Source organism: Streptomyces sp. NPDC057474 (assembly GCF_042802555.1).
Taxonomy (GTDB): domain Bacteria; phylum Actinomycetota; class Actinomycetes; order Streptomycetales; family Streptomycetaceae; genus Streptomyces.
In genome coordinates this window covers 1-55,486 of sequence record NZ_JBHVDX010000030.1, presented here as the reverse complement: position 1 = coordinate 55,486, position 55,486 = coordinate 1, and the positions used below count along the sequence as shown (strand labels likewise).

At 71.0% G+C, this 55,486-nt stretch carries 50 protein-coding genes, 2 tRNA genes and 1 pseudogene; 38 read left to right on the top strand and 15 right to left on the bottom strand.

Annotation, left to right across the window (positions count from 1 at the left end):
• Positions 1-141: 141 nt before the first annotated feature.
• The 4 genes from ACFU53_RS11805 to ACFU53_RS11790 all read left to right on the top strand — a co-directional run bounded on the left by ACFU53_RS11805 (position 142) and on the right by ACFU53_RS11790 (position 4,688).
• A complete protein-coding gene (locus ACFU53_RS11805) occupies positions 142-558 on the top strand; it encodes an SsgA family sporulation/cell division regulator (RefSeq protein WP_383989434.1) in 417 nt (138 codons plus the stop codon).
• 347 nt (positions 559-905) lie between these two features.
• A complete protein-coding gene (locus tag ACFU53_RS11800; RefSeq protein ID WP_383989431.1) occupies positions 906-2,537 on the top strand; it encodes an ABC-F family ATP-binding cassette domain-containing protein in 1,632 nt (543 codons plus the stop codon).
• A gap of 171 nt (positions 2,538-2,708) precedes the next feature.
• Positions 2,709-3,485 (top strand): dimethylargininase, encoded by a 777-nt coding sequence (ddaH, locus tag ACFU53_RS11795; RefSeq protein ID WP_383989429.1) that lies wholly within the window; start codon positions 2,709-2,711, stop codon positions 3,483-3,485.
• A 225-nt stretch (positions 3,486-3,710) separates the two neighbouring features.
• Positions 3,711-4,688 carry an acyl-ACP desaturase gene (locus ACFU53_RS11790; protein WP_383989426.1) on the top strand — a complete coding sequence of 326 codons (978 nt, stop codon included), beginning with the start codon at positions 3,711-3,713 and terminating at the stop codon, positions 4,686-4,688.
• A 32-nt stretch (positions 4,689-4,720) separates the two neighbouring features.
• Here the strand turns inward: ACFU53_RS11790 and ACFU53_RS11785 are convergent.
• The 4 genes from ACFU53_RS11785 to ACFU53_RS11770 form a co-directional block, all read right to left on the bottom strand.
• Positions 4,721-4,794: transfer RNA gene (locus ACFU53_RS11785), tRNA-Trp, on the bottom strand.
• A 67-nt stretch (positions 4,795-4,861) separates the two neighbouring features.
• Positions 4,862-6,205 (bottom strand): SDR family NAD(P)-dependent oxidoreductase, encoded by a 1,344-nt coding sequence (locus ACFU53_RS11780; RefSeq protein WP_383989423.1) that lies wholly within the window; start codon positions 6,203-6,205, stop codon positions 4,862-4,864.
• A gap of 107 nt (positions 6,206-6,312) precedes the next feature.
• Positions 6,313-6,384: transfer RNA gene (locus ACFU53_RS11775), tRNA-Asp, on the bottom strand.
• A gap of 283 nt (positions 6,385-6,667) precedes the next feature.
• A complete protein-coding gene (locus ACFU53_RS11770) occupies positions 6,668-6,916 on the bottom strand; it encodes a WhiB family transcriptional regulator (protein ID WP_383989473.1) in 249 nt (82 codons plus the stop codon).
• Positions 6,917-7,253: 337 nt separating this feature from the next.
• On the opposite strand from ACFU53_RS11770, the gene ACFU53_RS11765 reads away from it, so the two are divergent.
• On the top strand, positions 7,254-8,045 hold the full coding sequence (locus ACFU53_RS11765; RefSeq protein WP_383989420.1) for a VOC family protein: 792 nt from the start codon (positions 7,254-7,256) through the stop codon (positions 8,043-8,045).
• A 267-nt stretch (positions 8,046-8,312) separates the two neighbouring features.
• The gene (locus tag ACFU53_RS11760; protein ID WP_383989470.1) at positions 8,313-9,515 is read left to right on the top strand and encodes a glycoside hydrolase family 64 protein; all 1,203 of its coding nucleotides are present in this window, start codon (positions 8,313-8,315) and stop codon (positions 9,513-9,515) included.
• A 26-nt stretch (positions 9,516-9,541) separates the two neighbouring features.
• Here ACFU53_RS11760 and ACFU53_RS11755 read toward each other — a convergent pair whose 3' ends face one another.
• Positions 9,542-10,612 (bottom strand): LacI family DNA-binding transcriptional regulator, encoded by a 1,071-nt coding sequence (locus ACFU53_RS11755; protein WP_383989417.1) that lies wholly within the window; start codon positions 10,610-10,612, stop codon positions 9,542-9,544.
• A gap of 234 nt (positions 10,613-10,846) precedes the next feature.
• On the opposite strand from ACFU53_RS11755, the gene ACFU53_RS11750 reads away from it, so the two are divergent.
• Entirely contained in the window at positions 10,847-11,899 is a 1,053-nt protein-coding gene (locus ACFU53_RS11750; protein ID WP_383989469.1) for a MerR family transcriptional regulator, read from the top strand.
• A gap of 59 nt (positions 11,900-11,958) precedes the next feature.
• Positions 11,959-12,468, top strand: a complete 510-nt coding sequence (locus ACFU53_RS11745; protein WP_383989415.1) for a hypothetical protein — start codon at positions 11,959-11,961, stop codon at positions 12,466-12,468.
• Positions 12,469-12,489: 21 nt separating this feature from the next.
• On the opposite strand, the gene ACFU53_RS11740 is transcribed toward ACFU53_RS11745, so the two are convergent.
• Entirely contained in the window at positions 12,490-13,542 is a 1,053-nt protein-coding gene (locus ACFU53_RS11740) for a multicopper oxidase domain-containing protein (RefSeq protein ID WP_383989466.1), read from the bottom strand.
• Positions 13,543-13,741: 199 nt separating this feature from the next.
• On the opposite strand from ACFU53_RS11740, the gene ACFU53_RS11735 reads away from it, so the two are divergent.
• From ACFU53_RS11735 to ACFU53_RS11725, 3 genes are read left to right on the top strand one after another with little or no spacing between them, the layout of a single operon-like run.
• The gene (locus ACFU53_RS11735) at positions 13,742-16,222 is read left to right on the top strand and encodes a ThuA domain-containing protein (RefSeq protein ID WP_383989412.1); all 2,481 of its coding nucleotides are present in this window, start codon (positions 13,742-13,744) and stop codon (positions 16,220-16,222) included.
• Positions 16,222-18,429, top strand: coding sequence for an OmpL47-type beta-barrel domain-containing protein (locus tag ACFU53_RS11730; RefSeq protein WP_383989409.1), 2,208 nt, complete (start codon positions 16,222-16,224; stop codon positions 18,427-18,429). The genes ACFU53_RS11735 and ACFU53_RS11730 overlap by 1 nt, the downstream gene beginning before the upstream one ends.
• A 60-nt stretch (positions 18,430-18,489) precedes the next feature.
• A complete protein-coding gene (locus ACFU53_RS11725; protein ID WP_383989406.1) occupies positions 18,490-18,804 on the top strand; it encodes a hypothetical protein in 315 nt (104 codons plus the stop codon).
• 77 nt (positions 18,805-18,881) lie between these two features.
• Here the strand turns inward: ACFU53_RS11725 and ligD are convergent, their stop codons facing one another.
• Entirely contained in the window at positions 18,882-19,892 is a 1,011-nt protein-coding gene (gene ligD, locus ACFU53_RS11720) for a non-homologous end-joining DNA ligase (protein ID WP_383989403.1), read from the bottom strand.
• Positions 19,893-19,967: 75 nt separating this feature from the next.
• On the opposite strand from ligD, the gene ACFU53_RS11715 reads away from it, so the two are divergent.
• On the top strand, positions 19,968-21,044 hold the full coding sequence (locus ACFU53_RS11715; protein ID WP_383989400.1) for an ATP-dependent DNA ligase: 1,077 nt from the start codon (positions 19,968-19,970) through the stop codon (positions 21,042-21,044).
• A gap of 98 nt (positions 21,045-21,142) precedes the next feature.
• On the opposite strand, the gene ACFU53_RS11710 is transcribed toward ACFU53_RS11715, so the two are convergent.
• Complete coding sequence (locus ACFU53_RS11710) at positions 21,143-22,333, bottom strand: zinc-dependent alcohol dehydrogenase (RefSeq protein WP_383989397.1); 1,191 nt, start codon at positions 22,331-22,333, stop codon at positions 21,143-21,145.
• Positions 22,334-22,572: 239 nt separating this feature from the next.
• Here ACFU53_RS11710 and ACFU53_RS11705 point away from each other — a divergent pair, with 239 nt between their 5' ends.
• Positions 22,573-23,580, top strand: a complete 1,008-nt coding sequence (locus ACFU53_RS11705) for a DUF3048 domain-containing protein (RefSeq protein ID WP_383989394.1) — start codon at positions 22,573-22,575, stop codon at positions 23,578-23,580.
• A gap of 58 nt (positions 23,581-23,638) precedes the next feature.
• Here the strand turns inward: ACFU53_RS11705 and ACFU53_RS11700 are convergent, their stop codons facing one another.
• Positions 23,639-24,094, bottom strand: coding sequence for a MarR family winged helix-turn-helix transcriptional regulator (locus ACFU53_RS11700; protein WP_383989391.1), 456 nt, complete (start codon positions 24,092-24,094; stop codon positions 23,639-23,641).
• A gap of 248 nt (positions 24,095-24,342) precedes the next feature.
• Here ACFU53_RS11700 and ACFU53_RS11695 point away from each other — a divergent pair, with 248 nt between their 5' ends.
• From ACFU53_RS11695 to pcaD, 7 genes are all read left to right on the top strand, one after another.
• Positions 24,343-25,125 (top strand): CoA transferase subunit A, encoded by a 783-nt coding sequence (locus ACFU53_RS11695; RefSeq protein ID WP_383989388.1) that lies wholly within the window; start codon positions 24,343-24,345, stop codon positions 25,123-25,125.
• The gene (locus tag ACFU53_RS11690; protein ID WP_383989385.1) at positions 25,125-25,772 is read left to right on the top strand and encodes a CoA transferase subunit B; all 648 of its coding nucleotides are present in this window, start codon (positions 25,125-25,127) and stop codon (positions 25,770-25,772) included. Before ACFU53_RS11695 ends, ACFU53_RS11690 begins: the two co-directional genes overlap by 1 nt.
• A gap of 32 nt (positions 25,773-25,804) precedes the next feature.
• Positions 25,805-27,007 (top strand): thiolase family protein, encoded by a 1,203-nt coding sequence (locus ACFU53_RS11685; protein WP_383989463.1) that lies wholly within the window; start codon positions 25,805-25,807, stop codon positions 27,005-27,007.
• 139 nt (positions 27,008-27,146) lie between these two features.
• Positions 27,147-27,920 (top strand): protocatechuate 3,4-dioxygenase subunit beta, encoded by a 774-nt coding sequence (pcaH, locus tag ACFU53_RS11680; protein ID WP_383989382.1) that lies wholly within the window; start codon positions 27,147-27,149, stop codon positions 27,918-27,920.
• Between the two features lie 6 nt (positions 27,921-27,926).
• On the top strand, positions 27,927-28,532 hold the full coding sequence (gene pcaG / locus ACFU53_RS11675) for a protocatechuate 3,4-dioxygenase subunit alpha (RefSeq protein WP_383989379.1): 606 nt from the start codon (positions 27,927-27,929) through the stop codon (positions 28,530-28,532).
• The gene (gene pcaB, locus ACFU53_RS11670; protein ID WP_383989376.1) at positions 28,529-29,896 is read left to right on the top strand and encodes a 3-carboxy-cis,cis-muconate cycloisomerase; all 1,368 of its coding nucleotides are present in this window, start codon (positions 28,529-28,531) and stop codon (positions 29,894-29,896) included. Before pcaG ends, pcaB begins: the two co-directional genes overlap by 4 nt.
• Complete coding sequence (gene pcaD, locus ACFU53_RS11665; RefSeq protein ID WP_383989373.1) at positions 29,893-31,020, top strand: 3-oxoadipate enol-lactonase; 1,128 nt, start codon at positions 29,893-29,895, stop codon at positions 31,018-31,020. The genes pcaB and pcaD overlap by 4 nt, the downstream gene beginning before the upstream one ends.
• Before the next feature lies 1 nt (position 31,021).
• Here the strand turns inward: pcaD and ACFU53_RS11660 are convergent, their stop codons facing one another.
• Complete coding sequence (locus tag ACFU53_RS11660) at positions 31,022-33,694, bottom strand: ATP-binding protein (protein ID WP_383989370.1); 2,673 nt, start codon at positions 33,692-33,694, stop codon at positions 31,022-31,024.
• 339 nt (positions 33,695-34,033) lie between these two features.
• On the opposite strand from ACFU53_RS11660, the gene ACFU53_RS11655 reads away from it, so the two are divergent.
• Positions 34,034-34,387: an anhydro-N-acetylmuramic acid kinase gene (locus tag ACFU53_RS11655; RefSeq protein WP_383989367.1), complete on the top strand. Its 354-nt coding sequence runs from the start codon at positions 34,034-34,036 to the stop codon at positions 34,385-34,387.
• Between the two features lie 207 nt (positions 34,388-34,594).
• Positions 34,595-35,662, top strand: coding sequence for a DUF2510 domain-containing protein (locus ACFU53_RS11650; protein ID WP_383989364.1), 1,068 nt, complete (start codon positions 34,595-34,597; stop codon positions 35,660-35,662).
• 182 nt (positions 35,663-35,844) lie between these two features.
• Here the strand turns inward: ACFU53_RS11650 and ACFU53_RS11645 are convergent, their stop codons facing one another.
• Entirely contained in the window at positions 35,845-36,459 is a 615-nt protein-coding gene (locus ACFU53_RS11645) for a TetR-like C-terminal domain-containing protein (RefSeq protein WP_383989361.1), read from the bottom strand.
• A 230-nt stretch (positions 36,460-36,689) separates the two neighbouring features.
• Between ACFU53_RS11645 and ACFU53_RS11640 the strand changes: the two genes are divergently transcribed.
• Both ACFU53_RS11640 and ACFU53_RS11635 read left to right on the top strand, forming a co-directional pair.
• Positions 36,690-37,490, top strand: a complete 801-nt coding sequence (locus ACFU53_RS11640) for a phosphatase PAP2 family protein (RefSeq protein WP_383989358.1) — start codon at positions 36,690-36,692, stop codon at positions 37,488-37,490.
• A complete protein-coding gene (locus tag ACFU53_RS11635) occupies positions 37,487-38,458 on the top strand; it encodes a hypothetical protein (RefSeq protein WP_383989354.1) in 972 nt (323 codons plus the stop codon). The genes ACFU53_RS11640 and ACFU53_RS11635 overlap by 4 nt, the downstream gene beginning before the upstream one ends.
• Positions 38,459-38,673: 215 nt before the next feature.
• Here the strand turns inward: ACFU53_RS11635 and ACFU53_RS11630 are convergent, their stop codons facing one another.
• Both ACFU53_RS11630 and ACFU53_RS11625 read right to left on the bottom strand, forming a co-directional pair.
• A complete protein-coding gene (locus ACFU53_RS11630) occupies positions 38,674-40,725 on the bottom strand; it encodes a phosphocholine-specific phospholipase C (RefSeq protein ID WP_383989351.1) in 2,052 nt (683 codons plus the stop codon).
• 214 nt (positions 40,726-40,939) lie between these two features.
• A complete protein-coding gene (locus ACFU53_RS11625) occupies positions 40,940-42,139 on the bottom strand; it encodes a CaiB/BaiF CoA transferase family protein (protein WP_383989349.1) in 1,200 nt (399 codons plus the stop codon).
• A gap of 54 nt (positions 42,140-42,193) precedes the next feature.
• Between ACFU53_RS11625 and ACFU53_RS11620 the strand changes: the two genes are divergently transcribed.
• The 5 genes from ACFU53_RS11620 to ACFU53_RS11600 all read left to right on the top strand — a co-directional run bounded on the left by ACFU53_RS11620 (position 42,194) and on the right by ACFU53_RS11600 (position 45,520).
• Positions 42,194-42,808, top strand: coding sequence for a LysR substrate-binding domain-containing protein (locus ACFU53_RS11620; RefSeq protein WP_383989346.1), 615 nt, complete (start codon positions 42,194-42,196; stop codon positions 42,806-42,808).
• 12 nt (positions 42,809-42,820) lie between these two features.
• Positions 42,821-43,000 (top strand): 4-oxalocrotonate tautomerase family protein, encoded by a 180-nt coding sequence (locus tag ACFU53_RS11615; protein WP_383989343.1) that lies wholly within the window; start codon positions 42,821-42,823, stop codon positions 42,998-43,000.
• Between the two features lie 317 nt (positions 43,001-43,317).
• Entirely contained in the window at positions 43,318-44,382 is a 1,065-nt protein-coding gene (locus ACFU53_RS11610) for a Rieske 2Fe-2S domain-containing protein (protein ID WP_383989340.1), read from the top strand.
• Complete coding sequence (locus tag ACFU53_RS11605) at positions 44,379-44,561, top strand: hypothetical protein (protein ID WP_383989338.1); 183 nt, start codon at positions 44,379-44,381, stop codon at positions 44,559-44,561. Before ACFU53_RS11610 ends, ACFU53_RS11605 begins: the two co-directional genes overlap by 4 nt.
• The gene (locus ACFU53_RS11600; RefSeq protein ID WP_383989336.1) at positions 44,558-45,520 is read left to right on the top strand and encodes a PDR/VanB family oxidoreductase; all 963 of its coding nucleotides are present in this window, start codon (positions 44,558-44,560) and stop codon (positions 45,518-45,520) included. The genes ACFU53_RS11605 and ACFU53_RS11600 overlap by 4 nt, the downstream gene beginning before the upstream one ends.
• A gap of 237 nt (positions 45,521-45,757) precedes the next feature.
• Here ACFU53_RS11600 and ACFU53_RS11595 read toward each other — a convergent pair.
• Positions 45,758-46,555: pseudogene (locus ACFU53_RS11595) on the bottom strand (IclR family transcriptional regulator C-terminal domain-containing protein); the annotation flags it as partial.
• Between the two features lie 261 nt (positions 46,556-46,816).
• Between ACFU53_RS11595 and ACFU53_RS11590 the strand changes: the two are divergent.
• Genes ACFU53_RS11590 through ACFU53_RS11575 form a run of 4 tightly spaced genes read left to right on the top strand, consistent with a single transcriptional unit; the run spans position 46,817 to position 50,149 of the window.
• Positions 46,817-47,785, top strand: coding sequence for an ABC transporter substrate-binding protein (locus tag ACFU53_RS11590; RefSeq protein ID WP_383989334.1), 969 nt, complete (start codon positions 46,817-46,819; stop codon positions 47,783-47,785).
• Positions 47,782-48,555, top strand: coding sequence for an ABC transporter permease (locus ACFU53_RS11585; protein ID WP_383989331.1), 774 nt, complete (start codon positions 47,782-47,784; stop codon positions 48,553-48,555). Before ACFU53_RS11590 ends, ACFU53_RS11585 begins: the two co-directional genes overlap by 4 nt.
• The gene (locus ACFU53_RS11580) at positions 48,552-49,328 is read left to right on the top strand and encodes an ABC transporter permease (RefSeq protein WP_383989328.1); all 777 of its coding nucleotides are present in this window, start codon (positions 48,552-48,554) and stop codon (positions 49,326-49,328) included. The genes ACFU53_RS11585 and ACFU53_RS11580 overlap by 4 nt, the downstream gene beginning before the upstream one ends.
• A gap of 26 nt (positions 49,329-49,354) precedes the next feature.
• Complete coding sequence (locus ACFU53_RS11575; RefSeq protein WP_383989325.1) at positions 49,355-50,149, top strand: ABC transporter ATP-binding protein; 795 nt, start codon at positions 49,355-49,357, stop codon at positions 50,147-50,149.
• Positions 50,150-50,201: 52 nt separating this feature from the next.
• On the opposite strand, the gene ACFU53_RS11570 is transcribed toward ACFU53_RS11575, so the two are convergent.
• Positions 50,202-50,885, bottom strand: coding sequence for a hypothetical protein (locus ACFU53_RS11570; RefSeq protein WP_383989322.1), 684 nt, complete (start codon positions 50,883-50,885; stop codon positions 50,202-50,204).
• Positions 50,886-51,159: 274 nt separating this feature from the next.
• On the opposite strand from ACFU53_RS11570, the gene ACFU53_RS11565 reads away from it, so the two are divergent.
• From ACFU53_RS11565 to ACFU53_RS11545, 5 genes are all read left to right on the top strand, one after another.
• Entirely contained in the window at positions 51,160-51,816 is a 657-nt protein-coding gene (locus ACFU53_RS11565) for a helix-turn-helix domain-containing protein (protein WP_383989319.1), read from the top strand.
• A 31-nt stretch (positions 51,817-51,847) separates the two neighbouring features.
• A complete protein-coding gene (locus tag ACFU53_RS11560; RefSeq protein ID WP_383989317.1) occupies positions 51,848-52,378 on the top strand; it encodes a toxin-antitoxin system, toxin component in 531 nt (176 codons plus the stop codon).
• 44 nt (positions 52,379-52,422) lie between these two features.
• A complete protein-coding gene (locus tag ACFU53_RS11555) occupies positions 52,423-53,631 on the top strand; it encodes an MAB_1171c family putative transporter (RefSeq protein ID WP_383989314.1) in 1,209 nt (402 codons plus the stop codon).
• Complete coding sequence (locus ACFU53_RS11550) at positions 53,615-55,042, top strand: FAD-dependent monooxygenase (RefSeq protein ID WP_383989311.1); 1,428 nt, start codon at positions 53,615-53,617, stop codon at positions 55,040-55,042. Before ACFU53_RS11555 ends, ACFU53_RS11550 begins: the two co-directional genes overlap by 17 nt.
• 181 nt (positions 55,043-55,223) lie before the next feature.
• A complete protein-coding gene (locus tag ACFU53_RS11545; RefSeq protein ID WP_383989308.1) occupies positions 55,224-55,451 on the top strand; it encodes a hypothetical protein in 228 nt (75 codons plus the stop codon).
• Positions 55,452-55,486 lie beyond the last annotated feature (35 nt).

Below are 55,486 nucleotides of genomic sequence, written 5' to 3'. Positions count from 1 at the left end.
AAATGGATCACCTCAGTGATTGGGCTCGGTGACAGAGGTCACTCGACCCTCATGTGCACGGATCGGCCCGATCCGGCGTCTTCTGAAATGCCCGGCCTCAGTCATCCGGAGTCCGTCCACCCGTCACAAGGGAGCAAGGCGTTGTCCACCGTCATCGAGCAGCCCGTAGAGGCCCGTCTCGTCGCCGCCGCGCCGCGGATGCCGAGCATTCCCGCAACGCTCCACTACGACCGTCGCGACCCCTTCGCCGTCCGTATGACCTTCCCCGCCCCGGCCACGCTGGAAGGTGTCGAGGTCTGCTGGACCTTCGCCCGCGAACTCCTCGTGACCGGCATGGAGGAATCGGTCGGCTACGGAGACGTCCGGGTCCGCCCGTACGGCTACGAGCGACTGGTCCTGGAGTTCCACGCCCCCGAGGGCACCGCCGTGGTGCACGTCCACGCCGGCGAGGTACGGCGCTTCCTGGACCGCACGATCGAACTGGTGCCGCTCGGCCTGGAACACCACCAGGTCGACCTGGATCACGACCTGGCTCAGCTGATGCGGGACGCTTGCTGAGGTCGTCCTTGGACGCCGCCCCGCTCCGTCCGGGGGCGGCCGATCCGGGCGTCGGTCCGGCCGGTCCGGATGTGCCGCGTTAATGCGTTGACAGCCTTCCGACCCCCTCCGTACGTTGTTCCACGGTCCTGTTGCCGTCGATTGGAGAAGGACGTTGCTCGTCTGAGGTCCTGAGACACCGCGTCACACACCTTGCCGTTTCCCGGCGTTCCTGTGTGCCCTGCGTGCGACCTCGGCGTACGAGCCGTCCTCCGGCAGCGGGCTTTTCTCTTGCCCTCGTAGTGTCGCCCCTCGCGGTGTTTCGAACGCGTCGCCCCTGGCCGCTTCCCTCACCCGCGAGGTCCCTCATGTCTACTCCCCTTTCTCTCACCTGCACGTCCCTGTCCTTCGCCTGGCCCGACGGCACCCCCGTCTTCGACGACCTACAGATCGCGTTCGGCCCCGGCCGGACCGGGCTCGTCGGCGTCAACGGGTCTGGAAAATCGACCCTGTTGAAGCTGATCGCCGGTGAACTCGCCCCGGTCGGCGGCACCGTCCGCGTGGCGGGTGAGGTCGGCTATCTCCCGCAGAACGTCACGCTCGACACCGGCCTGAAGGTCGACGAGGCGCTCGGCATCGCCGCCGCCCGCGCCGCGCTGCACGCCATCGAGGCGGGCGACGTGGCCGAGGAGCACTTCACGGCGATCGGCGACGACTGGGACGTGGAGGAGCGCGCCCTGGCGACCCTCGGCCAACTCGGCCTGGGGCATGTCCACTTGGACCGCACGATCGGCGAGGTCTCGGGCGGCGAGTCGGTGCTGCTGCGCCTGGCCGCGCTGCTGCTGCGCCGCCCCGACGTCCTCCTCCTGGACGAGCCGACCAACAACCTCGACCTGTACGCGCGGCGACGGCTGTACGACGCCGTCGAGTCGTGGTCCGGGGTCATGATCGTGGTCAGCCACGACCGTGAACTCCTCGAACTGGTCGACCAGATCGCGGATCTGCACTCCGGCGAGGTCACCTGGTACGGCGGCAACTACTCCGTGTACGAAGACACGTTGACCACCGAACAGGAGGCGGCGGAGCGCATGGTGCGCGTCGCCGAGGCCGACCTGAAGAAGCAGAAGCGCGAACTCGTCGACGCGCACACCAAGTTGGCCAAGCGCACGCGCTACGCCAACAAGATGTACGAGAACAAGCGTGAACCCCGGGCCGTGATGAAGCTGAAGAAACGCACGGCCCAGGTGTCCGCCGGCAAGCACCGGATCATGCACGAGGAGAAGCTCACCGAGGCGAAGGAACGGCTCGACGACGCGGTGGAGGCCGTACGGGACGAGGACGAGATCCGCGTCGAGCTGCCGTACACGGCCGTGCCGCCGGGCCGTACCGTCCTCACCCTGCTGGATCTGGAGCTGAAGTACGGCGGCCGGGTGGGCGGCGGACTCGACCTGCGCGGCCCGGAGCGGATCGCGCTGATCGGCCGCAACGGCTCGGGCAAGACCACGCTGCTGCGGACGATCGCGGGCGAGCTGGAGCCGGTGCGGGGCGAGACGAAGGCACATGTGCCGATGCGGTTCCTGCCACAACGGCTCGACGTCCTCGACGACGAGCTGACGGTCGCCGAGAACGTGGCCCGGTTCGCGCCGGACGCCACCAACAACCGGATCCGGGCCCGTCTCGCCCGCTTCCTGTTCCGGGGCGCCCGCGCCGACCAGCCGGCGGCGACGCTGTCCGGCGGGGAACGCTTCCGGGCCGCCCTCGCCGCCCTGATGCTCGCCGAGCCCGCCCCTCAGCTGCTGATGCTGGACGAGCCGACGAACAACCTCGACATGGCGAGCGTGCGGCAGCTGACGACCGCCCTGGAGTCGTACGAGGGCGCGCTGATCGTGGCCGGCCACGACCTGCCGTTCCTGGAGTCGATCGGGATCACCCGATGGCTGCTGATGGAGGAGGGAGAGCTGCGGGCGACCACACCGGAGGAGGTCGGAGTGACCGGCTGACCCGGCCGGCCGGCGGGGGCGTCCGTCGACGGTTTGCCTACCGCCGAGTATCTCAGGAGGGCCACAGCCTGCCTCCGCGGGTTTTGCCCACGAGGACCGGGGCTGCATGATGGCGGACCGGCGTCGCTTCACGGGCGCCGGAAAACCGTCGTTCGATTCGGAGTCCCACACGTGCCCAGCAAGAAGGCCCTGGTCCGCCGTCCCAGCCCCCGCCTGGCCGAAGGCCTCGTCACGCACGTCGAACGCACACAGGTGGACGTCGACCTCGCGGTCGAGCAGTGGGAGGCGTACGGGGAGGCCCTGCGCGACCACGGCTGGGAGACCATCGAGGTGGATCCGGCCGACGACTGCCCGGACTCGGTGTTCGTCGAGGACACCGTGGTCATGTACAAGAACGTGGCGTTGATCGCGCGTCCCGGAGCCGAGTCCCGGCGGGCCGAGACCGATGGGATCGAGGAGGCCGTGGCCGCGCTCGGCTGCTCGGTGAACTGGGTGTGGGCGCCGGGCACGCTGGAGGGCGGCGACGTCCTCAAGGTCGGCGACACCGTGTTCGTGGGCCGGGGCGGGCGCACCAACGCGACCGGGGTGCAGCAGCTGCGCGCCGCGTTCGAGCCGCTCGGGGCGCGGGTCGTCTCCGCGCCCGTGAGCAAGGTGCTGCATCTGAAGTCGGCGGTCACCGCGCTGCCCGACGGCACGGTCGTCGGGCACATCCCGAAGATGGACACGCCGTCACTGTTCGGGCGCTTCCTGCCGGTGCCCGAGGAGGCCGGGGCGCATGTGGTGCTCCTGGGCGGCGACAAGCTGCTGATGGCGGCTAGCGCGCCGAAGACGGCGGAGCTGTACTCCGACCTCGGGTACGAGCCCGTCGTGGTCGACATCAGCGAGTTCGAGAAGCTGGAGGGCTGTGTGACATGCCTCTCGGTGCGGCTGCGGGAGCTGTACGCCTGAGCGGAGATCCCCTCGCCCTTGCGGCCCCGGGACCTGCGGGTCCACGGGGCCTTCGGCATGCCCACCGACGGCTTGTGGACCCCGCTGATCAGCGGTCTTTACAGCACACTTAACCTACGGCATCGTAACCTACGGGTTCGTAGCCTACGATGCCGTAGGTTCAGGTCACCCGCCCGTGGCCGCCCACAAAATTACAACTCCCCCGTTTGTCCCCCTGGAGCGTCTGTGTCGATCACTTCTCCTCACCTCGGCAGCCCGTCCACCGAATGGACCGACGCGCGGCTGCTGTACGCGCTGGAGGAAGTCGTCGAGAAGGAACTCAACCGGCATCTGAAGGTCACCAAGAACTGGATGCCGCACGAGTACGTGCCGTGGAGCGACGGCCGCAACTTCCCCGGCTTCTTCGAGGACGGCGAGGCCTGGGAAAAGGGGCAGTCGAAGGTCACCGAGGTCGGCCGGATCGCCCTCGTAGTGAACCTGCTGACCGAGGACAACCTGCCCAGCTACCACCACGAGATCGCCACCCTCTTCGGCCGTGACGGCGCCTGGGGCACCTGGGTGCACCGCTGGACCGCGGAGGAGGGCCGGCACGGCATCGTGATGCGCGACTACCTGCTCGCCTCGCGCGCGGTGGACCCGGACAAGCTCGAAGAGTTCCGTATGTCCCACATGGGTGAGGGCTTCGAGTCGGACAACCGGCACTCGATGCTCCACACGGTCGCGTACGTCGCCTTCCAGGAGCTCGCCACCCGCGTCTCGCACCGCAACACCGGCCACCACTCCGGTGATCCCGTGTGCGACCGCATGCTGGCGCGCATCGCGGCCGACGAGAACCTCCACATGATCTTCTACCGGAACCTGCTGAAGGCCGCGTTCGAGTTCGCCCCCGACCTCACCATGCAGGCCGTCCGCGATGTCGTCGTCAACTTCCGCATGCCCGGCCACGGCATGCCCGGCTTCGAGCGCGCCGCCGCGCAGATGGCCATCGGCGAGGTCTACAACATGCGCATCCACCACGACGACGTCCTCGCGCCCGTCATCCGCTTCCTGAAGATCATGGAGATCGACGGCCTCGGCCCCGAAGGCACGAAAGCCCAGGAAGAGCTCGGCCTCTACATGGGCGGACTCGACGCGGAGGCCCGCAAGTTCGACGAGAAGCTGGCGGCACGCAAGGCGCGGATGGCCGCGCGGGCCGGGGCGTAACCGCTCACCTCGAGTGCCGTGAAGCGCAGGGGGCGGGGCGGCTGGATTCGAACCAGCGTGTTCCGGTTTTGGAGACCGGCGCGCCTGCCTCTGCGCTACGGCCCCACCCTTGGGGGCGAGGGTAGTTCCTCGGCGCACTGCCGGGCGACCTATTTCGGCGGGGCGAATGCCCCTCACCACTCCGCCTCCCGGTAGTCCTTCAGGAACACCCCGGACACCGGGTCGCCCGCCTCCCCGCGCACGATCGGGTCGTAGACGCGGGCCGCGCCGTCGACGATGTCGAGCGGGGTGCGGAAGCCCGCGCCGGCCATTCGGTGCTTCTTGGGCGCGGGGTTCTCGTCGGTGATCCAACCGGTGTCGACGGCGCACATGTGGACGCCCTGCTCGGCGAGTTCGGCGGCGCTGGTGCGGGTGAGCATGTTGAGGGCGGCCTTGGCCATGTTGGTGTGCGGATGCCCGGCCGTCTTGTTGCGCACGGCGAAACGGCCCTCGACGGCGGTCACGTTGACCACGTAACGGCGGGGGCGCGGCGCGGCGAGCAGCAGCGGCAGCAGCCGGTCGCAGAGGAGCGCCGGGGCCAGGGAGTTGACCAGTTGGGTCTCCAGGACCTCCGCCGGGTCGAGTTCGCCGAGCCGCGCCGACCAGGAGTTCTCCGGTGAGGGGTCGGGCAGCAGCCCGGCCTCGTCGGCCTCGCGCAACGCGAGGGGCAGGGCGGCGGCCCCGTCCTCCAGCATCCGCATCGGCGTGAACCCGGGTGCCTGCCGCGCCCCTTCGGGCAGCGCGTCGTACTCCCCGGCGGCGAGCAGTGCGTACGACTCGGGTGGCCGCCGTACCGTCTGGGCCGCGTTGTTCACCAGGATGTCGAGCGGCTCGCCCTCCTGCCTCAACTGCTCGCACAGGCCCAGTACTTGGCGCGGGTCCCGCAGGTCGACGGCGATGACGGCCAGCCGGTCGAGCCACTTCTCGCTGCCGGGCTCGGCACGGAAGCGGCGCACGGTGTCGTGCGGGAAGCGGCTGGTGACGAGCAGGTCGACGCCGTCGCGCAGCATCATCAGCGCCAGCTGGAAGCCGATCTTCACCCGGCCGCCGGTGAGCAGCGCACGGCGGCCGCTCAGGTCGGTGCTCAGGGCGCGGCGTGCGGTGTTGTCGGCGGCGCAGTCCGGGCACAGCCGGTGGTAGAAGGAGTCGACCTGTCGATAGGGCGTCTTGCAGACATAGCAGGTGCGCGGCTTCAGGAAGACTCCCCCACCGCCGCCCGTCGCGGGGTCCGACAGCGGCGCGTCCTCACGCCGCTCCAGGGCTCCGGTTGCGGTCGCGGCCATCACGGCGGCGTCCGCGGCGGACTTCTCGGCGCCGAGGGCCTTACGGCGGCGGAGCCGGCCGTCGCGCGCGAAGGACGCGGCGACCTGCTCGGCCCGTAGCCGCACGGGGTCGTCGACGGGCAGCGCCCGCAGCCTGCCGACCGTACGGTGGAAGGCCGTCAGCTCTTCCTCGGTGATCCCGCCGTCGTCGCCCATGCGTGCCCCGCCCCGCGTGTCCCGTGCCGTGTTCCCCTGTCCCGACCGACCCACGCGGGCTTGGGATCCGCGGAACGCCGAGCGCGGTGCGCAGCTGTCGAGCGCGGTCCGGACGACCGGATTCGAACCGGCGTTTCCGCCCTGACAAGGCGGTGCGCCTGCCTCTGCGCTACGTCCGGACCGCGCCCTCGGATCCTATGCGCCAGCCCTGGACGGGACCCACCGATTTATGACCGACCCGGCTTACGGAGCGCGGCGGTTCGCGGCCGATCAGGCGTGTTCGGTGCCGGGAGGCCTGGCGTGTCCGGAGCCGGCAGGCCTGGCGTGTCCGGAGCCGGCAGGCCTGGCGTGTCCGGTGCCGGGAGGCCTGGCGTGTCCGGTGCCGGCAGGCCTGGCGTGTTGGGTGCCGGCAGGCCTGGCGTGTCCGGTGCCGGCAGGCCTGGCGTGTTGGGTGCCGGTCCGTCAGGCGTTCTCGGTGCGCCGGAGCCGCAGCCTCTCCTTCTCGGACAGCCCGCCCCAGACGCCGAACCGCTCGTCGTTGGACAGCGCGTACTCGAGACATGCGGTACGCATCTCGCACATGCCGCAGATGCGCTTCGCCTCACGCACCGAGCTGCCGGGCTCGGGAAAGAAGAATTCGGCCCCCGTCTGCGCGCACAGCGCCCGCTCCTGCCAGGCACTGTCGATTGGGGTGATCGTGTCGTTGTGCATGCACAGCATGGTGCCGCGCACCGAAAAACGTTCGATCAACACGACATCAACGCGACGCCCCGGATCCTCCATGCTCCCCTCGCCCGACCGGCCGACGCACGGCGGCGCGCCGAACGAACGTCGCCACGCCCGGCAATGGGGGCGCAGCCCGGCTTCAGAGGCGCAAGGCTGTGGCGATATGCGGCTCCGCCGCGTGGGCGCGCGACCAGCCCCCCACACACCCGCAGCCGACGAAACGCACCCGACACCCCCACGGCCGCGCCCCAGCGGCAGCGCACCGGTGCCAGACTCGGCAGCACAGGCAACGGCCCTCCGTCCCCCGCAGAGGAGCGCAGCAATGCTCACCACCCGTTACGTCACCGGCGCCCCGAACTGGATCGACCTCGGCACCCCCGACATCGAAGGCGCCGCCTCCTTCTATCACCACCTCTTCGGCTGGGAGTTCCGGTCGGCCGGCCCCGAGATGGGCGGCTACGGCTTCTTCCAGCTCGACGGCCGCACCGCCGCGGCCGGTATGCAGAACCCCCCGGAGCAGGGCCCGCCGTCCTGGAACATCTACTTCCGGACACCGGACGCCGACGCCACGGCCAAGGCGGTCGAGCAGGCCCACGGCTCGGTGCTGATGCAGCCCATGGACGTGGCGGACGAGGGCCGCATGGCGATCCTCGCCGACCGGGCGGGCGTGCCCTTCGGCGTCTGGCAGCCGAGCCGAATCACGGGCCTCGGCGTCGTCATGGACCCCGGTGCACTGTGCTGGCTGGAGCTGTACACACCGGATCTGCCGGCGGCGGCCGGGTTCTTCAACTCCGTGTTCGGCTGGGAGACCTCCGCGATCGACATCGCCGGCGGCAGCTACACCTGCGTGAACCCGGCGGGGACCGAAGCGAGGTCCATGTTCGGCGGCATCGTCCCGCTCGCCGAGGACCCGAGCGAGGCGGAGTCCGGGCCGTATTGGCTGCCGTACTTCGAGGTCCCGGACACGGACGCCGCGGTGAGCAGGGCGCAGGAGCTGGGCGGCAGCGTCCGTAGGCCCGCCACGGATCTCGCGGGCGCGGGGCGTTTCGCCAAGCTCGCCGACCCGTACGGGGCACGGTTCGCGGTGATCAGGAGCGAGCAGCCGGCGGGCTGAAGGACGGGGCCGACCGGCACCGTCGCCACCACCGCCGGATCGGCGGCAGTGTCGCTCGGCATCGCTCGGCGTCGCTCCGCCGCACCCGGACATCGTTCGGTCCGTCGTCACCTCATGAACGCCCACACATTGTTGAGAGCGCTCTCAGTCATAAGTCTTGACGCCTCAACTCGCCCTGGGAACAGTGGGTGCACCACAGCAGGGGCCCCCATCCGCTGTGCCTCCACTCCCCCACGTCTCAGGAGGCCCACCGTGATTTCCCGTCGCATGTTCCTGTCCGGCACCGCCGCCGTCGTCGGCGCCCCCGTCGTCGGGAGCGCCCTGGGCACTCCCGCCCAGGCCGCGCCCGCGACCTGCCAACTCGCCCTGCGGAACGCCTCGTTGCCGGGCACGGTCCGGGCTTACGTCACCGGGCACGAGCAGTCGACGGGCGCCTGGGTGCTCCTGCGGGCCGACGGAAGTGTCTACCGGCCGGCCTCACCCTCGGCGCCGCAGACACCGCTCCCGGTCGACTGCGCGATCCCGCTCGGCGCAGCGGGTTCAGCTCCCAGGGTGCTGACGTTGCCTCAAATGTACGGTGCCCGCGTGTACTTCGTGCGGGACAGCACGCTGGACTTCTTCCTCAACCCGGGCCCGGCTCTGGTGGAGCCCGCCTTCGCGACGCCCGCCGATCCCAACTACGGCAAGACATGGTCGTTCTGCGAGTTCACGTTCAACCCCACCCAGCTGTTCGCCAACATCAGCTACGTCGACCTGGTGACGGCCCTGCCGATCGGGCTGACGCTGGAGGGCGACGCCACGCACACGGTCGCCACACTGCCCGACGGGGCGGTGGACCGGATCGCCACGGATCTGGTGGCGCAGTCGGCACGGGACGGCCGGCCGTGGGACCGGCTCGTCATCCGGGGCGGCGACGGCGAGGTGCTGCGGGTCATCTCACCGCAGAACCTCATGGCGCCGTACTTCGACCGGCCCGAGCAAATGCCGTTCCGTGCTTACTGGGACTCCTACATCGACCAGGTGTGGGAGAAGTACCGGGGGACGGACCTGAGGATCGACCTCCAGGGCGGGCGGGGCGTTCTCGCCGGCCGGGTCTCCGGCGACACCCTCACCTTCCCCGGCGGCCACTCCTTCGCCAAACCGACCTCGAAGGACATCTTCACCTGCAACCACGGCCCGTTCGCCAACAACCCCGGCGACCCCGACGACAAGAAGGCCCTCCTCGCCCGTCTCGCCGCCGGCTTCAACCGCTCGATCATGCTCACCCACCCCACGCAGCCGAACGGGGCGACGGAAGCCGACTACTACCGGGGGACCGTGACGAACCACTGGTCACGCGTGGTGCACGCCAACTCGCCCATCGGGTACGCCTTTCCGTATGACGACGTACGCCCCGACGGCCGGCCCGACGTGTCGGGCGCGGCCCACGACGGCAACCCGCGCCGGTTCACGGTGACGGTGGGAGCGTAGACCCCCTGATCAGGCGCCCGGAGCGGCTACGCGGAGGCGCGTCGTACGAGTGTGGTCGGCAGGACCACGCTGGACGGCGCGCCACCCACACCCCGCTCGCCGAATCCCTGCTCCCGCTCGCCGGGCCCGCGGCGTTCCAGGCCCCGGAACAGCAGCCGGGCCATCAACCGCCCCATCTCCTCTATGTCCTGACGGACCGTCGTCAACGGCGGATCGGACTGCTCGGCCACCGGCAGCATGTCGTCGAAGCCCACCACCGCGACGTCCTCGGGAACCCGCCGCCCCCGCTCCCGCAGAACCCGCAGCGCCCCGGACGCGGATACGTCGTTGGCGGCGAACACCGCGTCCAACTCCGGGCAAAGTTCAAGGAGTTCTCGCATCGCGCGCTCCCCGCCCGCAGGGGTGAAGTCGCCCGCCACGATCAGCCGGGGGTCGGCGTCCACCATGACGTCCCGGAACCCGTCGAGCCGGTCCACGGCCGAGGTCTGGTCGAGGGGCCCGGTGATGTGGGCGATCCGGGTACGGCCCAGGCCCACGAGATGGCGTACGGCGTCCCGCGCGCCGCCCCGGTTGTCGCTGTCGACGTACACGGTGGGCGTGCCGCCGCGCATGCCGTCGGCCCAGCCGGGCCGGCCGCCGAACACGGTCGGGATGCCGGCGCCCCGGATCAGTCCCGGCAGCGGGTCGTCCAGGTGCAGCGAGAAGACGAGCGCCCCGTCGACGTGCCCGCCGGCGAGATACCGCCCCACGCGCGCGTAGTCCTCCGGGCCTTCGGTGAGCAGCAGGACGAGCTGCGAGTCATGCGCGGTCAACTCCTTACTGATGCCTCGTAGTTGGAGCGCGAAGAAGGGGTCCGCGAAGACCCTCGTCTCCGGCTCGGCGATCACCACGGCCACGGCGTCGTGCCGCCGGGTGACGAGACTGCGGGCGGCCTGGTTCGGCACGTACCCGAGCTCCTCGACCGCCCTCCGCACCCGCTCGACCAGCGGTTCCCGAACGCCCTCGCCCCCGTTGACGACCCGCGACACCGTCGCCCTGGACACCCCGGCCCGCGCGGCCACGGCCTCCAATGTGGGACGCGACGCTGTCTCGGTCACTTCGGGACTCTCCTCCGGGACGGTTGCGATCAGGATAGCCCTGTGGAAGACGTCGTTGAGAGCGCTCCCGGATCACCGACCGGCGACCGGCGGTCGGCAGTCGGCAGTCGGCGGTCGGCAGTCGGCAGTCGGCAGTCGGCAGTCGGCCCGGCCTGTCGGTGTTGACCTTCGAGTTGGTTGAAGCCCAAGGATGGCCGGGTGCCACATTCTGAGCCGAATCCGAATTCCGAGTTGATGCCCATCGGTGTCTTCGCCCGCCGCAGTGGTCTGACCTCCAGCGCGCTGCGGTTCTACGCCGACTCCGGGCTGCTGCGGCCGGCCGAGGTCGACCCGGCCTCGGGCTACCGCTACTACACCGCCGACCAGGTGAGCCGGGCCACCGCGCTGCGTCGGCTGCGCGAGATCGCCATGCCGCTCACCGCTGTCGAGGCGGTCCTCGGTGCCGGAATCGAGGAGGCGGCCCGGCTGATCGACGAACACGTCGCACGGGTTCTCGAGGACGCGGCGGCGGCGCAGCGGACGGCCGTTCTCCTCAAGTCGTCCCTCGGTGACGTGCCGAGTCTGCCGGTCGCCACGCTGAAGGGGCCCGTGCTGGCCGACGCGGTCGAGCAGGTTCTGACCGCGACCGCGCGGGAGCCTGATCTGCCGGTGCTCGGCGGTCTGCGCATCGAGGCGGACCAGGAAGCGGTCACTCTGACCGCGACCGACCGCTATCGGCTCTCGACCCGGACGCTGGTGCCGTCCGAGCCGCCGACGACGACGTGGGCGGGCACGGTCAGCGGCGACGAGCTGCGGGCGGCGGTCGCCGAGGTCCGTCGCAGCGCGCTGGTGCGCGTCGAAGCGACGGCGCACGGCATCTGGCTGCGTATGGCGGACAGGGAGGACCAGTACTGCCGGTCGCTCGCGGAGGAGTTCCCCGACTTCCGGCTGATGCTCGCCGCGTTGCCCGCGGTCACCACCCGGGTGACGCTCTCGAAGGAGCTGCTCCTGCGAGCCCTGGAGGAGCACTGCGGCGAGCGGATCGCCCTGCGCATGACCGATCACGGGAGGGACATCCTGGTGGCCGGTGACGAGCGGCCCGAGATGCGGCTTCCGGCCACCGTGACGGGCCCGGAACTCGAGATCTGGTTCGAGTTGACGACGCTCTATCCCGCCGTGAGCACCGCCGTCGGACCCGACGTGATGCTCGACCTGCGGGGGCCTGACCAGCCCGTCACGATCCGCTCCGCCGACCGCGGCGACCTCACCACGGTGGCCATGCCCGTCAAGCCCGACGCTTCCGCCTGAGCAGACCGTTCCGTCCGGGCAGTCCATTCCGCTGAACTACGACGACAAGGACCACACCCATGACCGCCACTCCCAGCAGCTCCGACCCGACCATGGAGGCCGTCGCCCAGGCCGTCACCGAAGGCCGCGCCGGGGACGTCGCCTCTGCCCGCCGGCAACTCCTGGGCCTCTGGTCCGAGATCGGTGTCACCGGCGACCCGCTGCACCGGTGCGCCCTCGCGCACTACATGGCGGATCTCTACACCGACCCCGCCCAGGCCCTGGCCTGGGACGTACGGGCCCTGGACGCCGCCGACGCCGTGACCCAGCAGCGCGTCCAGGAGCACGACGCCCGTCTGCGCATCGCGGGCTTCTACCCGTCTCTGCACCTCAATCTCGCGGACAACTACCGCCGGCTCGCGTCCTTCGAAGCCGCGACCGAACACATCGAAGCGGCCGAGGAGCACGCCCCGAGCCTCGCCCGGGACGCCTACGGCGACTTCCTCCGTGCCGCCATCGAGCAGGTGGCCGAGGCCATCGGCCGACAGGACACGGCCGCGCGAACCTCCGCGCCCGGCACCACCGCGTGACGCACGCTCACCACCGGGATCTCAGTGCCTGTGGGACGCGCCGGACGCGCCGGTCGTGTCAGACACATCGGACGCATCGGATGCTTCCGAATCAGCGGACCCATGCGGCTCGTGGGGCTCGTGCGGCTCGTATCCCGGGATCGTCCCGTCCGTCTTGCGCACCAGGAACAGGCCGACCATGCCCATGTCGGAGTGGCTCTGGACGTGACAGTGGTACATCCAGGCGCCGGCTCCGACGCCTTCGCCCGCGATGACCTGGAAGCCGAAGGAGTCGGCGGGGCCGACGATCTTGTTGTCGATGACCTGGCTGGGGTCGTCGGGCCCGGTGAGCATGCCTGTGCGGTTGTCGGCCCAGCGATGACCGTGCACATGGAAGGTGTGGTAGTACTCGCCGTGCGTGATGACGACGAACTCGACGCGGTCGCCCACGGTCGCGTCGAAGTTGGGGCCGGAGTGGGCCGGCTTGTTGTTGATGAGCAGGTCGTTGAAGACGACGGTTACGGTCTTGCCGGGGAGGACGTCACCCTTGCGACGGACGATGACCGGGCCGTAGAGACCCTTGCGCAGGCCGCCCGTGCCGTGCTCGGTACCGACGACATGGTCGTGGTAGTGCCAGTAACCGGCGCTCCCCGCGCGCCACGTGCCGTCCTTGCGGGCGCCGGGGGCGTGGGTGCGCCAGGTGTAGGTTCGGGTGCCGCCGGGTTCGACATCGCTCTTGTTCAGCTTGGTGCCGTCGCTGGAGATCTCGTAGTCCAGGCCGTGGACATGCAGGCTCGCCGCCACGTCCATCGCGTTCTCGAACTCGATGTGCAGCGTGTCGCCCTCGTTTAGCTCGATCAGCGGGCCCGGTATCGAGGCCTTGCCCTTCTCGAAGCCGTAGCCCATCTGCCCGTCGGCCAACTTCTCGGCGTACATCTTGATGCGCTTGACCTCGCCGCCGGCCGGAGCCGTCCTCGCCTGCGTGGCGGCACTCGCAGCCTCAGGAGCACTGACGGTCTCGATGGCCACGGACAACGATGTCGCGGCGGCCGCGCCGCCCAGCAGCACCCGCCTGTTGAACCCTCGTCTGTCCATCCCGTCCATGCGGAACTCCCCACCCTGATACGGATCTTGCGGAGACGCACCTGTGATCAACCTGTGAGACGGTAGCGGCAGCCCGAGTGTTTATCCACACCCAGGACAAAGTTCAGCCCATTCCGGTCATAGGTATTGGCGAGCCACGTCAAAGGGGGCTAGCTTCCTTGGCGCTGTTGCTGTGACCGAGGAGGTGCCCATGTACTTACGAGGGTTGAGCGACACGAAGAGACGGGCCTGGGCGGCCACACTGACCGCCTCGGTCGTCACCGCGGGGCTTCTGTCGGGCCCCGCGGCCCATGCGGGTCCGGCGCCGGAACCGCCGCTGACAACGATGTCGATCAAGTCACCGCCGGGAGGTTCGGGCCCCCAGGTGCTGATCTTCCACGGCTCCGCGGCGGCCGGGGACGAGTCGCCCGTCGTGAACGCCGGGATCGAGGCGATCGAGAGGATCGGGCTGTCCGGGCCGGCGTCCGAACGGTTCGGGGTCGTCGCCACCGACGACGCCTCCGTCTTCACCGACGAGACCCGGCTGAGCGGCTTCAACGCCGTCGTCCTCCTCACCGGCGGCGGCGATGTCCTGGATCCCGAGCAGGAGGCGGGACTCGAGACCTACATGGAGGCGGGCGGCGGTTTCGTCGGCGTCCATGACGCGGCCCGCGCCGAGCCGTACTCGGACTGGTTCACGGGCCTGATCGGCGCCCGCCCGGCCGCGTCCAGCCCGACGACCGTACAGCGCGCGACCGTTGAGGTCGGTGACCGGCAGAATCCGGCCACCAAGGACCTGCCCGTGCAGTGGAAGCGACCCGACAAGTGGCTCAACTGGACGAAGAACCCGTCCGGCACCGTGCACACGGTGGCCCGGGTGCGCGAGTCGACGTACCAGCCGGGGGCGAGCGCCAACGGCTGGGATCATCCGGTGAGTTGGTGCCGTGACTACGACGGCGGCCGTTCCTTCTACACGGGCATGGGCGGGACCGTCCCGGCGTACGACGAGACCGACTTCCGTACGCATCTGCGCGGCGCCCTGTTGTGGACGTCCCGTCTGGCGCGGGCCGACTGCAAGGCGACGATCGACGCCAACTACAAGGCGGAGCGGCTGACCCAGCCCAACCAGCCGGGGCAGAACGACCAGATCGGTGAGCCGCACGGCCTGGTCACCGCGCCCGACGGGCGCATCCTCTACATCGGGCGGGGCGGCGCCGACTCGTCCCAGCCCGTGGTCACCGACTGGAACAACCCCGACATCGGCAAGGGCAAGGGCGAGATCCACGTCTACGACCCGAGGACGAAGAAGGTCACCCTCGCGGGCGCGCTCACCGTCTTCGGCAACAAGGGCGGCGGCGACGAGCTCATCAAGGTGGAAGAGGGCTTGCTGGGCATCGAGTTGGACCCCGGCTTCCAGCAGAACGGCTGGGTGTACCTGCACTACACACCGCACTCCCAGATCAACCGTGACACCCGGATGGCCGAGCGCAGGGTCTCCCGCTTCACTCTCGACCTCGCGACGAACAAGCTGGACCTGGGCAGCGAGAAGGTGCTGCTCAAGTGGCCGGTGCAGATCCACAGTTGCTGCCACGCGGGCGGCGGGATGACCTGGGACTCCAAGGGCAACCTGTACATCGCGACCGGCGACAACAACTCCAGTGGCTTCAGCAGCGGTTACTCGGGCAACAACCCCGAGCCGAACTACAAGGGCGTCTCGTTCGCCGACGCGCGCCGCACCGCCGGAAACACCAACAACCTCAACGGCAAGATCCTCCGCGTCCACCCGGAGCCCGACGGCACCTACACCCTGCCCTCGGGCAACCTCTTCACCGGCAAGGAGACCGACGAGGGCGGCGGCAAGACACGCGGCGAGATCTATGTGATGGGCGTCAGGAACCCCGCGCGCATCTTCGTCGACAAGCAGACGGGCGTCCTCTACGCCGGCTGGGTCGGCCCGGACGCGAGCGCGCCGTCGACGACATGGGGCCCGGCGAAGTACGACACGTTCGCCGCCATCACCGAGGCGGGCAACCGGGGCTGGCCGTACTGCATGGGCAACAAGCAGCCCTACCGGGACCGCAATCTGCCGGACCCGTCGAAGCCGCTCGGCTGGTACGACTGCGACCACCCGAAGAACGAGTCCCCGAACAACGACGGGCTCGTCAACCTGCCCCCGGTGACCGGCAACAACATCTGGTACTCACCGCAAGGAGGCGCCCCCGACTTCCCGCGGGACGCGAACGGCATCCCCTCGTACAAGGACGAGGAGGCCAAGTACCTGCTGCCGTGGCTGAAGGGCGGCGGCCAGGCCACGATGAACGGCCCGGTCTACCGGTACACGGCCTCGGGCGCCGACTCCGGCCGCTGGCCCGCGTACTGGGACGGCAAGTGGTTCGTCGGCGACTTCTACGACGCCGACCAGCCGCGCCACGCCGTGCTCACCGACCCGAAGAACCAGGGCAGCGGCGGACTCCCGATCCACGCGGAGTCGCTGAAGAAGATCGTGCCCGTCGGAACCAACGGCATCAGGAACCTCATGGACTGGAAGTTCGGGCCGGACGGCGCGCTGTACGTCCTGGACTACGGGCGCGGCTTCTTCACCTCGGACGCCAAATCGGCGTTGTGGCGCGTCACTTACACGGGCGGCGGTCCCACGCCGGCGGCCGACGAGCTGGCGGGAAAGGCGGAGTGATGCGGGAAAGACGCTTGTGGGCGGCCCTGCTGGCGGCCCTGCTGATGGTGCTCGGGCTCACGTCGACGCCCGCGTCCGGCCGTACGGTGGAGGCGCGGGACCCGGCCGCCGCCGCCCAGGTGCTCACCTGGACCGCGGGCGACGACATCACCAAGTACCTGACCGCACCACAGACCGCGGTGGCGGGCCCGACCACCATCGTCTTCGAGAACAGCACCGCGACCGGCAACACCATGGGGATGCCCCACACGTTGACGTTCGACGTCTCCGACCCGGAGTACAACAACGACGTCCCGCTCAACATCCTGGCCAACCCCGGCGACGACCAGAGCGGCCGCCACACCGCCGAGGTCACGCTCACCCCGGGCCGGTACCGCTTCTACTGCACGATCCCCGGGCACGGCCAGATGCAGGGCATTCTCGTGGTGACCGAGGGCACCGGTGAGGACACCACCGCGCCGGAGACGGCGGCCACCGTCAGCGGGACGCAGAACTCCCAGGGCGCGTACGTCGGCTCGGCGTCCGTGGCGGTGAGCGCGACCGACACGGGCGGCTCGGGGGTCGAGCGGGTCGAGTACGCGGTCGGCGACACCGGCGCCTGGCTGCCGTACACCACACCCGTCGTGATCGACCAGGTCGGCGCCCACAAGGTCCGCTACCGGGCGGTCGACAAGGCGGGCAACACGGCGACCGAGAAGAGCGTCGGGTTCACCGTCGTGGCGCCGCCGACGGACGACACGACCGCGCCGGAGACCTCGGCGACGGTGGCCGGTGAGCAGAACCCGCAGGGCGCCTACGTCTCCATGGCCACGGTCACCGTCTCCGCGTCGGACACCGGCTCGGGGGTCAACACCATCGAGTACGCGCTCGGCGACTCGGGGGTCTGGCAGCCGTACACCGCGCCCGTGATGGTGCACGAGGTCGGCACGCACAAGGTGCGGTACCGGGCCACGGACAAGGCGGGGAACGTCTCCGCCGAGAAGAACGCCGGGTTCACCGTCGTCGCCCCGCCCGTCGACGACACCACGCCGCCGGTGACGGGCGTGACCGTCGAGGGCGACCGGAACTCCGCCGGCGCGTACCTCAGGAGCGCGAAGGTCACCGTCAGCGCCACAGACCACGGCGGCTCGGGTGTCGCCGCGATCGAGTACTCGCTGGACGGCGGCCCTTATCTCGCCTACACCGCACCCGTGTTGGTCGACCGCGCGGGCACGCACACGGTGGCGTACCGGGCGAGCGACGAGGCGGGGAACACGGCCGCGGCACGCTCCGTGAGTTTCACGGTCGTCTCGGGCGGCGGCGTTCCCGCGCCCAACTGCGCCGAGTACGACGAGCGGTTGACGGTGTTCGTCGGCACGGTCGACTCGGGTGTGCCGAACCGGGTCACCAACAACCGGTGCCGTATCAACGAGTTGATCGAGGACGAGAAGGAGTGGACGTCCCACGCGCTGTTCCTGAAGCACGTGGACACCGTCCTCGACAAGCTGTTCAGGGAAGGGGTCGTCGACCTGCGCGAGTACACCGCCGTGCAGGAGGCGGCGGAGGAGTCCGGCATCGGCAAACCCGGCCAGACGGAGGGCTACCGGACGATCCTCGACGGCACGGCCGAGTCGTTCGCGAAGTGGCAGCAGGTGGGCGGCGGTTCGTTCGGGCTGAACCCCGACGGCTCGATCACCTCCGGTACGACGAAGGCCGGGCTCGGCATGCTGTGGTTCCCCGAGCGGAAGTACGGCGACTTTTCGCTGCGCCTCCAGTGGCGTGACGACGCGCCCGGTACATCGAACGCCAACTCCGGTGTGTTCGTGCGCTTCCCCGGGGTTCACGACCACCCGGAGGAGTCACGGCCGGAGTGGGTGGCCATCAAGTACGGCCATGAGGTGCAGGTCCTCGACCGGCCCGACGGCGACATGTACAAGACGGGGTCGGTCTACGGCTTCGACCGGGTGGGGCTCGCCGGTGCGGGCGTCACCCAGAAGGGCACCTGGAACGACTACGAGATCCGCGTGGTCGACCAGCACTACTCGGTCTACCGCAACGGCGTCCTGATCAACGAGTTCGACAACATCGGCGGCCAGGACTTCACCCCGCCCCGCTCGGACGACCCGGGCACGGACGGGCGACGGTTCGCCTCCGGCTATCTCGGGCTCCAGGTGCACGGTACGACGGATGTGGTCTCCTACCGGGACATCCGGATCAAGGAACTGTAGGAACTCCAGGGACCGCTTCGGCTCGGCCCGTTGTCAGTGGCGTACGGCAAGCTGTGATCAGTGGCTGTCGTACGCCACTGCTGTGCGACGGGACGCTTTGTGCTCACGGGGATCGACGATGTCGACCGGGCGTCGACGGGGCGTGCGTACACCGGGTCGGCGACCGACGTACCGGACCTGCTGCGGGGCACGACGGCGGCACCGGCACTCCCCCTCATACGGGCGGAGGCGGCATCGACCCGCCGCCATGGCACCGACAACGCGACCAGAACCGCCGGCGCGGGCATGCACGTGCGCGGTGACATCGCTTCGGACGAACAGTTGCTGAGGGACTGCCACCGCAAAGCGGCCGCGCTGGAGACTGCCGCCCCGTGAGGGGGGGAACTGTGCGACCAGCCCCACTCACCCGCAGTGTCGTCCCGACATCGCATCACGGCGCTCCCAACGGAGCGTCACGTCTTCTTCGCCCGGCTCGGCTGCACCCGCTTCGGCTCACCCGGCATCTTCGGATACTCCGGCGGATACGGCAGATCGCCGAGCCCATGGTCGTGTTCGTCCCGCGCGGCCAACTCCAGTAGCGCCTCCAGGGAGAACGCGTGGTCGTCCATGTCGCCGTGGACGTCACCGACCTCGGCGAAGCGCCGCGGCATGCTCGCCAGATCGAAGTCGCGCGGGACGGCGACGCCCACCTCGGCCCAGGTGAGGGGCGCGGAGACGGGTGCGTGCGGGCGGGGTCGTACGGAGTAGGCGGAGGCGATGGTGCGGTCGCGGGCGGTCTGGTTGTAGTCGACGAAGATCTTCTCGCCCCTCTCCTCCTTCCACCAGGCGGTGGTCACCTGCTCCGGCATCCGGCGCTCCAGTTCGCGGGCGACGGCGATGGCCGCCCGGCGCACCTGCGTGAAGGTCCAGTCGGGCCGGATCGGCACGAAGACGTGCAGGCCGCGCCCGCCGGAGGTCTTGGGCCAGCCGCGCAGGTCGCCGTAGTCGTGGAGGACGGAGCGGAGTTCGTGTGCGGCACGGACCGCGTCGGCGTAGTCGGTGCCGGGCTGGGGGTCGAGGTCGATGCGGAGTTCGTCGGGGCGGTCGACGTCGTCGCGGCGGACCGGCCACGGATGGAAGGTGAGCGTGCCGAACTGGGCGGCCCACACGACGGCGGCGACCTCGGTGGGGCACATCTCGTCGGCGCTGCGGCCGCTGGGAAAGGTGATGTGGGCGGTGGGGATCCAGTCGGGCATGTTCTTGGGGGCCCGCTTCTGGAAGAAGTTCTCGCCCGTCACGCCCTCCGGGTAGCGCTCCAGGGTGGTGGGCCGGTCGCGCAGGGCCCGCAGGATACCGGGGCCCACGGCGATGTAGTACTGGGCGAGGTCCAGCTTGGTGAAGCCGGGCTCCGGGAAGAAGATCTTGCCCGGGCTGGACAGCCGTACCGTCCGCCCCGCCGCCTCCAGCTCCACCGCTTCACCCATGCGAGCCACGGTAGGCGGAACGGCCAGATGCCGCATACCGGGCGAATCTCACCGCTCGGTCGCAGAATCGAAGGCATGGATCTGCCGGTGATGCCGCCCGTGAAACCGATGCTCGCCAAGTCCGTGGCGAAGATCCCGCCGGACATGCACTACGAGGCGAAGTGGGACGGGTTCCGGGCGATCGTGTTCCGCGACGGGCCGGAGGTCGAGATCGGCAGCCGTACCGGCAAGACGCTGACCAGGTACTTTCCCGAGCTGGCGGAAGCGTTGCGGGAGCGGTTGCCGGAGCGCTGTGTGATGGACGGGGAGGTGGTGATCGTCCGGGACGGGCGCCTGGACTTCGACGCCCTGACCGAGCGTATCCACCCCGCCGACTCCCGCGTCCGAATGCTGGCGGAGACGACCCCGGCCTCCTTCGTCGCCTTCGACATGCTCGCCCTGAACGACGAATCGCTGCTCGATGTCCCGCTCACCGATCGGCGCGTGCTCCTGGAGCTGGCCCTGTCGGAGGTCACGGCCCCGGTCCATGTCGCCCCGGCGACCACGGATCGCGATGTGGCCGAGCGGTGGTTCGAGCAGTACGAGGGGGCGGGGCTGGACGGCGTGATCGCCAAACCGCTCAATCTGCTCTACCGGCAGGACGAGCGGGCCATGTTCAAGATCAAGCACGAACGGACGGCGGACGTGGTGGTCGCCGGGTACCGCTTGCACAAGAGCGGGCCGGTGGTCGGCTCTCTGCTGTTGGGCCTCTATGACGACGGGGGCACCCTCCAACACATCGGCGTGTGCGCGGCCTTTCCGATGAAGCGGCGCGCGGAGCTGGTGGAGGAGCTGGAGCCGCTGCGGTTGGAGGACGTCGGGGAGCATCCCTGGGCGGCCTGGTCCGACGAGGCGGCACATGAGACGGCACGGCTGCCGGGCGCGCCGAGCCGGTGGTCGACGAAGAAGGACTTCTCCTGGGTGCCGTTGCGGCCCGAGCAGGTCGCCGAGGTCGCGTACGACCACATGGAGAACGGCGTCCGCTTCCGCCACACGGCCCGCTTCCGCCGCTGGCGCCCGGACCGCACGGCCGACAGCTGCACCTACGCGCAGCTGGAGGAGCCGGTGAACTACGACCTGGCGGAGATCCTCGGACCCGGCACCGGCCGGTGACGGACCGGGCCTGCGGCGGGCCGGACGGGGACGGACGGACCGCGCGGTCACGAGCCGGACGGGGACGGGCCGCGCGGTCACAGGCCGGCCGGTGACGCTCAGGGCTCCAGCAGCACCTTGACCGCCCCGTCCTCCTTGCGCTGGAACATCTCGTACGCGTGCGGGGCCTCGGTGAGCGGCACCCGGTGGGTGGCGAAATCGTCGACACCCAGGGGGTCGTCGTCCGTGAGGAGGGGCAGGATGTCGTCGCTCCAGGTGCGGACGTTGGCCTGGCCCATGCGCAGCCGGATCTGCTTGTCGAACATGGTGAGCAGAGGCAGCGGGTCGACCTTGCCGCCGTAGACGCCGGAGAGGGAGATGGTGCCGCCGCGTCGTACGAGGTCGATGGCCGTGTAGAGGGCGGCCAGCCGGTCCACGCTGAGGTGCTCGGCGAATCGCGCGCCGACCGCTCGGGGCAGATGTCCGGCCGCGTTCTGGACGAGCCGGGCGACCGCGCTGCCGTGGGCCTCGGTGCCGACGGCGTCGATCACCGAGTCGGGGCCGCGTCCGGCGGTCCGGTCCTGGACCGCGCCGACCAGGTCCTTCTCGCTGTCGAAGTCCCTGAGGTCGAATGTCTCGACGCCCCGTTCGCGCGCCCGGCGCAAGCGCTCGGGCACCAGGTCGATCCCGAACACCTGCTCGGCGCCGTGCTGCTGGGCGACCCGGCAGGCCATGTCCCCGATGGGGCCGAGGCCGAGCACGGCGACGCTGCCGCCGGGCGGGATGTGCGCGTACTCGACGGCCTGCCAGGCGGTGGGGAGTACGTCGGAGAGGTAGAGGAACCGGTCGTCGGGCGGTCCTTCCGGCACCTTGATCGGCCCGAACTGTGCCTGCGGGACGCGCAGATACTCGGCCTGGGCGCCGGGTACCGCTCCGTACAGCCGGGTGTAGCCGAAGAGGGCCGCGCCCATGCCCTCGCCGGTGCACTGGGTGGTCTCGCACTGGGTGGGGAGCCCGGTGAGACACATCCAGCAGGTGCCGCAGGCGATCTGGAACGGCACGACGACCCGGTCCCCGGCCGCCAGGTCCGGCACTCCGGCGCCGACCTCCTCGACGATGCCCATGGGTTCGTGGCCGAGGATGTCGCCCGGCGTCATGAAGGGGGTGAGCACCTCGTACAGGTGCAGGTCGGAGCCGCACAGCCCGGTGGAGGTGATCCGGATGACCGCGTCCGTCGGCTCCTGGATCACCGGATCGGGCACGGTCTCCACGCGTACGTCCCGCTTGCCCTGCCACGTCACTGCCTTCATCGCGCCCACACTCCGTTCGCTCGCCTCGGCCAGCAGGTGCCGCACGAGTACCCGGCACCCCACCCCCGAACCACCCGGATGACCGGGCCCGAACCACCCGGATGACCGGGGTCCCGGACCGGCCGGATGACCGGGGTCCCGGACCGGCCGCCGCCCCGATCGGTCCAGCAGAACGCGCGCGATCAGAAACAAGCGGGTATGGCCATCTATGGACTTATAAGCGCACAATCGAAGGCATCATGGACGGGATGACCGGGGTGCGCAGGGGACTCGGGACGCGGCGGACGCGGCGCCGAGGGACGACGGCGGCGCTGCTCGCCACCCTGACCGCGGCCGCTCTTCTGGCGGGCTGCACCGTGACCGGCCCGGGCGGCGACGACGAACGCGGGCGCGGCGACAGCCGCCGGGACGACCAGGTCAGCGCGCCGCCCGTCGGTTCCGTACTCGCCGTGAAGATCGACAACGTCTCCGCCGCCCGCCCCCAGACCGGCCTCGACGCCGCGGACATCGTCTACGCCGAGCAGGTCGAGGGCGGCCTCAGCCGGCTGATGGCCGTGTACGCGACGACGTTCCCCAAGACGGTCGGCCCGGTGCGCAGCGCCCGCGAATCCGACCTGGAGCTACTGCGCCAGTTCGCCGAGCCGACACTGGCCTTCTCGGGCGCGCAGGGCAAGCTCCTTCCGCTGATAGACAGGGCACCCCTGCATGCGGAGACCCCCGAGGACGCCGACGGCGCGTACTTCCGCGGCGACGAGAACCCCGTCCCGCACAACCTGTACCTGCGCCCCGGGAAACTGATCGACTCCCCACCCGGCGCCGACGCGTTGACCACGGGCTTCCGCTACGGCCCCGCCCCCGCCGACGGCACCCCCGAGGACTCCCGCACCGTCCGTTACCCGGCGGCCCGCTTCACCTTCACCTGGTCCGACGACAGCCGCCGCTGGGAGGTCTCCATGGACGGCACCCCGGCCATCACCACCGACGACATCCGGGTCGCCCCGGCCACGGTGGTCGTCCAGTACGTGACGATCCGCGAGTCCCGGTTCCACGACTACCTGGGCAACAACACCCCGTACACGGAGACGGTGGGCTCGGGCCGCGCGGAGGTACTGCGCGACGGCAAGGTCTTCGACGCCGACTGGGAGCGAAAGACCCCGACGGACGGCACGGCTTTCACGACGACGGACGGCAAGCCGATGAACTTCGCGGAGGGCCAGGTATGGGTGGTGTACGCCGGCGCCCGGTAAGGTGCGCGGGGAACTGCGCGACCAGCCACGACCGACCCGCAGCCGAACGACGGCTTGCCTAGCGGAGCACCTCCACCGGGCTGCGCAGTTCCTCCGCCGCGTCGGCGACCCGTCGTATCAACTCGAAGAACACCCCCTGCTCCTCCGCCGACAACGGCGCCAGGAACACCTGGTTCATCCGAGCCGTCCGCACCGTGAGCTTGCGATGCGTCCGCACCCCCTCCTCCGTGAGCCGCAGCAGAAACCGTCGCCCGTCCTGCGGATCGCGCACCTTGTCGAGGAGCCCCCGGCGCCCGAGCCGGCTGATGACCTCGGACATCGTCGACCGGTCGAGCCCCACCCGCTCCCCCACCGTGCGCTGGTCGAGCCCCGGCTCGGCGACGAGCGTGTTGAGGACCGCGAACTGCGGCGAGGTGATCTCCTCGGAGACCAGCACGTTCCACAGCAGATAGTGGGCCTGCTGCAGCCGTCGGGCCAGGTGCCCGGGGTGGGTGGAGAGGTCCACCGCGGCCATGTTCACTCCTCGACTCGGATGGGTCGGACACCGTCAGCCGTCAGAAACCGACGGCGATTCGTCCGTGCACTGAACAATATCCGCCACCCGGCGGAGCGTGTCCATAACCGCGCACCCAGGTGACCTCACCCTGCTCGTGGGCCTTGACGAGGGGGCCGACGAGTGGCAGCGTGAAGGAAACTTCACTGAAATGCTCAGTGCCCTGATTAACTGGTCACCGGGTGCTCGGACGAGATGGGGCCTCACGGATGGACAAGGTGGTCGCCACAGCCCTGGAGGCAGTGGCCGATGTACCGGACGGCGCGACACTCGCCGTCGGCGGGTTCGGGCTGAGCGGTGTGCCGAACGTGCTGATCCAGGCGCTGTACGAGCGCGGGGTCTCGGGTCTCGGAGTGGTGTCGAACAACTGCGGGGCCATGGAGTCGGGCCTCGCGGTCCTCCTCGCGGCGGGCCGGATCGCCCGGGTGACCGGTTCGTACATCGGGGCGAACAAGGAGTTCGCGCGACAGTACCTCGCCGGTGAGCTGGAGGTCGAGATGATCCCGCAGGGCACGCTCGCCGAGCGGCTGCGCGCGGGCGGCGCGGGCATCCCGGCGTTCTTCACCCCCGCCGGCGTGGGCACCCAGGTCGCGGAGGGCGGGCTGCCCTGGCGCTACGACGGCAACGGCGGCGTCTCGCTGGCCTCGCCGCCGAAGGAGGTCCGCGAGTTCGACGGCGCCGAGTACGTGCTGGAGCGCGGCATCCGGACCGACTACGCGCTCGTCCGGGCGGCCAAGGGTGACCGGCACGGCAACCTGGTCTTCAACAAGTCCTCCCGCAACTTCAACCCCCTCTCCGCGATGGCCGGCAAGGTGACGATCGCCGAGGTCGAGGAGCTGGTCGAGCCCGGCGAGATAGACCCGGACGCGGTGCATCTGCCCGGCATCTTCGTGCAGCGGGTCATCGCCCTCACCCCCGAGCAGGCGGCCGACAAGAAGATCGAGCAGCGCACGGTCTCCGCGCCTGCGGCACGAGAGACGGTGAGCGAGTGATGGCCTGGACCCGCGAGCAGATGGCCGCCCGAGCCGCGCGTGAACTCGAGGACGGCCAGTACGTCAACCTCGGCATCGGCCTGCCGACGCTGATCCCGAACTACCTCCCGGACGACGTCGAGGTGATCCTGGAGTCGGAGAACGGGATCCTGGGCACCGGCCCGTACCCGACCGAGGACCAGGTCGACCCCGATCTGATCAACGCGGGCAAGGAGACCGTGACGGTCCTGCCCGGGGCGTCGTACTTCGACTCGGCGCTGTCCTTCTCGATGATCCGCGGCGGCCACATCGACGTGGCCGTCCTCGGCGCCATGCAGGTCTCCGCCGGCGGCGACCTCGCCAACTGGGCCATCCCCGGCAAGATGATCACCGGGATCGGCGGTGCGATGGACCTGGTCCACGGCGCGCGTACGGTGATCGTGGTCATGACCCACACCGCCAAGGACGGCTCGGCGAAGATCCTTCAGGAGTGCGCGCTGCCGCTGACCGGCAAGGCGTGCGTGAACCGGATCATCACCGATCTGGGCGTGCTCGACGTGACCGACGAGGGCCTGGTGCTGGTGGAGACCGCGCCCGGCATCACCGTCGAGGAGATCGTCGCCAAGACCGCCGCCAAGGTGCGCGTCCCCGAGGAGATCCAGTCATGAGCAACGGTCCGAGCAAAGGTTTGAGCAACGGTTTGAGGGACGTCTACATCGTCGACGCGGTCCGTACCCCGATCGGCCGCTACAACGGCGCTCTGGCGGGCCTGCGCCCCGACGACCTGGCCGCGCACGCCATCCGTGAGCTGCTCGCCCGTACGCCGGGCCTGGACCCGGCGCGGATCGAGGACGTGTACTTCGGCAACGCCAACGGCGCCGGCGAGGAGAACCGCAACGTCGGCCGCATGGCCGCGCTGCTGGCCGGACTGCCCACCTCCGTCCCGGGCGTGACCGTCAACCGGCTGTGCGCCTCCGGTCTCGAAGCCGTGATCCAGGCGGCCCGCGCCATCGCGCTCGGCGACGCCTCGATCGCCGTCGCCGGCGGTGTCGAGTCCATGACCCGCGCCCCGTACGTACTGCCCAAGAGCGACCGGCCGTTCCCCGCCGGGCACACCGAGCTGTACTCGACCACGCTGGGCTGGCGCATGGTCAACCCGAGGATGGATCCGCAGTGGACCATCCCGCTGGGCGAGTCGGCCGAGCTCATCGCCGACAAGCACAAGATCGGCCGGGAGCAGCAGGACGAGTTCGCGCTCGCCTCCCACCGGAAGGCCGCCGAGGCGCAGGCCGCCGGGGCCTTCGACGGTGAGATCGCTCCCGTCCTCCTCCCGCAGCGCAAGGGCGACCTGGTCGTCTTCGGCGCCGACGAGTGCGTACGCCCCGACGCGTCCCTCACCGCCATGGCCAAGCTGAAGCCGTCGTTCCGCCCCTCCGAGGGGACGGTCACCGCCGGCAACGCCTCGCCGCTCAACGACGGGGCCGCCGCCCTGCTGCTGGTGGACGAGGAGGGCCTGGCGGCCACCGGGCGCGAGCCGCTCGCGCGGGTGTCGGCGTCGGGCGTCTCGGCGATCGACCCGCAGTACTTCGGACTCGCGCCGGTCGCGGCAGTCAACCGCGCGCTCGCCAAGGCGGGCAAGGGATTCGGCGACCTGGACGTCCTGGAGCTGAACGAGGCGTTCGCCGCGCAGGTGCTCGGCTGTGTCGCCGAGTGGCCCGAGTTCGATCCGGCGATCCTCAACCCGCAGGGCGGTGCCATTGCCCTCGGCCATCCGCTCGGTGCCTCGGGTGCCCGGCTCGCCGGCACCGTCGCCCACCAGCTGGCCCGCAAGGGCAGCGGCGTCGGCGTCGCCACGCTGTGCATCGGGGTGGGGCAAGGGCTCGCCCTTGTCCTGGAACGCTGAGCACTGACGGCGACTCCGGGCCGTCTGTGGCTGGTCGCGCCCGCGCGGCGGAGCCGCATATCGATACAGTCCCGCGCCCCTGTAGGGCGCCATCCGAGCCCCGACTTCGACGAGACCGACAAAAACTTCAGGAACCCCCATGACTCTCACCCAAACGGACATCGACCAGGAGATCGCGGCCGAGCACGCCGCGTACGAGAAGCGGGTCGCCGACGGTGCGCCGGTCGAGCATCAGCCGCGCCGCGACTACGCCCCGTACCGGTCCTCGGTGCTGCGGCACCCGAAACAGCCGCCCATCGGCATCGACGTCACCAAGGACCCGGAGCTGGTGGAGCTGTCCTCCCCCGCCTTCGGCGAGCGGGACATCACCGAGATCGACAACGACCTGACCCGACAGCACAACGGCGAGCCGATCGGTGAGCGCATCACCGTCTCCGGCCGGCTCCTCGACCGCGATGGGCGCCCGCTGCGCGGCCAGCTGGTCGAGATCTGGCAGTCCAACTCGGCCGGCCGCTACGCCCACCAGCGCGAGCAGCACGACGCGCCGCTGGACCCGAACTTCACGGGCGTGGGCCGCACCCTGACCGACGACGAGGGCCGGTACGACTTCACGACCATCCAGCCGGGCCCCTACCCGTGGCGCAACCACCTCAACGCCTGGCGGCCGGCGCACATCCACTTCTCGATGTTCGGCACGGCGTTCACCCAGCGGCTCGTGACGCAGATGTACTTCCCGAGCGACCCGCTGTTCCCGTACGACCCGATCATCCAGTCGGTGACGGACGACGCGGCCCGGCAGCGGCTGGTCGCGACATACGACCACAGTCTGTCCGTGCCGGAGTTCTCGATGGGCTACGTCTGGGACATCGTGCTCGACGGCCCGCAGGCCACCTGGATCGAAGAAGGACGCTGACCTGCCATGACGAAGATCGACACAAGCCGCCCGGAGACAGTGCTCCCGACCCCGTCGCACACGGTCGGCCCCTTCTACGGCCACGCCCTGCCCTTCCCCGGCGGCGGCGACATCGCCCCTGTGGGCCACCCCGACACCATCTCCCTGCAGGGCTACATCCTCGACGGCGAGGGCAACCCGCTGCCGGACGCCTTCGTGGAGCTGTGGGGCCCGGACCCGGACGGCAATCTCTCGCTGGTCGACGGCTCCATGCGGCGCGACCCGGCGAGCGGCGGCTTCCTCGGCCGCAACGGCGTGGAGTTCACCGGCTGGGGCCGCATCCAGACCGACGCCAACGGACACTGGACCGCGCGTACGCTGCGGCCCGGCGCGCGCGGGCGGAACGCGCCGTACATCAGCGCGTGCGTCTTCGCGCGAGGCCTGCTCGTCCACCTGTTCACCCGGATCTACCTGCCGGGCGACGAGGCCGCGCTGGCCGCCGACCCGCTGCTCTCCCGGGTGGACGAGGCGCGCCGGGGCACGCTGATCGCCGAGGACCAGGGCAACGGCACCTACCGTTTCGACATCCGCCTTCAGGGCGAAGGCGAGACGGTCTTCCTGGAGTTCCAGTGACTTCTGCTGACGCCGACACCGGTCTGCTCGCCCCCGGGTGGACCGGTTCCCCGGCCGCGGCCTCGACCAGTGACACCGCCTACCTGCAGGCGCTCCTCGACGCCGAGGCCGCACTGACCCGGGCGCAGGCCGCGCTGGGGCTGGTCCCCGCCGCGGCCGGACCTGCCGTGACCTCGGCGGCGGATGCCGCCGCCTTCGACGGACGGTCTCTCGCGGAGCGCGCCCGTGGCGGCGGGAACCCGGTGATCCCGCTGGTCGCGGACCTCACGAAGGCGGTCGGCACCGAATTCGGCCCATACGTCCACCGGGGCGCGACCAGCCAGGACATCGTGGACACGGCGACGATGCTGGTCGCCGCGCGCACCCTCGACCTGGTCCTGGCCGACCTCGGCCGTACGGAGTCCGCGCTGGCCGCGATCGCCGCCGCGCACCGGGACACCGCGATGCCGGGCCGCACACTCACCCAGCACGCCGTGCCGACGACCTTCGGGCTGAAGGCGGCGGGCTGGCGCTCGCTGATCCTGGACGCCAGGGACCGGCTCGCGGTCGTACGGGCGGGTCTGCCCGCTCAACTCGGGGGCGCGGCAGGCACGTTGGCGGCCTTCACGGTCTTCCGGGCGGCCGGCTCCCACGCCTCGGCGCCCTCCCCGGCCCCGGTCGACACGCACGCCCTCGTCGCCGCCTACGCCCGTGAACTCGACCTGCATGCACCCGAGTTGCCCTGGCACACGCTGCGTGCCCCGATCGCGGACCTAGCCGGGGCGCTGGCCTTCGCCGCGGGTGCCCTGGGGAAGATCGCGGTGGACGTACTCACCCTGGCCCGTACGGAGATCGCGGAGCTCGCCGAGGGCAGCGGGGGCGGTTCGTCGGCGATGCCGCACAAGGCGAACCCCGTACGGTCGACGCTGATCGCGGCGGCGGCCCGTCGGGCACCCCAGCTGGCGGCGACGCTGTACGGCGCGCTGGCTGCCGAGGACGAGCGGCCGGCCGGGGCCTGGCACGCCGAGTGGGAGCCGTTGCGCGATCTGCTCCGGCTGGTCGGCGGCGCCGCCCGGGACGCGGTGGAACTCACGCGGGGCCTCCGGGTGAACACCGACGTGATGCGCCGACACCTGGACCTCACCCACGGGTTGATCGTCTCCGAGCGGCTGGCAGCCGAGCTGGCCCCGGTGCTCGGCCGGGCCCGTGCCAAGGAGTTGCTCACCCGGGCAGCCAAGCGTGTCTACGCCGAGGGTCGGCCGCTGGGCGAACTACTCGCCGAGGAACCGCAGTTGAAGGACCTCGACCTCGCGGACCTCACGGACCCCGCCCACTACACCGGCTCCGCCGGAACCCTCACCGACCGTGCCCTGGAGCGACGTTGACCGACAAGCTGCTCAACCACCGTGCGGAGGGCCCGACTTCCGCTCCCCCGCTGCTGCTCGGCCCCTCCCTCGGCACCTCCACCAAGCTGTGGGACAGGGTGGCGCCCGAGCTGTCGATCACGCACCGGGTGATCCGCTGGGACCTGCCGGGGCACGGTGACTCCCCCGCAGACCTGATCGCCCCCGGTGCGACGGTCGGCGATCTGGCCGAACTGGTGCTGGCTCTGGCGGACGCGCTGGGCATCGAACGGTTCGCGTACGCGGGTGTGTCCCTGGGCGGCGCGGTCGGTCTGCGGCTGGCGGCGCACCACCCGGAGCGGGTCTCGTCCCTCGCCGTGATCTGCTCCTCGGCCCACTTCAACGGCGCCAAGCCGTGGCGGGAGCGGGCGGAGCTGGTGCGCCGGGAGGGGCTGGCCGGGCTCGCCGAGAGCGCCGACTCCCGTTGGTTCACGCCCGGTTTCACCGTGCCGGAGCTGGTCGACGACCACCGCGACGCCGACCCGGGGGCGTACGCCGCCTGCTGCGACGCGCTCGCCGCGTTCGACATCCGCGAGGACCTGTCCAAGATCTCCGCGCCCACACTCCTGGTCGCCGGCCGACAGGACCCGGCGACGCCGCCCGCACATCTGCGGGAGATCGCGGACGCGGTGCCCGGGTCGTCGCTCGCGGAGATCCCCGGCGCGTCCCATCTCGCCCCCGCCGAGCGCCCGGAGGCCGTACTGGCCGTGCTGCGCGGGCACTTCGACGGATACGCGAAGCGCGGTATGGAGGTGCGCCGCCAGGTCCTCGGCGACGCGCACGTGGACCTGGCGCAGTCCCGGCAGGCGCCCTTCACGGCCCGTTTCCAGGACTTCATCTCCCGCTACGCCTGGGGCGAGATCTGGACCGACCCGACGCTGTCCCGCCGCGAACGCAGCATGATCACACTGACCGCGCTGGTGGCCCACGGGCACTACGACGAACTGGCCATGCACGTCCGAGCGGCCCGCCGCAACGGCCTCACCCCGGAGGAGATCGGCGCCGTACTCCTCCAGACCGCCGTGTACTGCGGGGTCCCGGCAGCGAACTCGGCGTTCGCGGCGGCCCAACGGGTACTGGCGGAGGAGGACGCGGGGCAGGCCTGAGCTACAAGAGCCGGGCCAGTGCCTCCTTCGCCTTCCTGACCAGGCCGTCCGCGCCACAGGACTCGGCCAGGGTCAGGCCCCGGTTGACTTCTGCGGCCGAGCGGCTGGCGATGCCGTGGTCGACGCGGGCCGCGGCGTGCTCGTAGGCGGAGGGCGAGGCCGCCAGGTAGGTGACCGCCTGGGAGTAGAGGGAGACGGCCTGTTTTCCGGTGGCGAGGTAGGCCTCGACACGGAGGGCCTCACCGATGGCCGTGTCCGTGCCGAGGCGTTCGGCACGGCTGCGGACGATCACCGCGAGTTCGGCGGCGCGACGCGGGTCCTCGGTGGCGAGGGCACGGGCGAGGTCTCCACCCCAGGGAGCGATGACCGTGTTGTGGCGCCCCCGGGCGGCTGCCGCCTTCTCCGCGGCCTCCAGCTCGTTGATGCCGTCCTCGGTGCGGCCGACGGCGAGCAGCAGCCGGCCCCGTACCGAACGGGGGTCGGGCAGCACGATGGTGGACGGGTACGGAGGAGCGAAGCCGTGTTCCTCGGCGACCTCCCAGGCCTCCTGGACATGGCCGCGGGCGAGCAGCGTGTCGACGAGGTTGCAGATCGACGACCAGTGCAGGGGCAGCCCGCGGCCGACCCGCTCGGCGAAGGCCAGCGACTTGCGCAGGGATTCCTCCGCGTCCTTGAGGCGACCCCGCCTGCGGTGTCCGTGCCCGACGTAGGCGTGGGCCAGAGCGAGATGGCCGCCGCTCCACCCGGCGGTCTCGTAGGTGCGCAGGGCCTCCGTGTAGAGGCTCTCCGCCCGGTCGAGCCGGTCCGCGTAGGCGTACGCGATGGCCAGCATCAGCAGCAGTTCGATGCCCCACTCGCTGTCGGTCCAGCCGAGGCCCGGCGCCAGCCGGCCGTTGACGAGGGCGCGGTCGCAGAACTCGACGACCTCCTCGGCGTTCTCGCCCCGCACCACCGCGTCGAAGCCGCGCAGGATGAGCAGCGCGCGCTCGGAGTTGTCCTTCCCCGTGCAGGCCGCGGCGAGGGCGGACAGCTCCTGGCAGTGGGTCGGCGAGAGCTCCACGTCGGCGTGGATGACCTCCCACATGTAGTGCGCGGCCTGGAGCCGCATCCGGGCCGGGCCCGGTTCCAGCCGGGCGGCCTCCGCGTCGACCGTGCGGACGGCCTCCTCCAACTGGTCGTTGTGGAGCAGCGCCTGGGAGAGACGGAAGACCGCGTCCACGCGCTCGGCGCTGTCCAGGCCCGGCTCGGCGAGCGCCGAGCGGAGGTACTCGACGGTGGTGGCGGGCGAGGTCAGAAGAGTGGCGCAGCCCAGCTCGTAGAGCACGCGGACGCGGATGTCCTGCTGCGGCGGCTCCTTCAGGGCGCGCTCCAGACAGCGGCGGGCTGCGTCCGGTGCGCCGACGGCGAGGTGCTCGCGCGCGGCGGCCCGCAACTGCTCGACCAGTTCGGGGTCGCCGTCGGCGTGCACTTCCACGAGGTGGCGTGAGGCGGCCGCGGCGCCCCGCCCGGACTCGCTGACGACCGTCGCGGCCACGCCGTGGAACGCGGTGCGGATGCCCGGCGGGATCGACTTGTAGACCGCCGTGGCGATCAGCGGGTGCACGAACTCCAGATCGCCGTTCTCCGCCCTGCGGTTGACCGGACTGGGTTCGGTGAGGATGCGGGCCGCGGTCAGCAGGTCGGCGCACTCCGCCGCCGTCTCCCGGCTCAGGGAGGCGAGCCGGGCCACGATCTCCACGGAGATGCCGGTGTGCAGGATGGCCGCCGCCCAGGCGAAGCGGGTGGCGTCGACGCCGAGCGTCTCCAGACGGGCGACGAGGCCTCGGCCGCGTGCCGTTCGGTTCAGGGCGCGCAGTTCGGCGGCGGAGCCCTCGGCCGGTTCCAGCTCGCTGTCCTGCACCTTGGCGAGGAGTTCGACGGTCTCGTACGGGTTTCCGCCGGTCACCGCCCACACCTCGCGGCAGAACGGGGCATCGGCGTGCTCGCCGACCGTGGCGCGGGTGAGCCCGGCGGTGGCCTCGGGCGTGAGGGACCTGAGCGTGGCGAGCGGGCGGGCCTTGGAGGCGATCTGGGCGAGGTGGCGGGTGCCCTCGCCGGTGACCTCACCGGGGCGGCGGGCCACCACGACGAGGACGCACATCTCCGTCAGGCGCTCGGCGACGGCGGACAGCCAGTGCAGGGTCTCCTGGTCGGCCCAGTGGGCGTCGTCGATGAGCAGCACGAGTGGCCAGGTCCGCCGGGAGAGCCGGTTCACGGCGGCGACCAGCCCGTCGCACACGGCCTGCGGGTCGGCCGGGCGCTCGCCCGGCTCCGCGAGCCCCAGGGCCGGGCCGGCGATGTCGTACCAGTCGCCCAGGTACTCGCGCGTCTCCCCTTCCATCAGCCCCATGAGCGCGGGCCGCAGCAACTGCCGTACGACGTTGAAGGGGACGGACGCGACGGTCTCGCCGCCGCGGGCGTACCAAGCCGTGCAGCCGCGGTCCTCGGCGATCCGGCGGGCCTCGGCGAGGAGGGCGGTCTTGCCGATGCCCGCCTCGCCGGTGAACACCAGGACACTGCCCGGAGATGCCTTGTCGACGCGGAGTTCGTCGATCGCCTGTGTGATGGCGTCGATCTCCGCGTCGCGCTCCCACAGGGAAGCCGAGGCGGCCGCATCGGGCCGCGCCTCCGTCATCCCGCTACCTCCCCAGGTCGCCCAAACGACGTACAGGTGATTGAGCGTAGCCCCCTGGCTGCCGAAGTGCAGGCTGGTCCGGGCACCTATTGCCGTGTCGGGTGACATCGGATGGCTCCGGGGCGACGCATCCGGCCACCCACCTGCCGCGTTGAAAGTGATTGACAGTCAACTGCCCGTGATCCGGGGCTGGTTTTCCGGTTCTAAGGGGTCGGCGGGCCCCACCCCTTCAGAAGACGGCATGACCGCACCCGGACCCGGCCGACACCCGCGCTCCGTCCGGCCCGAGCCGTCCCGCAGGGCCCTGTTCGCAGGGGCGGTGGGCGACTTCATCGAGTGATGCGGATGCTGGGCGCGGAGCTCGGGGACGTGCCGCTGCGTGTGGCGGACGGGTTGGGGCTCCCGGCGGACGCGAAGGAGGCGTACGCCTTCGCCGTGTTGGGCTTCCTGACCGTTCACGGGCTGCCGGGCACCGACGCGTTGAGCACGGGCGCCCGGCGCCCGAGCGTGCTGGGGTCGATCACACCGGGGCACCGAGGCTTGCCGCGGCTGGGCCGAACCGCCCGAGCCCGGGGGCGGGTTGACGCCGGGGCGGTCGCGCGCCACGCGTTCGCCGGTGCGGCTGGTCATCGGGTGAGCCCTGGGGCGGTTGCCCATCCGGTCAGCCACCGGGGGCGGTCGGTCGTCCAATGAGCCCGGGGACCATCGTCACCGGTGAGTCGTCGAAACGGCTCGTCGTCCTTCGCGCGCGCGGCGGTCGGTCACGCGCGGTCGGTCACCGGGCGACCGGTCACCGGGCGACCGGGCGGTGAGCGACCGGGCGGTGAGCGATCGGACGGTGAGCGGACGAATAACGGCCCCTCTCATCCGGTTTTCACTCCGGCCTCATACGGTTGCTCCATGACGCAGGTGACTCCTCCCGGCTGGTACCCCGACCCCGGGCAAACAAGTGACGCGCCCGCCACCGAGCGCTGGTGGGACGGCAAGGCGTGGACGGACCAGATCCGGCCCGCGGGCTCGGCCGCGGGGTTCGGCCCCCCGGACTACCCTCCGGGCGCCGGCCCGTACCCACCGGGAGCCGGCGGCCACCCCGGACATCTCGGGCATCCCGGATACCCCGGACACCCCGGGTATCCCGGCTATCCGGCCGCGGCTCCGAAGCGGCGCGGTCTGCGCACCGGGATAGCCGTCACCGTGGCGGCGGCGGTCCTGGCCAGCATCGGAGTGGGTGTGTATGCCCTGACCAGCAACGACGGCGACAGCGAGGGCAGTACGACGTCCCAGGGCTCCGGCGGGCAGAACGGCCAGGGCGGTACCGACGGCGGCCCGGGTGGCAACTCCGGCGGCCAGGGCGACTCCGGTGGATCTGGCGGCTCCGGCGGCCAGACCCCGGCGCCGGACGGGTCCGGGCAGCCGCCGCAGACCGAGGAGGGGTACGCCACCGACACGGCCAGCGGCATCAGCATCCCCGTGCCCGACGGCTGGCTCGGCTCACCCCTGCAGGCCGGTGCGCAGGTGACGACGGAGGCGTCGTACGAGTGCCCGGCCGACGCCACGAAGACCTGCACGCGCGGCGGCGCCTACTCGTCGCCCGCCGAGCTGCTGAAACTGAAGGCCACCACCGCCGAGGCGGCCGCCAAGGAGGACATCGCCCAGAACGCCGAGGACGCCTACGGCTCCGAGGGCTACGGGAAGATCACCTCCCACGAGGAACTGGCCTCCAAGGCGGTGACCGTGGCCGGCGAGAAGGGCTACTACGTCCGCTGGAAGGTGGTCACCGGCAAGGGCGACGACGGCTATGTCGAGTCGCTCGCCTTCCCCTCCCCGGCCGACTCCTCGCAGCTCGTCGTGGTCCGCTTCGGCATCGACGTGAGTGACGAGGCGCCCAAGCAGTCGGTCATCGACGAGATCACCAAGGGCATCAAGAAGGCGTCGATCAGCGGGGGCGGCAGCGGTCAGGACGTGTGATCCTTCGCGCTCCCGGACACCCGCGCTCACGCTTCCGGCCGGCCCGAAAAAGCCGGCCGGGTGGGATTCCACTCCGCTCCCGAGGAACCCCACCCGGCCGGGGGGTACGCGCCGCCCCCGTCCCCACGGTGCGGCGCGATCAGGTCGTCGTCCGGTTCAGTCCACGGACGGCGGCCTGAGTCTCACGCGAGGCCGAGCGTCGGCAGCACGGCCGCCTCGATGAACTTGATGATGTACGTCTCGTCCGCGTCCCGGCCCTCCAGGACCGGGCGGGCCCGCAGTACGCCGAAGATCTGCGCGGGGATGAACTCCAGCGCCGGGTGGTCCGCGGGGACCTCGCCCCGGGCCACCCCGCGGTCGATCATCGCCCTGAGCGCCTCGGTCTCGGGCTCCACCAGCGCGCCCCGCAGGGCCGCCTGCAACTCCTCGTCCTGCAGGACGGCGTGGCCGAGGGCCTGGAACAGCCGACCCTCCAGAGCGTAGTTCTCACCGGCATGCCGGGCCACCTCGCGCAGGTCACCGGCGAGGGTTCCGGTGTCGATCCCCGCGAAACGGGCACTGCGGCGCGCGCGCAACGCGGCCGCCACGAACTGCGGCTTCGTCCTCCACTGCCGGTAGAGCGTCGACTTGCTGCACCGCGTGGTCGCGGCGACTCCCTCCATCGTCACCGAGTCGTAACCACACTCACGGACCTGTTCGAGCACAGCGTCGAAGAACTCCTGCTCACGCTCGGGCGTGAGTTTGGAGCGGCGCGAGGCGACGGCCGTCTCCGGCCCCTCCGCTGCCTGCGACGTCATGACTCCTGTCTCCTTCGGTCGTCCCCTGCCGAAAGGCCTGTCGAAACGCCACTGTACCGGAACGCCGCCGTATCGGTACAGTGCCGTATCGATACCCCCCCGTTTCGGTACAGTGGCGTATCGGTACACTCTCGTATCGGTACTACCGCGTATCGGTACTACCGCGTATCGATCGTCTGTACCGCCATGGGAACCAGCGCCACCAGCGCCGTCAGTGAAAGGGCCGGGGGATGGAATGCCGCACCGAGCCTGCAGAAGAGCGGGCCGCCGCGATATCGCGGTCGCCCCTCGTCCGTGAGTTCCTGCTTGTCGCAGGACTCTTCCTCGTCTACAAGTTCGGCCGGATGCTGGCGGGCGGCCACACCGCCGAGGCCTACCGCAACGCCCACCAGGTGTGGGACTGGGAGCGCGCCCTGCGTCTGCCGGGCGAGGGCTCCGTACAGTCCGCGCTGCTGCACGGCGACACGCTGGTCCACCTCGCGAACGTCTACTACGCGACCGTCCACTTCCCGGCCACCGCGGCCTTCCTGGTCTGGCTGTACCTGCGGCGCCCCGCGCACTACGTCTGGGCGCGCCGTGTCCTCGCCGCCCTCACCGCAGCCGCCCTGCTGCTGCACCTCGCCTTCCCGCTGGCCCCGCCACGGATGCTGGAGGTCGCGGGTCTCGTCGACACCGGCCAGGTCTACGGACCGACGGTCTATTCGGCGACCCCGGCGACCGACGCCCTGGCGAACCAGTTCGCGGCGATGCCCTCACTGCACTTCGGCTGGGCCCTGATGGTCGCGATCGGCCTGATCGCCGCGACCCGCTCCCGGTGGCGCCCGCTGTGGCTGCTGCACCCGCTGGTGACCCTGATCGTGATCGTCGGCACCGCGAACCACTACTGGCTGGACGCGATCGTGGCGGGCGTCGTGCTGGCCGTCGCCCTCGCCGTGATCCAGCTCCCGCACCGGACGGCCACGACCGCCGGGCAGCCCTCCAAGGTTCTCGTACCGGCCGAGGAGCCCGTCCTGGTGGGAGCAGGCCGATGAACGCCACCCTCGTCGCCGTCGCCCTGTCCCTGGTCTCCGCCGTCGCCTACGCGGCCGCCGCCGTGGCCCAGGAGCGGCTCGCCTCCCGCAGCGCCGACACGGGCGTACGCCGGATGCTCGCCAGCGGTGCCTGGTGGAGTTCGGTCGCGCTGAACGCCGGTGCCGCGCTGCTGCACGTCGTGGCCCTCAAGTACGGCCCGCTCACCGTCGTACAGCCCCTCGGCGCGCTCACCCTCGTGGCCGCGGTGCCGCTCGGCGCGCGGGTGGCCGGGCGCCGGGTCACCGCGACGGAGTGGCGTGGCACCGCGCTCACGCTGGCCGGCCTCGCCGCGATCCTGATCGCCGCGTCCGGCCCCGCCCCCGACGACGTGCTGAGCGTTCCGGAGGCCGTCGCCGTGGCCGGCGCGACCGCCGCCCTGATCGGCTTCCTCTCCCGCCCCGGCACCAAGCCCGGACTGCGCCACGCCGGCGCCTCCGGCATGGCCTCGGGCGTCGCCTCCGCACTCACCCAGACCGTCACGGTCGCCGCGACCGACCGCTCCGGCTCACTCCTCAACGCCCAGGTCGTCGTGGTGGCTCTCCTGGTCGCCGGGTTCGCCGTGGGCGGCCTCCTCCTCTCCCAGACGGCCTACCGAGGGGGCCTCGGCGCGCCCCTCGCGGTAGTCACCCTGGCCAACCCGCTCGCGGCCGCCGTGATCGGCCTCTCCCTCCTCGGCGAGGGCCTCCGGGGCGGGGTGGCGGGGGTGTTGCTCGCCATGGCGGGAGCGGTGGTGGCGGCGCGGGGTGTGGTGTTGCTGACACGGGTGACTCCGGCGGTCGAGATCCGGCCGATGGGCCCTGTCCCCGTGGACGAAGAGCATCCCGTGGCGGCCGTCCTCGCCCTGGAACCCCGCCACGCCCCAACGGAACCGTCCCTGCTCCCCCGCCGGCCGGGCTCCCCGGCACCGGGACACCTCACTCCCCTCTGAGACGAGGGAGGCACTCACCGGCGCTGACAGGGTGCCGCCTGCGCCCACCCTCCCCCATCGCCCCAGCGGCACGGCACCCGCAGCTGGGGCGGCAATCGGGGCAGGACAGCGGCCCCCGAAGGCCGTAGGCCTTCAGGGGCGCGGGGAACTGCGCGATCAGCCACGTACGGCCCGTGGCCGCCCGGTCGCGGTTCCCCCCGAGCTCTCAGGCGTCGCTAGCGCGACCCCAGCGCCGGATCGCTCACCCCGGCCCGCCCGTTCTCCACGTGTCCGGCGAACCTCCGGAGGAAGCCCCCGTCGGCGGTGACGGTCAGGTCGTACCAGCGCCTGCTCGACCGGAGATCCACGGCCTGTCGGACGGTCGCCCCGGCCCGCACCTTGACCGTACGGGACCGGCCACCGTACGCACTCGCGACCTTCAGGCTCACCGTGCCGGGGCCCTTGTTGGTGAAGGTCAGCTCCACGTCGTCGCCGACATGGCGCGCGGTGACCTCGGGTCCGGCCGCCGATGTCTTCCCCGGCCCCTTGAAGACCCGCAGGAAGCCGTTCGGGCCGTGCACCGTCAAGTCGTACGAGCCGCCCGAGGAAGCGGAGTTCCACGTGTCCGACACGGTCTTGCCCGCCTCGGTCGTGTACGTCCACGGGCCGTCCGTGCGGTTGCCGGACGTGACCAGGAACGCCGCACCGGCCTTGCCGCCGGAGGCGAACGTCAGGGTGAAGGTCCCGGCCGCCGTGTTCGCCGAGCCGTCCACCTTGGGCGCGTACTTCAGCGGTCGGGCGGGGCGGAGGCCGCGCTCCTGCGTGGGCATGCTCGGGTCCGCCGGCACGGCCGGCTTGTAGTCGGGGTGCCGCTCCCGGTCCTGCGGCTCGTACTCGTCGGTGCCCGGCAGCGCGGCGGGGCGGCTGTCCTTGCGGGAGAAGTCGAACGCGGCGGTGAGGTCGCCGCAGATGGCCCGCCGCCACGGCGAGATGTTCGGCTCCTTCACCCCGAACCGGCGCTCCATGAACCGCACGATCGAGGTGTGGTCGAGGGTTTCCGAGCAGACGTAACCGCCCTTGCTCCACGGAGAGACGACCAGCATCGGTACGCGCGGGCCGAGACCGTAGGGACCGGCGACCCGATTGGCGTCGCCCTTGTAGAGGTCCGGTGACACATCCACCGTGGACTTGCCGCGGGACGCGTCGCGCGGCGGCAGCGGCGGCACGAGGTGGTCGAAGAAGCCGTCGTTCTCGTCGTACGTGATGAACAGCGCGGTCTTCGCCCAGACGGCCGGGTTGGAGGTGAGCGCGTCCAGGACCTGGGAGATGTACCAGGCGCCGTAGTTCGAGGGCCAGTTGGAGTGCTCGGAGAACGCCTCGGGCGCGGCGATCCAGGAGATCTGCGGCAGCTTGCCCGCCTTGACGTCGGCCTTCAGCCGGTCGAAGTAGCCCTCGCCGGCTTTCACGTCCGTACCGGTGCGGGCCTTGTCGTACCAGGGGTCGCCGGGCTTGGCGTTGCGGTACTTGTTGAAGTAGAGCAGCGAGTTGTCGCCGTAGTTGCCCCGGTAGGCGTCCGCTATCCAGCCCCAGGAGCCGGCCGCGTCGAGGCCGTCGCCGATGTCCTGGTAGACCTTCCAGGAGATCCCGGCCGCTTCGAGGCGCTCGGGGTAGGTCGTCCAGTCGTAGCCGACCTCGTCGTTGCCGAGGACGGGGCCGCCGCCCTTGCCGTCGTTGCCCGTGTACCCCGTCCACATGTAGTAGCGGTTGGGGTCGGTCGAGCCGATGAACGAGCAGTGGTAGGCGTCACAGACGGTGAACGTGTCGGCGAGGGAGTAGTGGAACGGGATGTCCTCACGGGTCAGATACGCCATCGTCGTGGTGCCCTTGGCCGGCACCCACTTGTCGTACTTGCCCCCGTTGTAGGCGGCGTGCCCGTCGGGCCAGCTGTGCGGCAGGCCCTCCAGGAACTGCATGCCGAGATCGTCGGCCTCGGGGTGGAACGGCAGCACGTCCTTGCTGCCGTCCGACTGGTGCCAGACCGACTTCCCGTTGTCCAGCGTCACCGGATGCGGGTCGCCGAAGCCGCGTACGCCTCTCAGCGCGCCGAAATAGTGATCGAAGGACCGGTTCTCCTGCATGAGGACGACGATGTGCTCGACGTCCTCGATCGTGCCGGTCCGGTGGTGCGCGGGAAGCGCCGCGGCCCTCTCGATACTGCTCGACAGCGCGGTGAACGCAGCGGTACCGCCCGTGAGTTGGAGGAACCGGCGCCGATTGACTTCAGGCATGGGTGGGTGACCTCTTGTCCTGACGTGGTGCGTTGGATGTGACCTGCGCGCAGGGAATGGTCCTAGAGCAACGAACGACTGGGAAGGGTCCGTGGCGTGGGTGTGACGGACAGCGGTCCGACACACGAACAGCACCTGGCACGCGTGCCACCGTCATGTCCGGAGTGCTCACGCTGTGGGGCTCCTCGCCGGGTGTGGCCGACGGTCGGCCGGTTCAGATGGAGCGGCCGGCCCTGAGGCCTTCGATGTCGGCCGCGCTGTAGCCCAGTTCGGCCAGGATGCTGTCGGTGTGCTCGCCGGCCGCGGGGACGGGATCCATGCGCGGCGCGACTCCGCTCAGATCCGCGGGAGGCAGCAGCGCGGGCACCATGGCTCCGCCGGGGATCCGTACGTCCCGCCAGCGGTCGCGCTCGCCCAGCACGGGGTGGGCGAGGAAGGCATCGACATCGTTGACTCCCGCGTTGGCGATGCCCGCCTCGTCCAGAAGTGTCATAGCCTCCGCGCTGTCCAGCTCCCCGAACCGCTCGGCCACGATCGCGTTCACCTCCGTGCGGTGAGCGACACGGGCGGAGCCGGTGGCGAACCGGGGATCCGTGACGAGCCCCGGCAAACCGAGGAACTGTTCGCACAGCGCGACCCACTCGCGCTCGTTCTGGATGGAGAACAGCACGTCCTTGCCGTCGGTGGCGGTGTAGGCGCCGTACGGGGCGATCGTGGCGTGCTGGGTGCCGAGGCGCGGCGGCTGGGTGCCGCCGAACCGGGTGTAGTACGCGGGCTGGCCCATCCACTCCGCCAACGCCTCGAACAGCGAGATCTCCACGGCCCGTACGGCACCCGTGGTGGCCCGGGTGAACAGGGCGGTGAGGATGCCGGAGTAGGCGTACATACCGGCGGCGATGTCGGCGACGGACACCCCCACCCGGGCGGTGCCGTGCGCGTTGCCGGTGAGGGAGACCAGGCCGGTCTGGCACTGCACCAGCAGGTCGTACGCCTTGCGGTCGGCCCAGGGGCCGCTGGATCCGTAGCCGGAGATCGCACACGGGATCAGGGCGGGGAAGCGCTCGGCGAGGGCCTCCGCGCCGAGACCCATCCGAGCGGCCGCGCCCGGCGCCAGGTTCTGCACGAACACGTCGGCACCGGCGAGCAGCCGCTCCAGGACGGCCCGTCCCGCGTCCGTCTTCAGGTCGAGCGTCACCGACTCCTTGGACCGGTTGAGCCACACGAAGTAGCTGGACTCGCCGTGCACGGTGGTGTCGTAACGACGGGCGAAGTCGCCTCCTCCCGGGCGCTCCACCTTGATCACCCGGGCACCGAGGTCGGCGAGCTGCCGGGTGGCGAAGGGGGCGGCGACGGCCTGCTCGACGCTCACGACGGTGATGCCGGTAAGTGGTCGTGCTTCGGGGAGCTCGGTCATGAGGTGACCTCCAGAAAGTGTGGTCCCGGGCCGGGAGTGTCATCAATAGCAGTCATGTGCCCCTGGACAGCACGCCCTCGCTCAACGCCCGCCCGCTGGTGCGCGAGCGTCTGTGGGCCGTCGCCCCGCCGTCCGCGGTCCGCCGTCCGCCGTCCGCCGTCCGCCGGTCTGAGCGCCGAGCGTCCCGTGCCGTTCGCGGAGGCGGCCGGGCACCCGCCCGTCATGCCCGCCTCGGGACATGCCCTGCGCCGGCTGATCGACGCCGCCGCGGTGCGCGCCGGGGCCGCCAGGGACATCGGCGCGCAGACCAATTCCATGCGGGTGCGGAAGCAGTTCGTCCCGACCGGGCACGGCTGGACCGTCCTGCCCGGCGCGGGCATCGCCGAGGACATCGCCGTACTGGCGGAACCAGCCGCCCGCACAGCCGGGCGGCGCGGCCTCACCTCCCTGGTCGAGACCGCCCTCGGCGTGGAACACGCCCACGACGACCGTGCGGGACGGGGAGGCGCCGGCCGTCGACATCGCCACGCCCGCCGACTGGGCCTCACCGGCGAGCTCTGCGTCCGTCCGTACCGACTCCCGTACAGGAGCGAGGGCTTCGCCCCGACGGTGGAGGAACTGCGCCGGGCTCGCGCCGTCCTGGATGTCGGTGATCCTGGATGTCGGTGATCCTGGATTTCGGTGACCTGCTCACCACGGTCGATGGGCAGCTGGTCGAGGAGCCGGTCCTGGACCGCGCACGACGTCTGCTGTCGCTGCCCGGCGGATCGCGTCCGTGTCCTCCTGCGCGAGGTGCCGGACACGCACCGGGCGACAGGCGGCGTGATCGCGGCGGACGCCAAGGTCGCGGGGACGCTCTGACCGACCACCCGTCGGCCCCGACCCGGGGTCGGCGGGCCGCGCCCGTGACTCCTCTGACGCGTAAACACCAACCGGCGCGGGCAAAACCGCAGGTAGCTGACCTCGCCTCCTGCGCGGCCACCCCGCGGCGCTGTGTTGATCAAGGGCTACGGGGTGTTCGGCGTGCCCATTTACCCGCCCCACGGCGGGCGGCTAAGCCGGCCCTGAGTCGCTGACCTGCTATTTCATCGAACACCTTCCGTGAGGCGGAAGAAGCGTTGCGGCCCTGTGAAGGCGTCCTCGACGATGCCATCACCAAGAGAGACGGGAGCCGATCCATGCCGCACATGACCGCCTTCGCCAGGAACCAGTGGTACGTCGCCGCATACGCCGAAGAGGTCGGGCGGGAGCTGCTCGGCCGGACGATCCTGGGCGAGCCGCTCGTCTTCTACCGGACGGAGGAAGAGGGGACGCCGGTGGCGCTGCACGACCGGTGCGTCCACCGCCGGTACCCGCTCTCGGAGAGCGGGCTCGACGGGGACCGGATCGTGTGCGGCTACCACGGATTCACGTACGACACGACGGGCGCCTGTGTGTACGTGCCGGGGCAGAAGCGGATCCCGCGGACGGCGCGCGTGGCCTCGTACCCCGTGGTCGAGCAGGACTCGCTGATCTGGGTGTGGATAGGCGACCCGGCGCTCGCCGACCCGCAGAGCATCCCGCGCGCCAAGCACCTGGCCTCCCCCGGCTGGCTCACCGTGCGCGGCATGGAGCCGATCGACGCCGACTACGGCCTGCTGGTCGACAACCTGCTCGACCTGTCCCACGAGACCTATCTGCACGGCGGCTACATCGGCACCCCCGAGGTCGCCGAGACGCCGATCACCACCGAGGTCGACGAGGGCGCTGGCGTCGTGCGGGTGAGCCGGCACATGGACGACGCGGAGTGCCCGCCGTTCTACGCGAAGTCGACCGGCATCGAGGGCCGGATCACGCGCTGGCAGGACATCGAGTACTTCGCCCCGTGCCTGTATCTGCTGCACAGCCGGATCGCCCCCGTGGGCGTGCGCCCCGAGGCGGACGGCAGCGACCCGAACGGCTTCCACACCGAGATCACGTACGCGATCACCCCGTCGACGGACGGCAAGGTGTACGACTTCTGGATGGTCTCCCGGGACTGGGCGACCGAGAGCGACGAGGTCACCGAGTTCCTCAAGGGCAACAACCACACGGTCGTCATGCAGGACGTCGTCGCGCTGAACCTGCTCCAGGAGACGCTCGGCAGCGAGCGCACCGGCTACCAGGAGCTGAGCATCAACATCGACACCGGTGGTCTGGCCGCCCGCCGTATCCTCGCCCGGCTGGTCGAGCAGGGTGAGAAGCCGGTGGAGAAGGTCCAGTGAGCACACCGCCCACGTTCCGGACCGGAGAGGTCTACCGCATCGACTGGCTGCCGGGCACGGACATCCTGCACGGCACCTGTCACTGCGGGCGTGAGCACACCGCGCAGGACCCCATCGAGATGTGGGAGTGGATGCTCGCCCACCCCCAAGGACACGAGCCGCAAGGAAACAGCTCATGACCTCGTCCCCCTCGCTCTCGCCTTCGTCGTCGCACGAAGCCGAACTCGTCGTCGAAAGCCGGGAGTTCGCGGCCGACGGCGTGCTCGCCCTCACCCTCCGGCACCCGCTGGGCGAGGAACTCCCGGTCTGGGAGCCGGGGGCGCACATCGACGTGCTGCTGGGGCCGGAGCTGGAGCGGCAGTACTCCCTGTGCGGCGACCCGGCGGACCGCGAGGTGTGGCGGATCGGCGTCCTGCGGGAGCCCGACGGGCGCGGCGGATCGGCGTACGTGCACACGGAGTTGGCGCGGGGCGACAAGGTCCGCGTGCGGGGGCCGCGTAACAACTTCGCCCTGGAGCCGGTGCCCCGCTACCGGTTCGTGGCCGGCGGCATCGGCATCACGCCCATCCTGCCGATGCTGGCCGCGGCCGAGGCGGCGGGCGCGGAGTGGTCCCTGCTGTACGGCGGGCGCAACCGTGAATCCATGGCGTTCCAGGCGGAGTTGGGCGCGTACGGGGACCGGGTCACCGTCGCCCCGCAGGACGAGACCGGGCTGCTCGACCTCGGGTCCGTGCTGGACGGCCTGCCCGAGGACGCCCTCGTCTACTGCTGCGGGCCCGGCGCCCTGCTCGACGCGGTCGAGGAGCGGTGCCCCGGTAGGGCGCTCAGGGTCGAGCGGTTCCGGCCGAAGGAGCAGGAGACGGGCCCGGACAGCGAGTTCGAGGTCGTACTGGAGCGGACGGGCAGGACCGTCACGGTGCCCGTGGGGGTCTCCGTGCTCGACACCGTGCGGGCCGCCGGGGTCGAGGTGCTGTTCTCCTGCGCGGAGGGCACCTGCGGGACCTGTGAGACGGACGTCCTGGAGGGCACCCCCGACCACCGGGACTCGGTGCTGAGCGACGAGGAGCGCGAGGCCGGGGAGACCATGCTCATCTGTGTGTCCCGGTGCCAGGGATCACGGCTGGTGCTCGACCTGTAGGGGCGTCGGTCCGGCCGGTGGCGGCGTCGCTCCGGCCGGTGTCGACGGGGCTCCGGCCGGTGTCGACGGGGCTCCGGCCGGTGTCGACGGGGCTCCGGCCGGTGTCGACGGGGCTCCGGCCGGTGCCGGCGTCGCTCCGGCCGGTGCCGGCGTCGCTCCGGCCGGTGCCGGCATCGCTCCGGCCGGTGCCGGCATCGCTCCGGCCGGTGCCGACGGGGCCACGGCCCGCGCCCGGCCCGTGGCCGTCCCCGCCACGCACAGGTCGGCTTCGATCCGGGCGACCGTGGCCAGCAGATGGGGCAGCAGGTCGCGGCGTACCGACTCCACGGAGGTGCGGCCGGCGTGGACGGGGAGGTTCACACCGGCCACCACCTCGCCGTCCCGGTCCCGGACCGGGGCGGCGACCGATCTGAGCCCCTCCTCCAGTTCCTGGTCGACGACGGCGTACCCCTGTCGGCGTACGCGGCGCAGCTCTGTCCTGAGCTGGTCGACGGAGGTGAGGGTGCGCCGGGTGAGGTGCGTGAGGTCGGCGCGGGCGAGCCGGGCGTCGATCTCCTCGTCCGGCAGATGCGCGAGGATCACCCGGCCGACCGAGGTGACATGGGCCGGGAAACGGGTGCCCACGTTGATCGTCGCCGCCATGATGCGGCCCGCGCTGACCCTCGCCACGTACACGATGTCGTCGCCGTCGAGGACGCACAGCGAGGACGACTCCCCGACCTGCGCGACCAGTCGCTCCAGATGGGGCACGGAGAGATCGGGGAGGGTGAAGCCCGACAGATACGCGTAGCCGAGTTCGAGCACGCGCGGGGTCAGCCGGAACAGCCGGCCGTCGGTGTGGACGTACCCGAGGTCGACGAGGGTCAGCAGGAAGCGGCGGGCGGCCGCCCGGGTCAGCTCGCAGGTCCGGGCGACCTCGCTCAGCGTCAGCGCGGGATGCTCGGCGTCGAAGGCCCGGATGACCGCGAGGCCCCGCTCGAAGGACCGGACGAAATGCGGTTCGCGGGCTCCGCCGAACCGGGCACGATCGGGCATCGTCGCCTCCAGGAAGACGCACGGAAACCGCACGGGGTCCGCACGGGTCCGCACGGAAGCCGCACGTACGAAAACACCGCGCGTGCGCTCCGTACGCACGATGGTGCGCCCTGCGCACGCTAGGAGCACACTTCTGCAACTGTCAACGGCCTTGCACGGCAAGGCCATTGACCCGCGACCAACGGCGTTCTACCTTCCCGCTGAGCACTTCTGTGCGGTGTGCGCACAGCCTGTCGAAGAGCGTTCCCACCAGGGGGAGTCATGCGTCGTCTGCTCATCGGTCTCGCGGCCGGCACCTTGTTCGTCGCCGCAACAGCCTGCGGTTCGTCCGACTCCGGGTCGGACGGCGGTGACTCGGCATCCGGCGGCACCACCACGCTCAAGCTCGGCGTCATCCCCATCATCGACGTCGCCCCCATGTACCTGGGCGAGAAGAAGGGCTTCTACAAGAAGCGCGGGCTCGAACTGGAGCCCACGCTCGCCCAGGGCGGGGCGGCGATCGTGCCCGGTGTCGTCTCCGGCCAGTTCGACTTCGGCTTCAGCAACATGACCTCCCTGCTGGTCGCCCAGTCCAAGAACGTGCCGGTCAAGGCCGTGGTGAACGGTGTCGCCTCCACCGGCAAGGCCGGCGCCGACTTCGCGGAGATCGCCGTGAGGAAGGGCAGCCCCCTGAAGTCCGCCAGCGACCTGGAGGGCAAGAAGGTCGCGGCCAACACCCTCGGCAACATCTGCGACACCTCGGTCAACGAGTCGGTCCGCAAGGCCGGCGGCGACCCCTCCGAGGTGGAGTACGTGGAAATGCCGTTCGACCAGATGCCGGCCGCGCTCGCCAAGGGGCAGGTCGACGCGGCCTGTGTCGTGGAGCCCGCGCTCGCCACCATCAAGTCCCAGGGCGGCACCGTGTTGGCGTCGAACTTCGTCGACGTCTCCCCGTACCTCACCGTGGCCATGTACTTCACCTCCCAGCAATACGCCGAGAAGAATCCGGAGTTGGTGAAGAAGTTCCAGGAGGCCACAGCCGAGTCGCTCGCGTACGCCGACGAACACCCGGACGAGGTACGCGAGATCATCACCACGTACACGAAGATCCCGGAGAACCTGCTGGAGACGGTGGTCCTGCCCCGCTGGCCCGCCGAGCCGGACCGTGCCTCCATCGAGCGGCTGGCCGAACTGGGCCAAGAGGACGGCCTGTTCGAAAAGGCCCCGGACCTGGACAAGCTGCTGCCGTGAGGGGTGCCGACGCGGCTCTCGGCGCGGCCGGGCTCGCGGGATTCCTCGCCCTGTGGGAGGCGGTCCCGCGGCTCGGCCTCATCGAGGACGAGTACTTCCCGCCGGTCAGCCGGGTCGCCGACGCCCTCGCCACCGAGCTCGCCGACGACACGTTCTGGACCGCGCTCGGGGACACGCTCACCGGCTGGGCGGCCGGGCTCCTGATCGCCGTGACGGCCGGGATCCTGACGGGAGTCGTCGTCGCCGTCGTGCCGTATCTGCGCGAGGCGACGTCCTCCACGATCGAGTTCCTGCGCCCGATCCCCTCAGTCGCCCTGATCCCCCTCGCGGTCCTCCTGTACGGCACCGAGTTGCGGTCGGTGCTCCTGCTGGTGGTCTACGCGTCCTTCTGGCAGATCCTGATCCAGACCCTGTACGGCGTCCAGGACGTCGACCCGGTAGCCGAGGAGACCGCCCGCTCCTACGGCTTCGGCACCTGGGCGCGGGTCCGGTACCTCCTGTGGCCCACCGCCCTGCCGTACGTCATGACGGGCGTCCGGCTGGCCGCCGCCGTGGCCCTCATCCTGACCGTGACCGCCGAACTCGTCATCGGGGCACCGGGGTTGGGCCGACGCATCCTGGTCGCCCAGACCTCGCAGGCCGTCCCGGAGATGTACGCCCTGGTGGTGGTCACCGGACTGCTGGGCCTGCTTATCAACGTGGGCGCCCGCACGGTGGAGCGGCGGGCGCTGGCCTGGCACCAGTCGGTGCGCGGGGAGGTGGCGGTGTGAGGCTCGTGCTGCTCCGGCTGCTGTTCGTCATCACCCTGCCGCTGGTCCTGTTCACCGCCTGGTGGCTCGCGTCGGACGACAACACCGATGTGTACTGGCCATCCCTGCGCACGATCCTCACCACCTTCCCGGACGTCTGGACGGCCGAGCGGCTGCGCACCGACGTCCTGCCCAGCCTGCTGCGCCTGTCCGCCGGCTACGCCTCGGCGGCCGTGATCGGCGTCGCCCTCGGCACGGTCATCGGCTCCTACCGCCGGGTGCGGGCGGTCTGCGAACCGGTCCTGGAGTTCCTGCGGGCCGTGCCGCCGCCCGTTCTCGTCCCGGTCATCATGCTGTTCGCGGGCATCGGCGACACGATGAAGATCGCCGTCATCGCGAGCGGCTGTGTGTGGCCGATCCTCCTCAACACGGTCGAAGGCGTACGGGCGGTGGATTCCGTGATGTCCGAGACGGCCCGGTCGTACGGCATCACGGGCGCGGCCCGGCTGCGGAACGTCGTCCTGCGCTCGGCGAGCCCGCAGATCTTCGCGGGGCTGCGGCAGGCGCTGTCCATCGGCATCATCCTCATGGTCATCAGCGAGATGACCGCGTCCAGCAACGGACTGGGGTACGCCATCGTCCAGTTCCAGCGCGGTTTCGCGATCCCCGACATGTGGACCGGCATCCTCGTCCTCGGTCTGCTCGGGTTCCTGCTGTCCGTCGTCTTCCGGCTGGTCGAGCGACGCGTGCTCGGCTGGTACCACGGTCTGCGCGCGTCCTCCCGGCGGTCGTAGTGATACTCGAGAAGGGGCAGCGGCCGATGCACGCCGTGCTTGAAGTGTCGGGCCTCAAGAAGGTCTACGAGGGTTCCGGCCGCCACGTGGAGGCGGTGCGGGACCTCACCTTTACCGTCGACGCGGGCGAACTGGTCTGTCTGGTGGGCCCGTCGGGCTGCGGGAAGACGACGCTGCTGAAGTGCGTGGCCGGGCTGCTGAACCCGACGGCCGGTGAAGTCCTCCTGGGGGGACGGCCGGTGGACGGGCCGCCATCGGGCATGGCCGTCGTCTTCCAGGAGTACGGACGCAGTCTGTTCCCCTGGATGCGGGTCCGTGACAACGTCGAACTCCCGCTCAAGCAGAAGAAGTCGAGCAAGGCCCGGCGGCGGGAGCTGGTCGACGACGCGCTCGCCTCGGTCGGTCTCTCCGACGCGGCGGGCGCGTACCCCTGGCAGCTGTCCGGCGGTATGCAGCAGCGGGTCGCCATCGCCCGCGCGCTGGCGTACGAGCCGGACGTGCTGCTGATGGACGAGCCGTTCGCGGCGGTCGACGCCCAGACCCGGGCCGATCTGGAGGACCTCGTGCGGGGTCTGTGGCGCGAGCGCCGGATCACGATCCTCTTCGTCACCCACGACATCGACGAGGCCGTCTACCTCGGTGAGCGCGTCCTGATCCTCTCCGCCTCCCCCACCGTCGTACGGGAACAGCTCAAGATCGATCTCCCCGCCGAACGCGACCAGCTGCACACCCGCGTGGCCCCACGCTTCGCGGAGCTGCGGACGCATGTGTACGAGCAGATCCAGGCGGCGAAGCGGGGTGTCCCCCTGGACAGGGGTTGACCTCCGGCGCCGTCGGCGACCTGAACGCCGGCGGCGCCGGAGGGGGTGCGGCTCACCTCTCGGGCGAGGGCACCACGCTCAGATGGCTCGCTGTGGCTCGCCGGGGGCGGCGCGTCCTGCGGGCGGGGTCGGACGGGCGTCCCACCTCGCGCAGGACGAGAGTCATACGGTGGTAGCCCATGTCACGGAGGGTGTCGGGGGTCTCGCCGACGACCCGGCAGTGGGTGGCGCCCCAGCGCGGGTCCGGGTGGACCAGGGGGCGTACCGCGCCGTCGTGCCGGCCGGCCTCGGGGCCGACCGTGCGGATCCAGTGCGGGAGGCCGTGGCGGTAGGCGGCGTCCATGATGGGGTCCTGGGCGATGTCCCGGCGGATGGACTGCAGGCCCCGGTCCTGGGCGTGCTGCTCCACGGCGGCGGCGAAGTGGGCGAGCATCGGCAGGCACCAGCTGGACTCGTGGTCACCGAGGACCGTGGCGGCGTCCGGGTGGAAGAGCACGAAGCGGAGGAAGTTGTCGCCCGGCATGGCCGTCGGGTGCGGTCCCACGCCGTTGAAGAGCGTCCGGAACGCGGCGTTGGCCAGGACGACGTCCCAGCGGTGGTCGAGGACGACGGACGGGAACGTCACGGACTCCAGCAGCGCGGCGTAGTCCTGGAGGTACGCCTGTGCTTCCTGGGCTTCGAGAGTATCGGGGACGGGCCGCGGTACCGACCACTGCCCTCCTGCCTGATATGCCATCGGGAGGTCACCCCTCTTGCCTATGCGGCCTTCACGCGGCGCCTTGATCCTCCTGCCCTGGGCGGAGTCGTGTCAACTATCGTGGCATTCGACGCCGGTTGACGGCTGAATCTCGCCACAGTTGTGGCGAGACCTGGATGTGAGTTCGACCGAACCGCTAGTCTCCCCGCAGTTCACGGTGTACTTGCCGGGACCAGGGTCTCGCGCCAGGCTTGGATCCACGGATTCCGCAGTACCGCGAAATTGGCCTGAGAGAGACGTAGGAGATCTGTCGGTGACGGATGGCTTCGAGGTTCCGGACGCCGCGGCGACGGTTCTGCTGCCGGCCGTCGTGGCCCGTGTCACCGCGCTGGCGGACAAGCTGCGCGTGGGGCACACGGAGGTCTTCGACACCCGACGGCTCTCCGTCGCGTCGGGTGTGCCGGAGGCGGTGGTGAAGGCCCTGCTGAGCGGGCAGCGCGCGGGTGAGCCGGACGTCCAGGCCCGTTTTCTGCAGCGCCTGGACCTGCTGCGACGCACCCGGCTCAAGCCCAACAACCGCAAGTACACCCAGCAGGAGATCGCCGACGGCGCCGGTATGTCGCGCCAGCAGGCGGGGGCCCTGATCAACGGGGACCGGCGTCCCACCATGGAGCACTGCGACGCCATCCAGCGCTTCTTCAGAGTGCACGCCGGTTTCCTCACCGCCGAGGATCCCGAGGCGCTGGCGAGCGCCCTGATGCGGACCGAGCAGGAGCTTCTCCAGCAGCTCGCCGACCGTGAGCGCGCGGCGGCCGATGCCGCGGACGACCCGTTGCAGCGGCTGCTGCAGAACCACGGTGTGCGCTCCATCGCCTGGCGGGCGGCGCAGCTGCCCACCGACCAGCACCGCGACAAGGTGGCGGAGTGGCTGGACATGCTGCTGGAGAGCGTCAAGCGGCCCGAATCCTGACCGGGGGAGATCTGTGGGCATCGGAAAGGAAATGCGCCGTCTGTGCGGCGAGTTGGTCGGCGAACTCACGTTGCCGGCACCGGCGGACCCCGCCGACCTCTACGGCGCCCTGTGCGACGCCATGAGCAGACGCCGCGGCCGCCCCGTCAACTACCGCACGGCCGCCTTCCCGCCGGGCACGGCCAGTGGGCTGTGGCTGGACATGGCCGAGCAGGACCTGGTCGTCATCGAGGAACGCACCGCGCCCGACCACCAGTTGGTGATCCTCGGCCACGAGCTGTGGCACATGCAGGCCGGGCACTGCGGCCAGCACGTGGAGGGTGCCGCGGTCGCCGCGCGTTTATTGAGCCAGGACGCCGATCTGCGGGCGACCGTGCTGAAGGTCGCCGCCCGTACCCGGTTCGACCTGACGGACGAGCAGGACGCCGAGAGCTTCGGACTACTGCTGGCCAGCAAGTGCCGTACCTGGCTCGCCGGTTCGGCGCTGCGCGGGCCCGTGCGCCGCGATCACCTGGCCGGCCGCATCGGTGCCTCGCTGGGCTACCGCGGGCCGCAGGGCTGAGCGGCCGGAACGCCGAGACGCCGAGACGCCGAGACGCCGATAACATGGACGGGTACAGCTACTACCTTCCGGCCGTCGCGATGACGATCGCCCTCGCCTCGAAGACGCCCGCGCTGCTGCGGAACTGGGGCGACCCCCTGATCAGGTCCGTGTGCGCGCTGATGACGTTGGCCGCCCTCGTCTTCTGCTTCGCCGCGCCGCCGACGATCACCGAGGTCAACCGCGCCACCGGCGTCACGAACGTCTCGGCGGCGCTCGTCTACCTGCTGCTGAGCGCCTTCAGTGGCTCCTGCCTGGTGCTGATCACCAACTGGCGCGGCGGCCCGCCCGAGACGACACGCCGGCTCTCGCGCCGCTGGATCGCCGGGTACGGCGCGGTGTGCGCGGCGATCGTGCTGCTGTTCGTACTCGGCGAGGCACCGGTGGAACGCGTGCGGGACTTCGACACGTACTACGCCAACAGCCCGTTCCTGCGCGAGATGATCCTGCTCTATCTGATCGGGTTCACCGTCGCGGGCGTGGCGATGAACGTCATGTGCTGGCGCTGGGCGCTCCAGGTGCGCGGCTGGCTGCGCGCAGGGCTGCTGATCATCGCGTTCGGCTTCCTGCTCAACGTCCCGTTCGCGGCGGTCAAGCTGATCGCCGTGGTGACCCGTTGGCAGGGCGGCGACCTGGACTATCTGAGCACGTACGTCGCCCCCGTGCTGTCGTCCGTCGGCGCGCAGGTCTGCGCGCTGGGCTTCTGTCTGCCGCTGGCCGGAGAGCGCCTCGGCGACTCCTGGACCATCTGGTCCATGTACCGTCGACTCGGCCCGCTGTGGCGGGAGTTGCGTCCCGTCTGGGCCCAGGCGAGCCACGACGTGCGGATCTCCTGGTGGGCGCCGGCCCGGCTCCAGATGACGCAGCGGGAGTCGGACATCCACGACGGCATGCTCAGCCTGTACCCGTACTTCGACTCCGAGGTACGGGCCAAGGCGTACGACGCCGCCGTCGCGGCGGGTTCCGAGCCCGTCCAGGCGCGGGCCGAGGCCGACGCGGCGATGGTGACGGCCGCGGTACGGGCCAGGGCGGACGACCCGGAGGGCCGGGTCATCAGCTCGGCCACGGCCGACGCCCCCGCCCCGCCCGCCGCGAACCCCCGTGACCTCGTAGGGATGTCCATCGCCCTGCGTCAGTCACCCGTCGTAGCGGCCGCCCGCGAATGGGCCGCCGCGACCAGGTCAGAGAGCGATTTCCATGAGCGAACCCGTTAGCCGCCCGCGCGACACCGCTGTCACGACTCCCCGGCGTGCCGTCGTCGTCGGCGCGGGCCTGGCCGGCCTGCTGGCCGCCGCCGCGCTGCGCGACCACGCCGAGGTCACCGTCGTCGAACGCGACGCGCTGCCCGAGGGGCCTGGGCCCCGCAAGGGCGTGCCCCAGGCCCGGCACGCCCATCTGCTGTGGTCCGGCGGGGCCCGGGCGATGGAGGAGCTGCTGCCGGGGGTCACGGACGCCTGGCTGGCGGCCGGTGCCCGGCGCATCCCGCTGCCGACCGGTCTGGTCTCCCTGTCGGCCCAGGGCTGGGTGCGGCGCTGGCCCGAGATGGAGTTCATGATCGCGTGCAGCCGCGATCTGCTGGAGTCGGTCGTCCGCGCCCGGCTGCTCGCCGGCCCCAGGGTCACCCTCCTCGACCGCACCGAGATCCTGGGCCTGGAGGGCGACGCCTCCCGGGTGACGGGGATACGGGTCCGTCCCGCCGAGGGTGAGGAGCAGGTGCTCGCCGCCGATCTGGTGGTGGACTCCGCCGGGCGTGGTTCGCGGGGCAGCGCGTGGCTCGACGCGCTCGGGGTCGCGCCCGCGCCGATGGACGAGGTCGACTCCGGGCTCGTGTACGCCAGCCGGATCTTCCGGGCGCCCGCGGGCACCGAGGAGTACCCGGTGGTCAATGTGCAGCCGGACGGGTCGCAGCCGGTGCCGGGGCGGAGCGCGACCCTCGTGCCGATCGAGGGCGGGCGCTGGCTGGTGACGCTGTCGGGCACCCGAGGGGGCCAACCGACGGCCCTGGCCGAGGAGTTCGAGGAGTTCGCCCGCAACATCAGGCACCCGGTCGTCGGCGAGCTGATCTCCCGCGCCGAGCCCCTGACGGACGTCGTGGTCACCCGCAGCACGATCAACCGGCGGCGCTTCTTCGAGAAGGTGTCCGACTGGCCCGACGGCTTCGTCGCGATCGGCGACTCGGTCGCCACGTACAACCCGATCTACGGCCACGGTATGTCCGTCGCCGCCCAGGGCGCCCTCGCGCTGCGCGAACGGGTCGCCGCGCACGGCCTCAAGGCGCCGGGGCTCGCCCGCCGGATCCAGAAGGCCGTGGCGGTGCCGGTGACCCTCGCCTGGGATCTGGCCACCGGCACGGACATCCGCTACCCGGAGGCGATCGGCAAGCAGCCGAACACCGTGCAGAGGCTCTTCGGCCGCTATGTGGAGCGGCTGATCCGGACCGCCCTCGGCCGGCCCCTGGTCTTCAAGGCGTACCTCGGCGTGGTCACCCTCACCGAGCCGATCGGCGCCCTCGTCAGACCGGAGGTCGTCCTGGCGGTGCTGCGCGGCCCCGTCAAACCCCCGCCTGCGGAACCGCCGCTGACGGAGCATGAGCGGGAGACCGTGCTGGGCGCTGCACCCCGGTAGGGGGTGGGGGAAAGTCCCGTACGGTGCCCGCGGTGTTCGGTGCGTGGCCGCCTGGCCCTCGGGCGACATCCGCGTGCGGAGGAACGGGATTGTCAGTGGTGGACGGCAAGCTGGGGGTGTGCCACCCGTATGCCGGGGTGGGCACGGAGTTTCGCCGATCCGACCAGGGGAGAGCCGTTCGATGCCGACCGCCGTACTGACCGACCGCGAGCGCGCCGCCGTACAGGCCTATCTGCGACTGCTGGGGACCGTACGAGCAGCCTTCGACGGGCCCGGGGAGTCACGCCGGCCACCCGTGGTGCCGCCCGCCGCGCTCGCCGAGGCGGAGCAGGCACTGGCGGCGGCCGGGCTGGCGGGCAACGAGGAGGAGTTCTTCCGGCTGTTGCGGAGCTGGTGCCCGGAGGTCTGAGCGCGTGCGCCGACGGTCCGCCGGGTGTCCCCGGC

What these genes read in the sequence shown, in the direction of transcription:
- ACFU53_RS11555 (WP_383989314.1), top strand. Translation starts at nt 52,423, where the DNA reads ATGGACGGGTACAGCTACTACCTTCCGGCCGTCGCGATGACGATCGCC.
- ACFU53_RS11735 (WP_383989412.1), top strand. Translation starts at nt 13,742, where the DNA reads ATGTACTTACGAGGGTTGAGCGACACGAAGAGACGGGCCTGGGCGGCC.
- ACFU53_RS11690 (WP_383989385.1), top strand. Translation starts at nt 25,125, where the DNA reads ATGGCCTGGACCCGCGAGCAGATGGCCGCCCGAGCCGCGCGTGAACTC.
- ACFU53_RS11770 (WP_383989473.1), bottom strand. Translation starts at nt 6,916, where the DNA reads ATGCACAACGACACGATCACCCCAATCGACAGTGCCTGGCAGGAGCGG.
- ACFU53_RS11620 (WP_383989346.1), top strand. Translation starts at nt 42,194, where the DNA reads ATGTGCCCCTGGACAGCACGCCCTCGCTCAACGCCCGCCCGCTGGTGC.
- ACFU53_RS11695 (WP_383989388.1), top strand. Translation starts at nt 24,343, where the DNA reads ATGGACAAGGTGGTCGCCACAGCCCTGGAGGCAGTGGCCGATGTACCG.
- ACFU53_RS11800 (WP_383989431.1), top strand. Translation starts at nt 906, where the DNA reads ATGTCTACTCCCCTTTCTCTCACCTGCACGTCCCTGTCCTTCGCCTGG.
- ACFU53_RS11545 (WP_383989308.1), top strand. Translation starts at nt 55,224, where the DNA reads ATGCCGACCGCCGTACTGACCGACCGCGAGCGCGCCGCCGTACAGGCC.
- ACFU53_RS11700 (WP_383989391.1), bottom strand. Translation starts at nt 24,094, where the DNA reads ATGGCCGCGGTGGACCTCTCCACCCACCCCGGGCACCTGGCCCGACGG.
- ACFU53_RS11625 (WP_383989349.1), bottom strand. Translation starts at nt 42,139, where the DNA reads ATGACCGAGCTCCCCGAAGCACGACCACTTACCGGCATCACCGTCGTG.
- ligD (WP_383989403.1), bottom strand. Translation starts at nt 19,892, where the DNA reads ATGGGTGAAGCGGTGGAGCTGGAGGCGGCGGGGCGGACGGTACGGCTG.
- pcaG (WP_383989379.1), top strand. Translation starts at nt 27,927, where the DNA reads ATGACGAAGATCGACACAAGCCGCCCGGAGACAGTGCTCCCGACCCCG.
- ACFU53_RS11750 (WP_383989469.1), top strand. Translation starts at nt 10,847, where the DNA reads ATGCCCATCGGTGTCTTCGCCCGCCGCAGTGGTCTGACCTCCAGCGCG.
- ACFU53_RS11780 (WP_383989423.1), bottom strand. Translation starts at nt 6,205, where the DNA reads ATGGGCGACGACGGCGGGATCACCGAGGAAGAGCTGACGGCCTTCCAC.
- ACFU53_RS11640 (WP_383989358.1), top strand. Translation starts at nt 36,690, where the DNA reads ATGGAATGCCGCACCGAGCCTGCAGAAGAGCGGGCCGCCGCGATATCG.
- ACFU53_RS11630 (WP_383989351.1), bottom strand. Translation starts at nt 40,725, where the DNA reads ATGCCTGAAGTCAATCGGCGCCGGTTCCTCCAACTCACGGGCGGTACC.
- ACFU53_RS11570 (WP_383989322.1), bottom strand. Translation starts at nt 50,885, where the DNA reads ATGGCATATCAGGCAGGAGGGCAGTGGTCGGTACCGCGGCCCGTCCCC.
- ACFU53_RS11715 (WP_383989400.1), top strand. Translation starts at nt 19,968, where the DNA reads ATGGATCTGCCGGTGATGCCGCCCGTGAAACCGATGCTCGCCAAGTCC.
- ACFU53_RS11575 (WP_383989325.1), top strand. Translation starts at nt 49,355, where the DNA reads ATGCACGCCGTGCTTGAAGTGTCGGGCCTCAAGAAGGTCTACGAGGGT.
- ACFU53_RS11760 (WP_383989470.1), top strand. Translation starts at nt 8,313, where the DNA reads ATGTTCCTGTCCGGCACCGCCGCCGTCGTCGGCGCCCCCGTCGTCGGG.
- ACFU53_RS11745 (WP_383989415.1), top strand. Translation starts at nt 11,959, where the DNA reads ATGACCGCCACTCCCAGCAGCTCCGACCCGACCATGGAGGCCGTCGCC.
- ACFU53_RS11660 (WP_383989370.1), bottom strand. Translation starts at nt 33,694, where the DNA reads ATGACGGAGGCGCGGCCCGATGCGGCCGCCTCGGCTTCCCTGTGGGAG.
- ACFU53_RS11655 (WP_383989367.1), top strand. Translation starts at nt 34,034, where the DNA reads ATGCGGATGCTGGGCGCGGAGCTCGGGGACGTGCCGCTGCGTGTGGCG.
- ACFU53_RS11710 (WP_383989397.1), bottom strand. Translation starts at nt 22,333, where the DNA reads ATGAAGGCAGTGACGTGGCAGGGCAAGCGGGACGTACGCGTGGAGACC.
- ACFU53_RS11645 (WP_383989361.1), bottom strand. Translation starts at nt 36,459, where the DNA reads ATGACGTCGCAGGCAGCGGAGGGGCCGGAGACGGCCGTCGCCTCGCGC.
- ACFU53_RS11730 (WP_383989409.1), top strand. Translation starts at nt 16,222, where the DNA reads ATGCGGGAAAGACGCTTGTGGGCGGCCCTGCTGGCGGCCCTGCTGATG.
- pcaH (WP_383989382.1), top strand. Translation starts at nt 27,147, where the DNA reads ATGACTCTCACCCAAACGGACATCGACCAGGAGATCGCGGCCGAGCAC.
- ACFU53_RS11550 (WP_383989311.1), top strand. Translation starts at nt 53,615, where the DNA reads ATGAGCGAACCCGTTAGCCGCCCGCGCGACACCGCTGTCACGACTCCC.
- ACFU53_RS11635 (WP_383989354.1), top strand. Translation starts at nt 37,487, where the DNA reads ATGAACGCCACCCTCGTCGCCGTCGCCCTGTCCCTGGTCTCCGCCGTC.
- ACFU53_RS11705 (WP_383989394.1), top strand. Translation starts at nt 22,573, where the DNA reads ATGGACGGGATGACCGGGGTGCGCAGGGGACTCGGGACGCGGCGGACG.
- ACFU53_RS11650 (WP_383989364.1), top strand. Translation starts at nt 34,595, where the DNA reads ATGACGCAGGTGACTCCTCCCGGCTGGTACCCCGACCCCGGGCAAACA.
- ACFU53_RS11610 (WP_383989340.1), top strand. Translation starts at nt 43,318, where the DNA reads ATGCCGCACATGACCGCCTTCGCCAGGAACCAGTGGTACGTCGCCGCA.
- ACFU53_RS11590 (WP_383989334.1), top strand. Translation starts at nt 46,817, where the DNA reads ATGCGTCGTCTGCTCATCGGTCTCGCGGCCGGCACCTTGTTCGTCGCC.
- ACFU53_RS11740 (WP_383989466.1), bottom strand. Translation starts at nt 13,542, where the DNA reads ATGGACAGACGAGGGTTCAACAGGCGGGTGCTGCTGGGCGGCGCGGCC.
- ACFU53_RS11600 (WP_383989336.1), top strand. Translation starts at nt 44,558, where the DNA reads ATGACCTCGTCCCCCTCGCTCTCGCCTTCGTCGTCGCACGAAGCCGAA.
- ACFU53_RS11765 (WP_383989420.1), top strand. Translation starts at nt 7,254, where the DNA reads ATGCTCACCACCCGTTACGTCACCGGCGCCCCGAACTGGATCGACCTC.
- ACFU53_RS11560 (WP_383989317.1), top strand. Translation starts at nt 51,848, where the DNA reads ATGCGCCGTCTGTGCGGCGAGTTGGTCGGCGAACTCACGTTGCCGGCA.